Annotated in this window: 51 protein-coding genes and 1 tRNA gene (1 of these 52 running past the window's edge); 32 read left to right on the top strand and 20 right to left on the bottom strand. The window is 50.7% G+C overall.

From position 1 onward, the window contains the following. Positions 1-254: the end of an acetate--CoA ligase gene (gene acs / locus DXV75_RS16080; protein WP_115594448.1), read on the top strand. 1,693 nt of this gene lie to the left of the window's left edge; the window shows 254 of its 1,947 coding nt (coding positions 1,694-1,947); its start codon lies off the left edge, out of view; it ends in the stop codon at positions 252-254. A gap of 27 nt (positions 255-281) precedes the next feature. Beyond that, a complete protein-coding gene (locus DXV75_RS16075; RefSeq protein WP_115594447.1) occupies positions 282-935 on the top strand; it encodes a response regulator in 654 nt (217 codons plus the stop codon). Positions 936-994: 59 nt separating this feature from the next. On the opposite strand, the gene DXV75_RS16070 is transcribed toward DXV75_RS16075, so the two are convergent. From DXV75_RS16070 to rimK, 3 genes are read right to left on the bottom strand one after another with little or no spacing between them, the layout of a single operon-like run. Further along, positions 995-1,429, bottom strand: coding sequence for an ATP-dependent zinc protease family protein (locus DXV75_RS16070; RefSeq protein WP_115594446.1), 435 nt, complete (start codon positions 1,427-1,429; stop codon positions 995-997). Between the two features lie 20 nt (positions 1,430-1,449). Next, positions 1,450-2,484 (bottom strand): succinylglutamate desuccinylase/aspartoacylase family protein, encoded by a 1,035-nt coding sequence (locus DXV75_RS16065; RefSeq protein ID WP_245953264.1) that lies wholly within the window; start codon positions 2,482-2,484, stop codon positions 1,450-1,452. Continuing rightward, positions 2,485-3,390: a 30S ribosomal protein S6--L-glutamate ligase gene (gene rimK, locus DXV75_RS16060; RefSeq protein ID WP_115594445.1), complete on the bottom strand. Its 906-nt coding sequence runs from the start codon at positions 3,388-3,390 to the stop codon at positions 2,485-2,487. Between the two features lie 191 nt (positions 3,391-3,581). Here rimK and DXV75_RS16055 point away from each other — a divergent pair, with 191 nt between their 5' ends. Further along, positions 3,582-4,178: a mechanosensitive ion channel domain-containing protein gene (locus DXV75_RS16055; RefSeq protein WP_115594444.1), complete on the top strand. Its 597-nt coding sequence runs from the start codon at positions 3,582-3,584 to the stop codon at positions 4,176-4,178. Here DXV75_RS16055 and DXV75_RS16050 read toward each other — a convergent pair. Further along, positions 4,148-7,624, bottom strand: coding sequence for a PAS domain-containing hybrid sensor histidine kinase/response regulator (locus DXV75_RS16050; protein ID WP_115594443.1), 3,477 nt, complete (start codon positions 7,622-7,624; stop codon positions 4,148-4,150). The two genes, DXV75_RS16055 and DXV75_RS16050, sit on opposite strands and share 31 nt — an antisense overlap. A 268-nt stretch (positions 7,625-7,892) precedes the next feature. Between DXV75_RS16050 and DXV75_RS16045 the strand changes: the two genes are divergently transcribed. The 7 genes from DXV75_RS16045 to DXV75_RS16015 all read left to right on the top strand — a co-directional run bounded on the left by DXV75_RS16045 (position 7,893) and on the right by DXV75_RS16015 (position 14,347). Continuing rightward, positions 7,893-8,159 carry a DUF4212 domain-containing protein gene (locus DXV75_RS16045; protein WP_115594442.1) on the top strand — a complete coding sequence of 89 codons (267 nt, stop codon included), beginning with the start codon at positions 7,893-7,895 and terminating at the stop codon, positions 8,157-8,159. A gap of 5 nt (positions 8,160-8,164) precedes the next feature. Beyond that, complete coding sequence (locus DXV75_RS16040) at positions 8,165-9,871, top strand: sodium:solute symporter family protein (protein WP_115594441.1); 1,707 nt, start codon at positions 8,165-8,167, stop codon at positions 9,869-9,871. 68 nt (positions 9,872-9,939) lie between these two features. Next, positions 9,940-11,769: a DUF294 nucleotidyltransferase-like domain-containing protein gene (locus tag DXV75_RS16035; protein ID WP_115594440.1), complete on the top strand. Its 1,830-nt coding sequence runs from the start codon at positions 9,940-9,942 to the stop codon at positions 11,767-11,769. Next, complete coding sequence (locus DXV75_RS16030) at positions 11,769-12,488, top strand: 3'-5' exonuclease (RefSeq protein ID WP_245953263.1); 720 nt, start codon at positions 11,769-11,771, stop codon at positions 12,486-12,488. Before DXV75_RS16035 ends, DXV75_RS16030 begins: the two co-directional genes overlap by 1 nt. A 66-nt stretch (positions 12,489-12,554) precedes the next feature. Next, positions 12,555-12,641, top strand: a tRNA-Leu gene (locus DXV75_RS16025). 271 nt (positions 12,642-12,912) lie between these two features. After that, positions 12,913-13,653 carry a hypothetical protein gene (locus DXV75_RS16020; RefSeq protein WP_115594439.1) on the top strand — a complete coding sequence of 247 codons (741 nt, stop codon included), beginning with the start codon at positions 12,913-12,915 and terminating at the stop codon, positions 13,651-13,653. 61 nt (positions 13,654-13,714) lie between these two features. Beyond that, entirely contained in the window at positions 13,715-14,347 is a 633-nt protein-coding gene (locus tag DXV75_RS16015; RefSeq protein WP_115594438.1) for a LysE family translocator, read from the top strand. Between the two features lie 20 nt (positions 14,348-14,367). Here the strand turns inward: DXV75_RS16015 and DXV75_RS16010 are convergent, their stop codons facing one another. Then, the gene (locus DXV75_RS16010) at positions 14,368-15,135 is read right to left on the bottom strand and encodes a ParA family protein (protein ID WP_115594437.1); all 768 of its coding nucleotides are present in this window, start codon (positions 15,133-15,135) and stop codon (positions 14,368-14,370) included. Positions 15,136-15,385: 250 nt separating this feature from the next. Between DXV75_RS16010 and DXV75_RS16005 the strand changes: the two genes are divergently transcribed. Continuing rightward, on the top strand, positions 15,386-16,552 hold the full coding sequence (locus DXV75_RS16005) for a tetratricopeptide repeat protein (protein WP_115594436.1): 1,167 nt from the start codon (positions 15,386-15,388) through the stop codon (positions 16,550-16,552). A gap of 79 nt (positions 16,553-16,631) precedes the next feature. Here DXV75_RS16005 and DXV75_RS16000 read toward each other — a convergent pair whose 3' ends face one another. The 5 genes from DXV75_RS16000 to DXV75_RS15980 form a co-directional block, all read right to left on the bottom strand. Then, positions 16,632-17,471: an isopenicillin N synthase family dioxygenase gene (locus DXV75_RS16000; protein WP_115594435.1), complete on the bottom strand. Its 840-nt coding sequence runs from the start codon at positions 17,469-17,471 to the stop codon at positions 16,632-16,634. 118 nt (positions 17,472-17,589) lie between these two features. Then, positions 17,590-18,801: a NupC/NupG family nucleoside CNT transporter gene (locus tag DXV75_RS15995; protein WP_115594434.1), complete on the bottom strand. Its 1,212-nt coding sequence runs from the start codon at positions 18,799-18,801 to the stop codon at positions 17,590-17,592. Positions 18,802-18,814: 13 nt separating this feature from the next. Continuing rightward, positions 18,815-19,438 carry a uridine kinase gene (gene udk / locus DXV75_RS15990; protein ID WP_115594433.1) on the bottom strand — a complete coding sequence of 208 codons (624 nt, stop codon included), beginning with the start codon at positions 19,436-19,438 and terminating at the stop codon, positions 18,815-18,817. Between the two features lie 92 nt (positions 19,439-19,530). Next, the gene (locus DXV75_RS15985; protein WP_181898454.1) at positions 19,531-20,532 is read right to left on the bottom strand and encodes a hypothetical protein; all 1,002 of its coding nucleotides are present in this window, start codon (positions 20,530-20,532) and stop codon (positions 19,531-19,533) included. Next, positions 20,495-21,346: a PhnD/SsuA/transferrin family substrate-binding protein gene (locus DXV75_RS15980; protein WP_115594431.1), complete on the bottom strand. Its 852-nt coding sequence runs from the start codon at positions 21,344-21,346 to the stop codon at positions 20,495-20,497. The genes DXV75_RS15985 and DXV75_RS15980 overlap by 38 nt, the downstream gene beginning before the upstream one ends. A gap of 401 nt (positions 21,347-21,747) precedes the next feature. Between DXV75_RS15980 and DXV75_RS15975 the strand changes: the two genes are divergently transcribed. Further along, complete coding sequence (locus tag DXV75_RS15975) at positions 21,748-24,894, top strand: TonB-dependent receptor (RefSeq protein ID WP_245953262.1); 3,147 nt, start codon at positions 21,748-21,750, stop codon at positions 24,892-24,894. A 266-nt stretch (positions 24,895-25,160) separates the two neighbouring features. Beyond that, a complete protein-coding gene (locus DXV75_RS15965; protein ID WP_115594429.1) occupies positions 25,161-28,175 on the top strand; it encodes a TonB-dependent receptor in 3,015 nt (1,004 codons plus the stop codon). Positions 28,176-28,265: 90 nt separating this feature from the next. Here DXV75_RS15965 and argR read toward each other — a convergent pair whose 3' ends face one another. After that, positions 28,266-28,730 carry a transcriptional regulator ArgR gene (gene argR / locus DXV75_RS15960; protein ID WP_115594428.1) on the bottom strand — a complete coding sequence of 155 codons (465 nt, stop codon included), beginning with the start codon at positions 28,728-28,730 and terminating at the stop codon, positions 28,266-28,268. A 322-nt stretch (positions 28,731-29,052) separates the two neighbouring features. Here argR and mdh point away from each other — a divergent pair, with 322 nt between their 5' ends. Further along, a complete protein-coding gene (mdh, locus tag DXV75_RS15955) occupies positions 29,053-29,991 on the top strand; it encodes a malate dehydrogenase (RefSeq protein WP_115594427.1) in 939 nt (312 codons plus the stop codon). Between the two features lie 52 nt (positions 29,992-30,043). Continuing rightward, the gene (locus tag DXV75_RS15950) at positions 30,044-30,334 is read left to right on the top strand and encodes a hypothetical protein (protein WP_115594426.1); all 291 of its coding nucleotides are present in this window, start codon (positions 30,044-30,046) and stop codon (positions 30,332-30,334) included. Here the strand turns inward: DXV75_RS15950 and ppc are convergent. After that, positions 30,331-32,952 carry a phosphoenolpyruvate carboxylase gene (gene ppc / locus DXV75_RS15945; RefSeq protein ID WP_115594425.1) on the bottom strand — a complete coding sequence of 874 codons (2,622 nt, stop codon included), beginning with the start codon at positions 32,950-32,952 and terminating at the stop codon, positions 30,331-30,333. The genes DXV75_RS15950 and ppc overlap by 4 nt on opposite strands. 233 nt (positions 32,953-33,185) lie before the next feature. On the opposite strand from ppc, the gene bamJ reads away from it, so the two are divergent. The 13 genes from bamJ (at position 33,186) to DXV75_RS15880 (ending at position 45,226) form a co-directional block, all read left to right on the top strand. Then, on the top strand, positions 33,186-33,806 hold the full coding sequence (bamJ, locus tag DXV75_RS15940) for a BamJ family beta-barrel-assembly machinery protein (protein ID WP_115594424.1): 621 nt from the start codon (positions 33,186-33,188) through the stop codon (positions 33,804-33,806). 248 nt (positions 33,807-34,054) lie between these two features. Further along, on the top strand, positions 34,055-35,233 hold the full coding sequence (fabV, locus tag DXV75_RS15935) for an enoyl-ACP reductase FabV (RefSeq protein ID WP_115594423.1): 1,179 nt from the start codon (positions 34,055-34,057) through the stop codon (positions 35,231-35,233). Positions 35,234-35,681: 448 nt separating this feature from the next. Then, positions 35,682-37,022, top strand: a complete 1,341-nt coding sequence (locus tag DXV75_RS15930) for a Na(+)-translocating NADH-quinone reductase subunit A (RefSeq protein WP_115594422.1) — start codon at positions 35,682-35,684, stop codon at positions 37,020-37,022. A 3-nt stretch (positions 37,023-37,025) separates the two neighbouring features. Next, on the top strand, positions 37,026-38,228 hold the full coding sequence (locus DXV75_RS15925) for an NADH:ubiquinone reductase (Na(+)-transporting) subunit B (protein ID WP_115594421.1): 1,203 nt from the start codon (positions 37,026-37,028) through the stop codon (positions 38,226-38,228). Beyond that, positions 38,218-38,982 carry a Na(+)-translocating NADH-quinone reductase subunit C gene (locus DXV75_RS15920; protein ID WP_115594420.1) on the top strand — a complete coding sequence of 255 codons (765 nt, stop codon included), beginning with the start codon at positions 38,218-38,220 and terminating at the stop codon, positions 38,980-38,982. Before DXV75_RS15925 ends, DXV75_RS15920 begins: the two co-directional genes overlap by 11 nt. 12 nt (positions 38,983-38,994) lie before the next feature. Further along, positions 38,995-39,627, top strand: coding sequence for an NADH:ubiquinone reductase (Na(+)-transporting) subunit D (locus DXV75_RS15915; RefSeq protein WP_115594419.1), 633 nt, complete (start codon positions 38,995-38,997; stop codon positions 39,625-39,627). A 3-nt stretch (positions 39,628-39,630) separates the two neighbouring features. Continuing rightward, the gene (gene nqrE / locus DXV75_RS15910) at positions 39,631-40,239 is read left to right on the top strand and encodes an NADH:ubiquinone reductase (Na(+)-transporting) subunit E (RefSeq protein ID WP_115594418.1); all 609 of its coding nucleotides are present in this window, start codon (positions 39,631-39,633) and stop codon (positions 40,237-40,239) included. A gap of 23 nt (positions 40,240-40,262) precedes the next feature. Further along, positions 40,263-41,495: an NADH:ubiquinone reductase (Na(+)-transporting) subunit F gene (gene nqrF / locus DXV75_RS15905; RefSeq protein ID WP_115594417.1), complete on the top strand. Its 1,233-nt coding sequence runs from the start codon at positions 40,263-40,265 to the stop codon at positions 41,493-41,495. A gap of 70 nt (positions 41,496-41,565) precedes the next feature. Then, complete coding sequence (locus tag DXV75_RS15900) at positions 41,566-42,582, top strand: FAD:protein FMN transferase (protein WP_425451719.1); 1,017 nt, start codon at positions 41,566-41,568, stop codon at positions 42,580-42,582. A gap of 9 nt (positions 42,583-42,591) precedes the next feature. Beyond that, positions 42,592-42,825, top strand: a complete 234-nt coding sequence (gene nqrM, locus DXV75_RS15895; protein WP_115594416.1) for a (Na+)-NQR maturation NqrM — start codon at positions 42,592-42,594, stop codon at positions 42,823-42,825. Between the two features lie 138 nt (positions 42,826-42,963). Further along, complete coding sequence (dinB, locus tag DXV75_RS15890) at positions 42,964-44,058, top strand: DNA polymerase IV (protein WP_115594415.1); 1,095 nt, start codon at positions 42,964-42,966, stop codon at positions 44,056-44,058. A gap of 4 nt (positions 44,059-44,062) precedes the next feature. Next, positions 44,063-44,293: a DUF1653 domain-containing protein gene (locus DXV75_RS15885; RefSeq protein WP_115594414.1), complete on the top strand. Its 231-nt coding sequence runs from the start codon at positions 44,063-44,065 to the stop codon at positions 44,291-44,293. Positions 44,294-44,368: 75 nt separating this feature from the next. Then, on the top strand, positions 44,369-45,226 hold the full coding sequence (locus DXV75_RS15880) for an MBL fold metallo-hydrolase (RefSeq protein WP_425451718.1): 858 nt from the start codon (positions 44,369-44,371) through the stop codon (positions 45,224-45,226). A 42-nt stretch (positions 45,227-45,268) separates the two neighbouring features. Here DXV75_RS15880 and DXV75_RS15875 read toward each other — a convergent pair whose 3' ends face one another. The 5 genes from DXV75_RS15875 to DXV75_RS15855 form a co-directional block, all read right to left on the bottom strand. Next, entirely contained in the window at positions 45,269-46,930 is a 1,662-nt protein-coding gene (locus DXV75_RS15875; RefSeq protein WP_115594412.1) for an amidohydrolase, read from the bottom strand. Beyond that, positions 46,927-47,940, bottom strand: a complete 1,014-nt coding sequence (locus DXV75_RS15870) for a serine/threonine dehydratase (RefSeq protein ID WP_115594411.1) — start codon at positions 47,938-47,940, stop codon at positions 46,927-46,929. The genes DXV75_RS15875 and DXV75_RS15870 overlap by 4 nt, the downstream gene beginning before the upstream one ends. A 161-nt stretch (positions 47,941-48,101) precedes the next feature. After that, entirely contained in the window at positions 48,102-49,667 is a 1,566-nt protein-coding gene (locus tag DXV75_RS15865; RefSeq protein ID WP_115594410.1) for an arylsulfatase, read from the bottom strand. A gap of 97 nt (positions 49,668-49,764) precedes the next feature. Then, positions 49,765-50,739, bottom strand: a complete 975-nt coding sequence (locus tag DXV75_RS15860; protein WP_115594409.1) for an HAD family hydrolase — start codon at positions 50,737-50,739, stop codon at positions 49,765-49,767. 111 nt (positions 50,740-50,850) lie between these two features. After that, positions 50,851-53,058 (bottom strand): S9 family peptidase, encoded by a 2,208-nt coding sequence (locus DXV75_RS15855; protein WP_115594408.1) that lies wholly within the window; start codon positions 53,056-53,058, stop codon positions 50,851-50,853. 60 nt (positions 53,059-53,118) lie between these two features. Here DXV75_RS15855 and DXV75_RS15850 point away from each other — a divergent pair, with 60 nt between their 5' ends. The 3 genes from DXV75_RS15850 to DXV75_RS15840 all read left to right on the top strand — a co-directional run bounded on the left by DXV75_RS15850 (position 53,119) and on the right by DXV75_RS15840 (position 54,958). Further along, positions 53,119-53,748: an NAD(P)H-binding protein gene (locus tag DXV75_RS15850; protein ID WP_115594407.1), complete on the top strand. Its 630-nt coding sequence runs from the start codon at positions 53,119-53,121 to the stop codon at positions 53,746-53,748. A gap of 69 nt (positions 53,749-53,817) precedes the next feature. Then, positions 53,818-54,489, top strand: a complete 672-nt coding sequence (locus DXV75_RS15845) for a tRNA1(Val) (adenine(37)-N6)-methyltransferase (RefSeq protein ID WP_115594406.1) — start codon at positions 53,818-53,820, stop codon at positions 54,487-54,489. A 109-nt stretch (positions 54,490-54,598) separates the two neighbouring features. Beyond that, entirely contained in the window at positions 54,599-54,958 is a 360-nt protein-coding gene (locus DXV75_RS15840) for a hypothetical protein (protein WP_115594405.1), read from the top strand. A 72-nt stretch (positions 54,959-55,030) separates the two neighbouring features. On the opposite strand, the gene DXV75_RS15835 is transcribed toward DXV75_RS15840, so the two are convergent. From DXV75_RS15835 to DXV75_RS15820, 3 genes are all read right to left on the bottom strand, one after another. Further along, a complete protein-coding gene (locus DXV75_RS15835; RefSeq protein WP_115594404.1) occupies positions 55,031-55,435 on the bottom strand; it encodes an ExbD/TolR family protein in 405 nt (134 codons plus the stop codon). Positions 55,436-55,576: 141 nt separating this feature from the next. Continuing rightward, positions 55,577-56,059, bottom strand: a complete 483-nt coding sequence (locus DXV75_RS15830) for an LPD1 domain-containing protein (protein WP_181898453.1) — start codon at positions 56,057-56,059, stop codon at positions 55,577-55,579. 660 nt (positions 56,060-56,719) lie between these two features. Then, the gene (locus DXV75_RS15820; RefSeq protein WP_115594402.1) at positions 56,720-57,325 is read right to left on the bottom strand and encodes a hypothetical protein; all 606 of its coding nucleotides are present in this window, start codon (positions 57,323-57,325) and stop codon (positions 56,720-56,722) included. Between the two features lie 227 nt (positions 57,326-57,552). Here DXV75_RS15820 and DXV75_RS15815 point away from each other — a divergent pair. After that, positions 57,553-57,671: helix-turn-helix domain-containing protein (locus DXV75_RS15815; RefSeq protein WP_147291845.1), on the top strand; the 119-nt coding region annotated here is incomplete at its 3' end.

The following is a 57,671-nucleotide window of genomic DNA, read 5'->3' as shown; positions in this document are numbered from 1 at the left end:
CGAATGAAGGAGTGGTGGCGGACGACGCTTTGACGGCTGAACTCAAAAGCTGGGTAAGAAGTGAACTGAGCCCGATTGCAGCACCAGACAAAATCCAGTGGTCGAAGGGGCTACCCAAAACTCGATCCGGGAAAATTATGCGGCGTATACTGCGTAAAATCGCCGCAAACGAGCATGAGCAGCTAGGCGATACATCGACCCTGGCCGACCCTTCCGTTGTGGATGCCCTGATTGCGGAAAGGCTGAACAAATAGGCTGGGGCTCAATGAGCGGGAGGGAATATGGTAACGCTGCTGATTGCTGACGATCACCCCCTTTACCGGGACGCCCTGAAAGGGGCCCTGTCTCTGACTTTGCCGGAACTGGAGATTCGGGAAGCGGGGGACTTAACTTCCACTGTCGGCATTCTTGAGCAGGAAGATGTGGATCTGCTGTTACTGGATTTACACATGCCGGGCAGCCACGATTTGTTCGGCTTGCTGCACATTCGAAAATTGTTTCCCGAATTGCCGGTTGCGGTAGTTTCCGGAACCGAAGACCCGGTGATCATTTCCAAAATTGTCGGAGTTGGCGCGCTGGGGTTTATTCCCAAAACCGCCAGTTCCGGCGATATTGCCAGTGCTGTGCAGGCGATACTCGGAGGGGACATTTGGTTGCCTGCCTCGGTCAGTGAAAAACTGGAAGATGTGGACGAACAGTTCTCTGAGTTGGCTGACAAGGTTGCCAGCCTCACCCCATCCCAGTACAAGGTGCTGTGTTTTATGCGTGACGGTTTGTTGAATAAACAGATCGGTTACAATTTGGATATTGCTGAGGCAACGGTAAAAGCGCACGTTACCGCAATATTTAAAAAACTGGGTATCAATAACCGCACTCAGGCAGTTTTGATTGCCTCCCAACTTGAGCTGGAACCACCTTCCTCGGCCGGTCACTAATGTTGATGTCGTGCCTGCACGTTTCTTAGCCGGGCCCAACGGGCCCCAGAACGGTGGTATTAATCCTGTCCTGTAAGCAGAAAATCGTGTTCAGGGTCGACCAGAAAGCGGCCTGCCATGGCTTCTCTGCCCAGCAGCATCAGGTATGTCATTTCTGAGCGATCTGTCAGGGTCAGCTGGATCAGCCATTGCTCCCCGGCGATGACAATTGGAGTGTTGATCACATATCGGTGCTCTCGGGTAGCGGTAGAGCTTTTTATTCTTTTCTGACCTTGTACCTTGGCCTCGCGGCGTACAATTCTGTCGACATCGTGAATGTCCGGATGGATGTCAAAACTGACCCAAAGTTCGTCGTCTTTCTCGAACTCTTCCAAATTATCTACGTGCAATGAGGAGGTGGCAGCGCCGGTATCCACCCTAATGTTCAGGTTGGAAATGGCGAGTTCGGGTAGGTCACACAATTCAAGTGCGCCAACAATGCGTTTGTTTCCCATGGTGTATCTTGAGCCTCTAGCTATTCTTCTACCACTGTTTGTTCACCGAGCACCAGGTTGTCCTGCAACAATTCGACGTGTTCGGCAACGGTATCCGGTTGTTTGAAATAGGCAATATGGTAAATTGCTTCACCTTCCTGGGTGAGCGGAATATTCTGTTTGCCGATAACCACACCTTCAGCCGGGCTGACTATATTGGCCAGAAAGGTGCCAAAGGAATCGGTAATGGTTGCCAGTTTGTCGCCTTTACTGACATGGTCGCCGAGTTGGGCCAGGTGATTTACAAAACCACTTTCAGGGGCCCGTACCCAACCACTTTCACTGGCAATAAAGCGGGCAATATCATGCCCTTTACTGCGACTTTTGTTGAGCATGCCAAGGTGGCGCATGGTGTTCAGCACCCCACGTAAGCCTGCGCGGATGGAAAATTCGTCGTAGCGCAGGGCCTGCCCTGCTTCGTATAAAAGAACTTTCACTCCGACTTCACCCGCAGCCTGGCGCAGCGATCCGTCCCGAATATCGGCGTTCAGCAGCACGGGAATACCAAAGGCCTTGGCCATTTCCAGTACCTCAGGGTCAGAGAGATTGGCGCGCACCTGAGGAAGATTGCTGCGGTGAATTGCTCCGGTATGCAGGTCAATGCCGTAATTGCTTTTGCACACAATCTCTTTGAAAAACAGGTTGGCCAGCCGGCCAGCCAGCGAGCCTTTCTTACTGCCCGGAAAACTGCGGTTGAGATCCCGGCGGTCAGGTAAGTAACGTGACTGGCTAAGCACGCCGTAAACATTGACCATGGGCACCGCGATCAGGGTGCCACGTAACCGTGCAGTGCTTTTGGAGCGAATTAAACGGCCGACAATTTCAATGCCATTCAGTTCGTCCCCGTGGATGGCTGCACTGACAAACAGTACCGGCCCAGGTCGCTTCCCATGCTTAACGTACACCGGAATACTTGTATTGGTAGCGGTGTACAGTGGCGGCATGGGTAATTCGATTTTGAGTGTTTCACCCGGTTTTATGACATGGCCACCAATTTCAATGTCAGACTGCTTCAACTATCCCTTTCCTCGTGTTTGCGTTTTGTTGGGTTTGGCACTTTTCTCGATAAATTCGATGATCATGCCTGCCACGTCTTTGTGCGTTGCAGTTTCGATCCCTTCCAGCCCCGGCGATGAGTTTACTTCCATGACCACCGGGCCGTGATTGGAGCGCAAAATGTCTACCCCGCAGCAGTTTAACCCCATGGTTTTTGCAGCGTCTATTGCGGTCTTGCGTTCTGCCGGTGACAGCCGTACAAGGCTGGCGGAACCACCCCGGTGGAGATTGGAGCGAAACTCGCCGGGGGCAGCCTGGCGCTTCATGGCAGCAACCACTTTACCGCCTACCACCAGGCAGCGGATATCGGCACCGCCTGCTTCCTTGATGTATTCCTGTACCAGAATACTGGCATTCAGCCCCATAAAGGCCTCAATGATCGACTCGGCGGCTTTCTGGGTGTCAGCCAGCACCACACCAATGCCCTGGGTTCCTTCAAGCAGCTTGATCACCACCGGCGCTCCACCGACATTCTTGATCAAATCGTCGATTTTATCCGGGTGGTGGGCAAAGCCGGTGCGGGGCATACCAATGCCCTTGCGCGACAGTAATTGCAGAGAACGCAATTTGTCCCGTGAACGGCTGATGGCAACCGACTCATTTATGCTGTAGGTACCCATCATTTCAAACTGGCGCACCACCGCGGTGCCGTAAAAACTGACCGAAGCACCAATGCGCGGGATAATGGCGTCGTAGTAGGGCAGTTTCTTTCCTTTGTAGCGAACGGAAGGCCTGGCGCTGGTGATGTCCATGTAACAATGCATGGTGTCAATCACGTCAACCTGGTGATGACGCTTGATGCCGGCATCTACCAGTCGTTGTGTTGAGTAAAGGTTTGGATTGCGAGATAAAATGGCAATGCGCATAAGAAAAATGCTACCTGTCGTATAAAAGCTTATTGATGTGTGCAGCGGGAATTCAAAAAGTGACCGATTTTTAGTCACTCGGCGCTGCAAAAATGTTTAGCATTAACTATAGATGATATATTCCGGCGCGTCGCTAAAAGATTGTTATACAATGGGGAATTCGGTTATTCCCTAATCACAGGATGCTTTCGATGCTTGATATGGCACAAATTATAGACTGGATAGAGACTTACCAAAGCAATGTGATCTGGAGTGTTGTGGTGCTGTTGCTGTATACGGTAATGACCCGCTTTGCCCTGCCCAGGCTGGAAAAGAACATTGAGAGCAGCAAGCTCAAATCCTCCAGCACTATTAAGGGCCTGTTTGTTATCCGCGTGCTCAGCGCCACCATATCGCTTGCTTTACTGTTGTTGGTATGGGGGGTGGATTTTTCCGGCCTGTTGGTCATGTCCACGTCCATAGTGACACTTACCGGTGTGGCGCTGTTCGCCAACTGGTCATTGTTAAGTAACATTACCGCTTATTTTATCCTGCTCACGAATGTGGCTTATCGCCGGGGCAATTACATCCGTATCCTTGATGGCGATAATTACATGGAAGGGTACATTGCCGACATTAACCTGTTTTCTACCCGCCTGGTGACCCAGGAGCGGGAAACCGTGCTGTACCCCAACAACCTTATTCTCACCCGCCCGACCCTGATAAACCCTAAGGGGCATTGGCAGTCCATGGGTAAGGTAACCGTCACACCACCGGTTCAGGAAGAACTGCCGGCCAAAGAATCCTGACTGTGATCTTCCCGCACCTCAGCTTCCTTGATGTAGCGGGTCATACTTTGTAGCAGTGCGCGTAATTTGGCCGGTTTCAGCGGTTTGGTCAGGTAGTTGACTCCCTGTTCCCGGCACCGCATAACCAGTTCCTCTTCCTGGGTTGCGGTGATCAGTGCAGCGGGCAAAACTATGTTCAGATGGGTTCGTATGGCATCAATCAGTTCGAGCCCATTTTTGTCAAAGCCGAGTTGATAATCCATCAACAGAATTTGCGGTGATATGATGTCGGCCTGACGGATAGCATCGTTCCAGTTGTCTGCCAGCGACACTTTCACGCCCCACCTTTCCAGCAGGGTTCGCATGGCATCCAGATTCTCCTGCTGGTCGTCCACACACAACACCCGAAGGCCCTGAAAGGTGGTCGATGCAATCAACCCCTTGGGCAGAGCGGGCGCAGCAGGGGCGCATTTTGCAATGGTCAGGCTGAAGCTGCTGCCTTTGCCAGGGCATGAACGCACCTGAATGTGCCCCTGAAGTTGCTGGCTTAGTCTGCGAACTACGCCCAGCCCTAGCCCCATACCGTGTTCGTGGCTGTCGTTGGTGCGAAAGAAATCACTGAAAATAAGCCCCTGTTGTTGCTGTGAAATACCAATGCCAGTGTCATGAACTGAGATAACCAGGTTGTCTCCCAGGCACCGGGCTGTGAGTAACACTTTGCCCTTTTCGGTGTATTTAACCGCATTGGACAGAAGATTCTGCACAATTCGGTACAGAAATGTCGGGTCCGCCATTGCCCAGTGCGGTTGCAACCGGGTTTTAAGCTGCAAGCCTTTTTCGCTGGCACGCATGCGCATTTCGTCCACCAGTGGGGTTAGCAGCGCACGGACATCAACCGGCTCGAGCTTGGGTTTCAGGTCCCCCTGGTCTAAACGGGCGATGTCCAGCAAGGTGCCGATAAGGGCCTCACTGGAACTGACACTGTGATTCAGTTTGGTAATGATTTCCGACACTGAGTTGGGCAGAGAGGCTTCCTGCAAAGCTGTAACGTAAAGTTTGGCGGCATTCAGGGGTTGCAGAATGTCATGGCTGGCAAGCGCCAGAAAGCGGGTTTTACTGGCATTGGCGTCCTCAGCCGCCTTGCGGGCACGAATGAGTTCCTTTTCTGCCTCGTAACGGCGTTCGATCTCCATGCGCAGTTCGGCGTTAATGGAGTGAACCTCTTCGGTACGTTTCTGGATCCTGGCTTCGAGGTTAATGTTTGATTCTTCCAGCGCCTGCTGAATTTCAATATGGCCGGTTACGTCGTTAAAACTGGTAACGAATCCGCCGCCGGGGAGCGGGTTGCCCACCATTTCAATTACGGTGCCATCACTGCGCTGGCGGGTAAATCGGTGGGGGGTACCGGAGCGTAGGTGCTCAAGTCGCTTTTCAACCTGATCCTCCACATCGCCATGGCCAAATTCGCCCTGAGCCGCATTGTAGCGAATCAGTTTTTCGATGGGGGTGCCTACGGCCAGCAATTCATCCGGGTAGCGATACAGGTTCGCATAGCGCTTGTTCCAGGCAACCAGATTGAGGTGCTTGTCGATCACACTTATGCCCTGATCCATGTTTTCCAGCGACGTGAGCAACGCGGTCATGTTGAATTGCATGGCCTGGGTTGTGTCGTCGAAGAAATTAATTACTTCAGTGAAGTCGAGTTTCTTGCCATTCAGAATGCTGTCAATCAGCGCCTTGGCGCTGGAAGCACCGATAACTCCACCCAAAGCCCGCTCGCAGAATGCCATAAAGGCTTGATCGGGCATGTGGTTTCGGCTAACCCGACACTGGTTCCTGAGTTGGTATTCTTCAACCAGCTGTTCACATCGCCGGTCGCCCATAAAGGTCGACAGCAGGGTAATCAGATCTTCAACCGTAATGTCGGCGCTGGGCTCTTTGGGCAGGCCGTTACGTACATCGGTGGGCGCTACAAACGCCTCAGCCTGAATCTTGTCGATCAGGCGTGCCGGTGCGAACCAGGAAAACACCACGAAGGCCAGGCTGTTGACGCCCAGAGACAGCAATGCCCCCTGACTGATCATTTCGCTCTGCTGCATGATGGTAGCGCCTTCGTTCAGTACCGGTAGTACCAGCCACAATACCCAGGTTACCAGTCCGACCATCAATCCGGCATAAACACCGTGGGCATGAGCCCGCTTCCAGTAAACGCCACCCAACATGGCGGGAATAAGCTGAATTACCAGAGAAAAGGCAATCAGGCCAATGGAATGCAGCGAACGGCTGTTGGTCATTTGTTGGTGGTAGAAAAAGGCCAGCACCAGAATCAGGCCAATCACAATGCGGCGGATCAGGCGAATGCGTTTGGCATAGTCGCGGTGTTTGGGAGTCAGTTCCTTGACCGCGAACAGCCGCGGCAGGATCACGTCGTTCGTCAGCATGGTGCTGAGCGTCAGTGTCGCCACGATGATCATGGCCGTTGCGGCCGACATACCGCCAAACAGCACCATCATTTGCAGCAGCACTGAATCGGCGTGTATGGCCATCGAAAGCACGTAGGTATCTGGCTCAACACTGCTGCCCGCGAAAATAGCCTGGCCCGCGAGTGTAATAATTGGGATGGTGGCAGCCATGATGGCCAGATAGGCCGGAAACAGCCAGCGGGCGGTTTTGAGGTGCCCAAGGCTCAGGTTGTCGATGATTGCCACGTGAAACTGGCGTGGCAGGCACACCACCGCTGCCGCTGCCATTATGGTTTGGGCCACAAAGGTATAGGAGCCAAATTGTGCCAGTGCCTGTTCGCCTAAAAATGGTGAGAAGTCGAGAGGTTGCTGGCTGTTCTGCCATGCCCGGTAACCAACCCAGGCAACCAGAATCAGGGCCAGCAGTTTCACGCTGGATTCAAATGCAATCGCCAGCATCAGGCCCCTTCGGTACTCGGTAACATCGGTTTGCTTGGTACCAAAATAAATCGCGAAAAGGGCAATGAAAGTGGTTGCAATAAGCACAATGAAGTTGCTGTTAGGCTGCTGTGTTAACAGCTGAAACGTACTGCCTATTGCTTTGAGCTGCAGCGCAATATACGGAATGGTTGCCAGCAATGCTATTAGGGTAACCAGTAAAGCAACCGCCTGACGCTTGCCGTATCGTGAGGCGATGAAGTCGGCGACCGTGTTGATGTGCTGTTTTTTGCTGACCAGAATCAGCTTGTAAATAAACTTGTACCCCAGCAGATAAACCAGCATGGGGCCCAGCAGAATGGGGAGATAAATCCAGCTGTCGCGGGAGGCCTGGCCTACCGCACCAAAAAACGTCCAGGCGGTACAGTATATTCCGAGAGCGAGTGAATAAATTACCGGATGTGAGGTAAGCCAGCGTGCAGCAGTCGAATTCTTGTCGCCCCAGCTGGCAATGTAAAACAACGCCAGCAAGTACAGCAGTGCCAGTGTGGCCCAACCAAAAGCCATGCCATTCCTTAACATTAAATTCACAAGGGTGTGATTATTATACGCATCTTATTGTGAGCTCACCTACGACCATCGTCTCATTTCTCGAAAAGGTCAGCACGACTAGAGTATATCCAATGCTCCTGTTTATGGGGCTTTTTTCGGATCTTGTGCCAGCCGGGGTTTACTCATGGGCGTTGCCAGAGGCGTTGCTTCAGAGTGACCTTACACCGTGTTGGGAAAATGTAAAAAACGAAGCATCCGCTTAACCTGAAATGAGGATGGAAAAATGGCATTCAGAAGTGAAGAGGACAAAAAGGCGTACTGGAAGGAGAACCTCTCCCTCCTCGTCAAGCTGTTGATCATTTGGTTTGTTGTGTCGTTTGGCGCGGGCATTTTGTTTGCCGATGTGCTGAACAACATTCAGTTCTTTGGCTTCAAGCTTGGGTTCTGGTTTGCACAGCAGGGCGCAATTTATGTGTTCGTGGTGCTCATTTTTGTCTACATGGCGAGAATGAATGCACTGGACAAAAAATATGGCGTGGATGAGGAGTAATAAAAATGGATGTTCAACTGCTTACATTTATTATTATCGGCGCCTCGTTTGCGCTTTACATCGGCATAGCGATTTGGGCCCGAGCGGGCTCCACCAACGAGTTTTATGTGGCTGGTGGCGGCGTGCCGCCAGTGATGAACGGCATGGCTACGGCTGCAGACTGGATGTCTGCCGCGTCGTTTATTTCCATGGCCGGGCTGATCTCCTTCATGGGCTACGACGGAGCCGTTTACCTGATGGGCTGGACAGGGGGCTACGTTTTGCTGGCGTTGTGCCTGGCTCCGTACCTGCGTAAGTTTGGTAAGTTTACCGTGCCGGATTTCATCGGCGATCGCTACTACTCTCAAACCGCCCGTACAGTGGCAGTATTCTGTGCCATTTTTGTATGCTTCACCTACGTTGCCGGGCAAATGCGTGGTGTCGGGGTGGTGTTCAGCCGCTTTCTGGAAGTGGATATTGTCGCAGGGGTTATCATCGGTATGGCAATCGTGTTTTTTTACACCGTCCTCGGCGGTATGAAAGGCATCACATACACTCAGGTGGCCCAATACTGCGTACTGATTTTTGCCTATCTGGTTCCGGCTGTATTCATTTCCATTATGATCACCGGGCATTTTCTGCCGCAAACCGGGTTCGGTGCCACGCTGGCGGACGGGTCGGGCATGTATCTGCTGGAAAAACTGGATCAGTTGTCGTTGGAGCTGGGGTTTAACGAATACACATCCGGCACCAAGAGCACCATCGACGTCTTCTTTATCACCTTTGCGCTGATGGTGGGGACCGCTGGTTTGCCTCACGTTATCGTTCGCTTCTTCACGGTTCCGAAAGTTCGCGATGCTCGTAAAAGTGCCGGATGGGCACTGGTTTTCATCGCCATTCTTTACACTACTGCGCCTTCACTGGCTGCGTTTGCCCGCACCAACATGATAGGCACCATCAACGGGCCCGACATGACAGGAACCAGTTACGCAGAAGCCCCTGCCTGGATTAAGAACTGGGAGAAAACCGGCCTGATCACCTTTGAAGACAAGAATGGCGACGGCAAAATGTTCTACTCGGGTGATGATCGCAACGAGATGAAAGTTGACCGCGACATTATGGTGCTGGCCAACCCCGAGATAGCCAACCTGCCGGCCTGGGTTATTGCGCTGGTGGCTGCTGGTGGCGTTGCGGCAGCACTGTCAACGTCGGCAGGCCTGCTGCTGGTTATTTCCACTTCAGTGTCGCATGATTTGCTGAAGCGAAACTTTATGCCCAACATTACCGATAAGGCCGAACTGTTTTACGCCAGGCTGGCTGCAGCCATCGCTATCATCATCGCCGGATACTTCGGTATCAATCCGCCAGGGTTTGTGGCGCAGGTGGTGGCATTTGCGTTCGGGCTGGCGGCATCGAGCTTCTTCCCGGCTATCATCATGGGCATATTCAGCAAGCGCATGAATAATAAGGGAGCCATTGCGGGCATGATTTGCGGTATCGCGTTTACCGCGGCTTATATCATTTACTTTAAGTTTATTAATCCGGCGGCCAACATTCCCGACAACTGGTTGTTTGGTGTTTCCCCGGAAGGCATCGGTACCATGGGCATGATCGTGAATTTTGTGGTTGCCTACCTGGTGTTTAAGGCAACCGATGAGGCGCCGGAAGATATCCAGGAGCTGGTGGAAAGCATTCGCTATCCAAAAGGGTCAGGGGAAGCTTCGGCGCACTAATACTGCGTTGCCAGAAATGTAAGTGAAGGCTCACAAATAAGGTGGGCCTTTTTTAAGGAGTAAGCCGAATGGTGTTGCCTCAACAGACGGCAGATTTTCTGACATCGGCAGCGCCGTTTGATCAACTGGAAAACGACGCTCTGTTGGAAATCAGCCGTAAAGCCAACTTAATGTACCTCACCGGTGACAACCAGAAAGTGTTGCTTGAGCAGAATCATGGCCGCCTGTTCCTGATCCAGTCCGGGCAGTTTTCCGTCAGGGATGCAGAAGGGCCGGTTCGCCATCTCAGCGAAGGGGACTATTTTGGGCATGCGGGGCTGCTCGACAAGGTCAGTTACCCACTGGAACTAACGGTAGACAAACCCGGGCTGGTATACAGCTTTACTCCGCAGGCGTTCGAATTTGCCATGAGCCACCCGGGCATTGCCGATTTCTTCCATGCCATGCGCAGCGATGTACTGCAGAATCATGCGGTTGCAGAGTCACAGTCCATGTGGCTGTATAAAGGGCTGGGCGAGGTTCTTAAGGGCTCGCCCATCAGCATGGATGTTACTGAGAGCATTCAGAACGCCGCCATTGAAATGACCCGCAATAAGGTATCCTCGCTACTCATTACCGAGCAGGGCCGGTTGGCCGGTATTATTACTGACCGGGACCTTCGCAGCCGGGTAGTGGCAAAAGGGCTGGATATTCACCAAAGTGTGCAAACCATTATGACCGATAAACCGGCCATGGTGACCCAAAACCGCACTCTGTTCGACGCCATTTGCATAATGAACGAACATAACGTTCACCACCTGCCGGTAATAGACCGGCATACCCGCCAGCCAATTGGCATGCTGACCACATCCGATGTCGTGCGCCTTCAGAGAGGGAATGTGCTGTTTATTATCGGCGAACTGGCCAAAGCCGAAAACCTGTATTCGTTATCCAGGGTATCGTGGCAGTTGCCCCACTATTTTGCTTCCCATGCCAGGAGACCGGTGGATTTTGACATCGCCGGAAAGGTGCTGTCCCAGGCCACCGATATGATGACCCGAAAACTGATTAACTACTTTCAGCGGGAAAACGGCCCTGCGCCCATGCCATATAGCTGGATAGTGTATGGCTCCCAGGCGCGTGAGGATCAGACCATGGGGTCGGACCAGGATAATGGTTTGTTGTTGGCCCGAACGCCGACAAAAGGGGAAGGGGAGTATTTCCGGGCGATGTCGGAGTATGTTTGTGACGGCCTGGCGAAGTGCGGAATTAAGCTTTGCGACGGCAATATTATGGCGTCGAACCCGGAATTGCGGCTATCACTTGACCAGGCTGTTGAGCAAGCCCGGGCGTGGGTTCTCCAGCCTACACCCGAGGCGATAATGCATTTCAATATATTTCTGGATGCACGATGTGCCGCTGGGGATGGCGACCTGTTTCGTAAACTTCAGCAGGCTCGCGTACCTTTGCTCAAGCAAAGTCTGTTCTTGGCCGCCCTGTCCCGCCATGCCAATCAGGTTTCGGTGCCGCTCTCCATGTTTCAGAAATTCGTGTATGAGAAGCGCCAGGAAAAGGCGAACTGTATTGATTTGAAAGTCAGAGCGGTGGCTCTTATCAACAATCTTGTCAGGCTTTATGCCCTTGCAAGTGGCCTCACGGCTCCCGCTACCCTAGCGAGGCTGGCAAGCCTGCCGGCTGGCTCCGGGCTGGCGGTAAAGGATGCAGAGAATCTGCGGGACATTTGGCTGTTTCTGAATCGATTGCGCTGGCGTCATCAGCTGACAACCCAGTCAACAGACAACCTAGTTTCCGTAGACGAGCTTTCTTCCATTGAGAAGCATCAGCTTAAAGCGGCATTCAAGGCCATAGACCGGGCCCAGCAGGCTGCGGTCATGAAGTTTTCCGGTGGTATGGGCTAGTGCCTGGACGACTGTTCGACTGGTTTAGGCTAAAACACTGGTTCAGCTACAGAGCTACACTGCCGGATGCCTGGCAGCAACAAAGGCTCTTTGAAGCTCCGCTGTTGGCTATTGATTTGGAGCTGACTTCGCTTAACCCTGAGCAGTCAAAAATTACTTCGATTGGTTGGTTAGAAGGCCAAAATGGAAGTATAAACCTTGAATCGGCGTACTATCGCGTGGTGAGGGTAAAGGGCGATCTGCAGCAGAGCCCGGTTATCCACGGTTTAACGCCTGAGCACACAGAGCTTGGGGAGCATGTGCGGGATTCGCTAAATGCACTTAGCCAGTTTGCTCGCTCGCACATCTGGGTGTTTCACAATGCCAGCCTCGATGTTCGGGTGTTAAACCGGGCATTTGCTGCCAATAATCTGCAGGTTGAGCAGGTTGTTACGCTGGATACGTTGAAGTTGGCAATGTACCAGCTAAAAAAAACGCACGAACTTCTGCCTTCCAACAGCATGACACTCGCGAATTGTCGCCAGCGTATGGGGTTGCCAGCGGTTCCCGCTCACAATGCCCTCGACGATGCCATGGCAACGCTGCAGCTTTGGTTCGCACAGTTTCACCAGCTTGCAGGCCGAAACTCCATCACAATTGATGCTATTTTGCACACTCGGTGCATTAATGTCGTAAATTTAGGAAAAAAGTGCAAAAGGGGAATTGACAAAGTGTCGTAAGCCGCGTATCTTGCGCACCCACAACGCAGTGAGGCTCTCGCTTCCCAGAGGTCTTGCAGCATTGATGCCCAGGTGGTGAAATTGGTAGACACGCTAGCTTCAGGTGCTAGTGACCTCACGGTCGTGGCGGTTCAAGTCCGCCCCTGGGCACCATCCCTTTCTTAGATATTATCCCAATAAGTTTCGGCTCTACGCATAAGCGTGAGAATGCTATTTATCTGTTTTTTTGTATTAATTTCCAAACTTTAATGTGCATTTAGGAATCTCTTCTAGAGGATTTTTTTGTGTGCGTATTTTTTACATTTTGCGCAATGGTTATTTGAATTAATACTCCTGTCCTTTTGGGCATACCTTTCCGGCACGGTTAAAACTTCAAATGTGGCACTGTGGCTATATAGTAACCAGCCTGAAGTAGAGGTTCCTTATGCACATCAATACACATCTTTCCCGCCGTGATTACCTTAGAGCCTATCGGCAGATGGCGGTATTTTTTATGCAGCACCCGCTGCAAAGTGCGCTCCTGATTTTTCTGGGCTGCCTGGTTGATTCGGTGCCTTATGCATTGTTCCCTGTAAAGCTGGCGCTGTTGGCGTTACTCGTGAGTTTTACCGCCAGCCTGATAGCTACCCAGCACATAAACGGTTCCTGCAGAGAATTCTTACAGGAACTGAAATTACAGCAGAGAATTATCCTGCCTATGCTGATAGCGGTGGTATGCCTGAGTTGGCTGGGCTTTGTGGTGGCGGACGCGATCATGCTGGCCAGTCAAAACCCGGCGATAATTCAGCCCGGCGGGCTCAGAGTACCCCAAATGCCGGAAACGGTAGATGGCCTCACCCTGATTGCACTGTCTGTGCTTGCAACCGGGCTGGGAATTGCGCAAATCATGCCGCTGGTGCTGGCGCATTTCTGTCGGGGGCTGGGTTTATCAAAACATCAGGGCGAGCATATCTGGATGGCGCTGCTTACAAAAGCGGGTACGTTCCTGGCGTTTTTCCCCATTGGCCAGATTGCGGTAATCGGCCTGCTGCTGAACACAGATACCACCGTTCCACTGGTACTGCTGGCTTCGGCTTACAGTACGTTCATGTTGTTTATTGTATTTGGGATGAAGCCCAAGCCCCAGGTATCCCCGCAGTTGAATACCGTAGGTTCCGCAGCCTGATTTTGCCCTCTGTGTGATAAACTCGGCCAAAGATTAACTGCAGGTTTTTAGTGGGAACACCATGCTGCCATTGGATGTATTGCTGACATTCGCCAGCGCTGCGCTCATGCTCAGCCTGTCACCGGGCCCTTCGAACCTTTACATCATGGCGTGTACCATGGGTAATGGGGGCGGAGCGGGAGTGGCAGCGGCTTCCGGCATGGCGCTGGGCAGTCTGATTTACGTATTACTGAGTGCGGTCGGGCTGGCTGCGTTGATAGTCTATTCGCCCGCTTTGTTTTTGGCACTCAAGCTTCTTGGTGCCAGTTATCTGATCCTGCTTGGCGTGCGCACCCTGCTAACGGCACAACAGCCACAGTTGAAAGCAGTCGGGCACCTGCCGGCCAAAAAGGTACTGCGCCAAAGTGTGATAGTTGAGCTTACCAACCCGAAAACGGCATTATTCTTTTTGGCATTTCTGCCGCAGTTCAGTCAGCCGGAGCAGGGAGATGTGGCCTTTCAGCTGGTGCTGCTGGGAGTCATTTACAGTGTGATTGCGCTGGGCAGCGACCTGCTGGTGGTGAGTCTGTCACGCCAGCTTGGTGGTTGGCTTGTCCGTATGCCGAGACTGGCCGTTCTTCAGGAGCAACTGGCCGGAGTTATCCTGCTGTCGTTGGGAACCTGGATTTTGGCCGAATCCCTATTGCTGGCCTGATCGGGCCATCGTCTTTTGTTCTACCGGTTTTCGATTTCGTTCAGTAACGCAGCAAACTGTTGGCCCGCTTTGTGGTTCGGTGCATACAAAGGTACAGGTACCCGCTTTGAATGGGATTCCTTTATTTTTACCGTGCTGTTGATGCGGGTGTTCAGCACCGGCAACCCTTTCTCTTCCAGTTGCGCTACCAAGGCCGCAGGCAGTTTGGCCTGCGCATTGTACTGATTGATAATGACCCCGGCCAACGTCAGTTCCGGGTTATGATCCTGCTTTAACTCCGACACGTTTGCCAGTAACCGCTCAATCGCCTGAAGTGAAAAGTCATCACAGTCAAACGGCACCAAATACTCATCTGCGGCAATCAGCGCGGCCTTCGAATAGAAATTGAAGTTGGGAGGCGTATCGATATACACCCGGTCAAACACCCCATCCAGGTTACGCAGGGTTTCTTTGAGCTTGTACATCTTATAGCGGGACTCCAGCTCGTGCTCAATGTCGGTGAGTGTCGGGTGAGCGGGCAGCACAAACAGGTTGTCGATGGCGGTGGGGTGCACAAAAGCTTCCGGCGCCAGCGGCTTGGAAAACCAACCCACGATCTGCTTGAACATATCAGCTACCGTCAGCGACTCCTGCTCCAAATCAACGCCAATGTAATGGGTGGTATTGCCCTGGGCGTCGAGGTCAACAAGCAGGGTTTTGAGGCCCGAAAGCGCGCTCTGTGCAGCAAGGTTGGTACTGATGGTGGATTTGCCTACGCCGCCTTTCTGATTAAACACAACCCGTTTCATAGCGTTCCTTGTGTTGAGATGCAGCATGTTCTGGAGAGACCACTGAGTAGAACAAAATATCACCATGTTGCAGCGTTGAAGTAAAGGCCAAATTTTATTCGCCGGTCTGCTTTAACTGGTGGTAGCAGGCTATGCGATAGGGTTCACAGGATAAAAGGCCGATTAAACGGGTTAAAGGTTGTCGGGTAAAAGTAAATAAAATGTAAACAGAGCTATACTCAAGGAGAAGTGCCATAACGGAGAGTTGCGAATGGGATACCGAATTCTATTTGTTTGTTGCCTGCTTATAGGGTTACTGGGATGTTCCAAATCGACACCGGATATAAAAACAACCGAAATACCAACACTGAAAGACTCGTTGTTTCCGGACTACACCCTGTTTTCACTTGAGTCGGAACAGGAGATTTTTGGGCTTGAGGACAAGGCTCAAAACTTTGTCAGAGAGGCTGTATGGCCTTTTGCTAATGACGAATCGAGTATACGCGGGTTGTTGAGGCAGATTTTCGATCACTCGGAAATGGGGCTTCTGTATCGAAGTGAAGCCAATACCACTGCCAATGAAACTTTCCTTAACCAGTCGGCAAACTGCCTGTCGCTGTCTATCATGACTTACGCGATGGCGGAATCTGCAGGTTTTAAAGCGCAGTTTTATGAAGTGCAAATACCGGAATACTGGACTCGCAGAGAGGGTTACAGCCTGTTGAACGGTCATATTAATTTGCGCTTGCGATTGGCTGATGAAATCGGCACAACCCGGCTCTACGATGAGTTTGTGGATGTGGATTTTGACCCACAGGTGATACGCAATCATTTTCCCCGCATACCAATTTCCAAGAATTTGGTTGTGGCCATGTATTACACCAACAAGGGAGCAGATGCGCTGATCGCGAACAGCTACAGCCAGGCCTATGCATATTTTCGCCGTGCCGCTGTGATGGAGCCTGAATTTGCCAGTGTCTGGGTCAATCTGGGGGTGCTGTACCGAATCAAGGGCGATTTTGAAGCGTCTGAGGCCAGTTACCATCAGGCGCTTGCCATCAATGATGAAAACCTCACTGCCTGGGAAAACCTCGCCATTCTCTATCAGCATATGCAGCAGCCGGAACGTGCAGAAGAGATATTGGCCAGTGTTGAAAGGAAACGTCAGGACAACCCGTTTTACCACTTTATTTTGGGCGAACAGGCTTTCGATGAAGGGTTGTATGATGAGGCGCTGGCCCACTACAGAAAAGCCATGCGCATCGACAAAAACCGCCATGAAGTGCTGTTTGGAATGGGCAAGACCTTTTATGAGCTGGGTGATATCAGCAAAGCGAAGGACTATCTGGAAATGGCTGCACGTAAGGCCATTTCGGAGCAGGACGAACAGCGATACCTGAGTAAGCTGTCGGTTTTGCAGTCAAAGAATATGATGTAGCCCCAATGCAGCCATGTAATGCAGCCATGTATTGATTAGAGCTGGCTCGGCGATTTGGCCGGCCAGCCTGATTCCTAGCTTAGATTACGCCCAGTTCCCGCAGGCGTTCCTGCAGGTAAGACTCTGCTGTATGCCTTTCTGAAAGCACCACATCAGGCCTGGGGTGCAAAAACAGTGGCAGTGAAATGCGGGATTTGGTCATGTCGGCCCCTTCAGGGTTGATCACCCGGTGCGTCGTTGACGGGAAGTAATGCCCGGACGCTTCCTGCAGCATATCGCCGATGTTGACAATCAGGTTGCCAAAATCACAAGGTACATCCAGCCAACTGCCGTCTCGGGCCTTCACCTGCAGGCCGGGTTCATTGGCTGCCGGAAGGATAGTAAGCAGGTTAATGTCTTCATGAGCGGCAGCCCGAATAGCATTAGGCTCTTCCTCTCCGCTCAAAGGAGGATAATGCAACACCCGCAACAGAGTCTGTTCGCTGTCCTGTATCATGTTCGAAAGCGGTTGGCTGTAATGGGCACTGACCTCTTTGGGAGAATGCTTTTCTACCCAGCCCAGTAATTGTTCTGCGAGACTGTTGGCGGCCTGGTAATAGGCCATCAGTTGTGGGCGAAGGGCATCGGGGCATTGCCCCCAGGGGTAGAAGTGAAAATACTCTTTGATGTCTTTTTGTGTATAGCCCTTGGCAACTTCTGACACACTCTGGGGGAAAAAGCCGTCCTGCGTGCCTTTGTTGTATTCATACTGATGTTTTTCTTCACTGTCAAAGAAGGCTTGCCACGCCTCGTAGATGTCGTTAACCATCGACTGCTGAATGGGGTGATTTTTAAGAACGCCAAACCCGGTTTGGCGTAAAGATTCGACAAAAGCTTGTTCGGCATTATCTGCCTGGTAATCAACGGCTACTAATTGCATATTCATATCCTGACTTTGGGAGCAGGCTTCAGGGGCCTATGGTCTGCGACGGGCATAGCCGCGTCGCCATCGGACGGCTAATGTATATAAACCGGACCATTTAGTCTACTTTTGGTGGCTAGCCAAGAGTTAAATAGAAGCCTGCCAGCGCTGCACTCATTAAGTTGGACAAGGTGGCGGCAAATACCGCTTTCAGGCCCAGTTTGGCAATTTCGCTGCGTCGGTTTGGTGCCATGGCGCCTATGCCTCCCATCAGAATAGCAATGGAAGAGAAATTTGCGAATCCGCACAGCGCAAAGGTCACAATGGCCTGGGTGATGGGTGCCAGTTGCTCCTGATGCTCAATAAAATCGAGATAGGCGACAAATTCGTTTACGACAATTTTTTGCCCGATGAAACTTCCGGCTACCTGTGCATCCTGCCACGGAACGCCCAGAGTCCAGGCCAGGGGCTGTAACAGATAGCCCAGAATGCTCTGGAAGGTAAGCCCATCGTATCCGGCCAACCCGCCTGCCCAGCCAATCAGCCCATTGAGCATTGCAATCAGTGCCACAAAGGCCAGCAACATGGCCCCTACGTTCAGCGCAAGATGCAGTCCGGAAGCGGCACCACTGGCAGCGGCGTCAAATAAGTTGGTGTAGTTTTCGGTGGAGGTGTCGAGTTCTTTGAGCTCGTCTTTGGCATGTTCCGTTTCCGGCAACATGATCTTGGCCATCAGCAGTCCGCCGGGAGCCGCCATAAAGCTTGCTGCAAGCAGGTATTTGAGTTCCACCCCCATTCCTGCATAACCGGCCATAACGGAACCTGCAATGGAAGCCAGGCCTCCCACCATTACAGCAAACAATTCAGAGCTGGTCATTTGTGGGATAAACGGCCGAACAACCAGGGGGGCTTCGGTCTGACCTACGAAAATGTTGGCCGCCGCCGACATGGATTCCGGGCGGGATGTTCGCAGCGCCTTTTGTAAAAAGCCACCGATCAGGCGGATGATCCAGCTCATCACGCCAATGTGATAAAGCACGGCGATAAGTGACGAGAAGAAAATGATTACCGGCAGAACGTTGAAGGCAAAGATGAAGCCAAGAGATTTATTGCCCACAGGGCCAAACACAAAATTGATGCCTTGCTGGCTGTAATCAATAACGTTGGCTACGAAGGTGGTAAGTGTGAGCAGCAACTGAATGCCCGGCTCGAAATACAGGATGAAAGCGCCGATCAGTGCCTGAATGGCAAAGGCACCTCCGACAGTCCGCCAGCTGATGTCCTTTCGGGCCGATGACATCAGGTATGCGATGCCAAGCAGCAATACTATGCCCAGTAAACTTACCATAAACAATTCCCTATTATTGTAGTACTTGTTGAATGTGGGATTTAATCACATCCAGTGCGATTTGGTTTTCTCCACCCTGGGTTACCACCACGTCGGCCGTAAAACGGCTCGGCTCGATGTACTGGTGATACATGGGTTTTACGGTTGCCTCGTATTGCTCTGCAATGGATTCGAGTGTGCGGCCCCGCTCTTTCACGTCTCTTAGCATACGGCGCATAAGGCAAATATCCAGTGGCGTATCGATGAATATTTTCACATCGTACAGCGGCAGCAGTTCTGCCCTGGTCAGCAGCATGATGCCTTCGAGAATGATCACCGGTGCCGGATTCAGACGCTCGGTGTCAGGTAACCGCGTATGGGTGTTAAAGCAATAGTGAGGGTAATCTATGGGCTGGCCACTGCGTAAAGCCGACAGATGTGCTTTTAACAATTCGTGCTCAAAAGCGTCGGGGTGATCATAGTTATTCTTTTCACGCTCAGGCATGGATAAATGGTCCTGGGCGCGGTAGTAGTGATCTTCACGCAATACACGAACAGGTTTATGATATTCGCTGAACGCATTGATCAGATTCTCGGTGAACAGCGACTTGCCGGATCCTGAAGCTCCGGAAATAGCGATAATAAGAGGCGGTTGCATAACAGTTAAAGAGCTGACTTTTGTGTTGCAAAGATACGTGTTTGGGGCGGATGAATCAACGACAACGTGATTTGCAGGTGGCCGACAGTGGATTAATGGCCGAAAATCTCCACATCTTCCGGTTTCAGGCCATTCAAAGCGTAGGAATGCTGTTTCGAACGAGAGCCTTCACCTTGAGCCCGCGGGGGATAGTAGCGTTCTTTTTCGGCTGGGTGGCTGGCAAATACGTCATCCAGCACGCTGCGAATCTCACTCAGGGTTTTGTCTAGATTGGCGCTGAAGTCCGGGCGCTTGCGTTTGGTGTGCCCCAAATCAATCAGGCGTGCGAACACTTTATTGGCGTGAGCCAGCATCTCTGCCGGCACCTCCTGATGGTGGCTAAGTATGGCATCGGGTTTATTGATACAGTAATTCAGCAAACCTACGTAAAAGCAAAATGGCTTGTTCTGCAGGGTAATTTCTCGGCCATCGATACCATTGCCGAGCGTTTTTTCGTGCAGATTAATCACCAGGCGTGGTGTTATCGGTAAGCGGGTCTCGTTGGCCTTGGGGGCAGTTTGTTGCGTTTGGCGATACCACCCGGCAGCTAGCGGGGCAACAACAACCGCCATCAGCAATGCGAGTGGGGATAGATGCACGGCAGTCCAAACCGGCAGCAAGGCGTAATTGGCGCTGAGGCTCTGCCCACTGGCGTTAAACTCGCTGCTACTTTGGAGGCTGAAGGTCTGAGGTATCACATCGGCGTCTATAGCCTCGACATTTTCCAGTGCAGTCATCCTGATCGGGTAGAAGCGGGTTTCCAACTCGGTGTTCATGCGTTCCAGGTAGCGTTGAATAGACGCAGAATTCACTGGGGTATTGAGTGTTTGGTCGCCCACATCGAGAGTATGCAGGTCAAGGCTTACCCTTTTGTCGAGAAAATGGCTGGCCTCGTGCACAGACAACCAGTGCCCGCAAGCCTGGCCCAGGCTAACCGCGAACTGGCATGCGGCAAACAGTCCCAGGGTCCAGCCCAGGATAAAACGTACGTCGGTTTTAAGTGTGTGCAGGTAGCGGCTAATCATGACTACTGCATCCTGGCTGTAGCTCGACATGCTGATAGTAATTGCGAGGGTGGTGGTTGGAAATACTCTTAACTACCGATTGTGCAGCGCAGCGTAAGTCGGTATTGCGGGTATCCATTTTTAAATACCAGCGCATGCCACTGACGCTTTCGGCCAGTGTGGTGATGTAATTTGCTGACAACCGGGCTTCATCCCCCTTTCCCCAGTAAGAGGAAATAATGTCCACCTCTCCGGCCAGCAGAGCCCGGCGTAATTCCTGGTGTGAATTGTAATATTTAAGCGTGGTGTTCGATTCGTTCAGGCCAAGTGATTTGAGCACGGTTTTTGGCAGGATATGCCCGGAGCGACTGCTTGTGTAGTCCAGCAAACCAATACGTTTTCCCAGCAGGTACTCTTTGCTGAGAAGCGGTTTTTCCTTCATGGAAATAAAATACGCGCTGTAATCCGGGTAGGAGGCAATCACCTCGTATCCATAACTTTTATCTGCGGCAAATGCCGCCATGACGTTGCCTTTTACCAATGCAAAATCACTGATCCCATGATTTATATGGCGAAAGGTGTCGTAATCGTTATGGCCGACAAATACATTCACATCACCATATTGGCGCTGTACAACCGGGTCAGCACACAGGCGCTCCAGCGCCATTTCAGCGACGCTGCTCTCAGTAAGATACACATCAAATACATCTGCATTGGCAGAAAGTGGTTTCGGACAGGACAGAACTTTGTCTGTCATGGGGGGAATTTCAGTGAGCGGGACGTAAGTTTTGCCAAAGCCGATGCCGACAAACAATGCCATCAGTAAAACAACAATAAGCAACAAAGAAGGTTTTACACGGTGCATGCAGGACAACGTTTACGACATTATTTACTAAACTTGGTACGTTGATTTCAACAGCTACGCTTATTTAATGCAACAGATAAGTTTATTTATTGCTTTTAGTTCGCTGATTTTATTTGATTTTTGATAAGTAACTTTGAATGGCATTAAACACTGTTTATTTAAAGCGGCAACGGTAAGCATAGCGAGTGAGAGTTTGATGCAGCAAAATGTCGAGGCGAACTCAGTGGCCGGGCCTGGATTCCTGGCTGGAATAATTATAAAAAATTTATTGTTATCAGTGTGTTAGTAATTTTCTGGTAACCGTTTTGTCATGAGGCTGAAATAAAGCTGCTTAACAATAAAAGCGTTTATTCAGCACTGCTCAATCTCGTTTACAAGCATCTAATAATTAAGGGAAACACATGATAATTAGCAAATCCAATCTCAGTCGCGTGGCGATCGCTGTGGCGTTATCGGTCGGTATGGCCACGTCGTCGCTGGCAAATACCGGGCAGTCTTCTGCCATGCGTGGAGTGGTTGTTGGTCCGCAGGGTAATCCGGCCACAGGCAGTACAATTACGATTTTGCACCAGCCTTCCGGGACGGTTAAGGAAGTTACCGTTAACTCAGATGGTGCTTTTAGTGCTCGTGGTTTGCGGGTTGGTGGCCCCTACACCATTATTGTTGAGTCAGATACATTTCAAAGCCAGGTGATTGAAAATGTGTATCTTGACCTGAACGACACCTATGAGGTGGATGCCCAGCTCAAGTCAATCACTGATCTGGAGCGCATTACGGTTACAGGTTCCCGGGACTTCTTTGGTTCCAGTGGTTCAAGTTCGGTGTACGGTGAAGACGCGATCAGTAAAATGCCTACCTTCAACCGTGACCTGAAGGATATCGTACGAAACAACCCATTGGCAGTGGTGAGCCCCGATGGTTCTGAACTGAGCGTGGCCGGCTCAAATCCCAAGTACAACGCCCTGACCATCGACGGTGTCGGTATTAATGATACTTTTGGTCTGCAAAGCAATGGTTACCCTACCAGCCGCCCGCCAATTTCCCTTGATGCGGTTGGGCAAATCTCGATTGAATATTCACCGTTCAACGCCCGTGCAGGCAAGTTTGCCGGCGGGAATATCAATGTGGTTACCAAGTCCGGTACCAACGAATTCCATGGCACGGCATTTTTTGAGACCGTACCCTGGATGGATGATGCCAAAGATACAAGGCTGAACCCGGGTAACGAGATCCCTGTTGAGAACGAGGAAGAAAGTTACGGCTTTACCGTTGGCGGCCCACTCATCAAAGACACGCTGTTTTTCTTTGCGTCTTACGAGCACTGGGAAGAAGAAGTATCGTCCAATTACAATCTGGACGACCTTGCAGGTTCCGGCCACGACGTGACTAACGGTGAGGTGGAACGGGTACTGGGCCTGTTCCAGTCGGTATATGGCCTGAGCGATTCGATAGGTGGTGCGCCGGTTCCGGACGAGGACGAAAAACTGCTGATTAAACTGGACTGGAACATCAACAACGATCATCGCGCTGATTTTACCTACAGTGACCAGGACAACACCCAGCTAAACAGCTTTACCGATGATGACGAAACCGTAAATCTGCTTTCGAACAACTGGACCCGGTCACAAAAAAATACTTTCTATACCGCGCACCTTTATTCCGACTGGACGGCGGACTTCCAGACCGAAGTCAGTGTGTCTTACAAAGAATTTGAACAGGCTTCCCTGACCAATTCAAACTGGGGTGAAATCAACATCCAAACGGCGGATGGCAATATTGTTGCCGGGCAGGATGAAAACCGTCACGCCAACGTTCTGGCCAATGAGGTGTGGTCATTTGGTTTCCATGCCACTTATCTGGCGGGTGATGTAGAGTACAAGTTTGGTGCTGAAATTGAAGATACCTGGAACTTCAACCTCTATGGCCGGGACTCTGCCGGAACCTGGTACTTTGACAGCATCGACGATTTTGAAAACCGTATCATTTCTGAACTTGAATACGCCAATGCGTATACCAACAATGTTCAGGACATAGCGTACGACGTTAACAGTACCCAGTATGCCATTTACGGTGATGCAAATTTTGAGTTGTTCGACGGCTTCGTTGTTACTGCGGGGTTACGTTATGAGTATCTGAGTGTGGATGACAAGCCGCAGCTTAACAGCAACTTTCAGAACACCTACGGTTTTGCCAACACTGAAAACCTTGACGGATTTGATATTTTGTTGCCAAGAGTGGGTTTTGACTGGACAGTTACTGACGATTTGACCCTGCGTGGTGGGGTAGGTCGTTTTTCTGGTGGCATGCCACTGGTGTGGATTTCCAATGCTTATACCAATGACGGTGTGACTAAAGACAGCACTGAAATCAATGAACTCGACCCATCGCTGGTGGATTTTACCGGGGTTCCCCAAACGGTACAGGCTATGCTGGCACAAGGTGCAGGCAGCACCAATCAGATTGATCCGGGCTTCGACCTGCCATCCGACTGGCGTTATCAGATTGCTGCGGACTATCTGTTTGATGTACCTGGCCTGGGTGAAGACTTTGCGTGGACAACCGAGCTGACCTACGTTGACAAAGCGGACGCCGCTTACTGGATTGATCTTTCCCGGGTAGATAACGGCAACCGCACCGTGGACGGCGGCCGGATTATCTGGGACAACGTTTACGATGGTACCGATTTTGAAAACAACTATGATCTGCAGCTGACCAATTCGTCAGACGGTGGCCGCAACATCATTCTGTCCACGGCATTGAATAAGCGGTGGGACAACGGTTTCTCAGTGAATGCCTCCTATACCCATCAGGATATTACGGAAGCGAACCCAGGAACCAGTTCCACCGGTGAGTCAAACTATCAGTATGAAGTTACCGTAAACCGTAATCATCCTCAGGTTGGAACCGCGTACTACGAAACCGAACATCGTCTGGTGTTGAATTTGGGTTACGAAAAGGAATTTTTCAGTGGCTACGAAACCAGTTTCAATCTGTTCTTTGAACGCCGTTCCGGCCGTCCGTTCTCCTGGACACTGGATGCGTTCCGGGATGGCGATCTGGGCGATCAGCCGGAGTTTGATGATTCTGACATTTATCTGCCCTATATTCCGTTCGGTGCCGATGATCCGGCGGTGGCGTTCGGAGAGCCCGGTGCACGCCAGTTGAGTTACGAACAAATCATGGCGTTTGCCGAGGCCGCTGGAGTGGCGGGGGCTGCAGGCGGGTATGTCAGCAAATATTCGGCTACCCAGCCTTGGGTGACCACCATGGACCTGAGCATTACCCAGGAAGTTCCTGGGTTTGCAAAAGGGCACAATGGGGTGGTGTATTTTACCATCGACAATTTTGCCAACCTGCTTAATGACGACTGGGGTAAGGTTTATGACATGAACTTCCCGCAACAAAAACTGTTTGCTTACGATGTAAATGATCAGGGGCAGTATGTGTACGAAGAAACGTTTGGCGGTACGAGTACGAAAAACTACGACAACTTTGAAGCTGATGATTCCGTATGGCGCATTAAAGTGGGCGTGAGGTACGTGTTCTAACCAAACACCTGTTGGTGTAAAACATTTAAACCCGGTTGCCGCCCAGGCACCGGGTTTTTTCTGAGCTGAGGCTGAAATTGGCGTAAAGAACGGTCAGATGCCATAATTTTGCTCATAAAACACAGCCGATGCACGCCTTTTTGAGGAGTGACACTGGCGCCAAACTGCAGAGTGACAGCATTGGCTCTGTATACATTTCGCACAGAATAGTCGTGGATGTTATCGCCTTCTTGTGTAAAGCACACAACAATTTGGGGATACTTACCATGTCCAATCAACCTCGGTTTATTCGCCCGGGCCTTGCACTGGCTGTTACTTTAGGGCTCGCCACTTCCGCCGCCGCTCAGCAGACTTCTTCAAGCATACGGGGCTCCATTACCGGCCCTCAGGGCAATGCGGATACCACCTCCACCATAACCGTTATTCATGTACCCAGCGGAACGGTGCGCCAAACCAGTGTGGGCAGCAACGGCCAGTTCAGTGTTTCGGGCTTGCGGGTTGGCGGGCCTTATCGCATTGAAGTCGACTCCGACCAGTTTCAGGACACCTTTTTGGATGACGTTTACTTGAGCCTGGGTGAACCTTACAGCGCGAACCTTACCCTGAGTGCGCCCCAGGACATTGAAAATATAGTGGTGACGGCCTCACCCATCAGCTCAATTTCGCTGAATGAACGCGGCCCGTCAGCTAATTTCGGGCTTGAGCAGTTGCAGAGTGCGCCAGCCATCAACCGCAATATTTCTGATGTCGTCAGGCTGGATCCCCGCATTTATGTTGACGAGTCCAGGGGGGACCAGAACGGCATTCAGTGTGGCGGCAAAAATCCGCGCTTTAACAGCCTGACCCTGGATGGGGTGCGCATGAACGATTCCTTTGGCCTTAACGATAATGGCTATCCAACAGAAAGGATGCCGTTTTCCTACGACGCTATCGAGCAGGTCGCCGTCGAGTTGGCCCCCTTTGACGTTATTTATGGTGGCTTTACCGCCTGTAACATTAATGCGGTGACCAAGTCAGGGACCAATGAATTTCGCGGTTCTGCTTTTTACGATTACACCAGTGATTCGATGCGAGGAGACTCGCTGGAGGGCGATAAGATCGCTTTGGGAGATTACAGTGAAAAACGTTATGGATTCAGTATTGGTGGCCCGCTCATCAAAGACAAACTGTTTTTCTTTGCTGCCTATGAAAAGCTGGAAGGGGCAAACCTGTTCGAGCGGGGGCCAATCGGCTCCGGCGCTGTCAATATTGTTGATGTGAGTCAGCAGGAACTGGATGAAATTGTCAGTATCGCAAAGGACCTGTATTTGTACGATCCGGGTCCAATCCCTTCCAGTCTGGACAATGAAGACGAAAAACTGTTGGTAAAGCTGGACTGGAATATTAATGATCAACACCGCTTCTCCTTCACCTACAACTATAACGACGGGAATAATTTCACAGAGTCCGATGATGAAAATTACGAGTTTGAATTCGAAAACCACTTGTATGAACGTGGTGCCAAACTCAACTCTTATTCCGGTGCGTTGTATTCAGACTGGAGTGATAACTTCTCCACTGAGATTCGACTGGGATACCTTGATCTGGACAATCGTCAAATTCCGGTGGGCGGTACCGATTTTGGCGAAATTCGGGTTGAGACGCCTAACGTGGACGTTTATCTCGGTGCCGACGACAGCCGCCACGCCAATGACCTCAATTATGACATTCTGAATTTTTCGTTCCGGGGCCTCTATTACTTCGACAATGGCCACAACGTTACATTTGGCTTCGAAACTGAAACATTGGATGTGTTCAACATGTTTGTGCAGCATGCTGAAACTGAAATCCGGTTCCGCAGCATAGACGATTTCCGCGCTGGATTTCCGTCAGCCATTTATTACAACAATGCACCTTCCAATGTGCCACAGGATGCAGCTGCCGAATGGAGCTACACCCTCAACTCCCTGTATATGCAAGATGAATTTGATCTTCTGTACGGAGACCTGACAGTGGTCATGGGCATTCGGTTTGACTGGTATTCGTCCAGCGATAAGCCGATTGAAAACACCGCATTTACACAGGAATACGGATTTTCCAACACCAATACCCTTGATGGTGAAGGGCTGTTTCAGCCTCGTTTGGGGCTGACCTACCGGCTGTCCGACGACACCACACTGAGAGGTGGCCTGGGCTTATACACGGGGGGAAATCCGAATGTGTGGCTGTCTAACAATTTCTCGGCCAACAATGTGTTGCAGTTTGGTCAGCGAGGGCGCAATTTTGGCTATACCGACGGCTCCCGTTCGCTGTTTGATGGCGACATTATTTGGCAGGCAGTTGAGGAAGGGCGCCCGGCCGGGCCCGGATACGGTATCCCTTCTGAACTTTACGAGGCAGTAGCCGGTGGCAGCGGAGACAACTTCGAAATCAACTATCTGGATCCGGGATTTGATTTACCCTCCGAATGGAAATTGTCATTGGGTGTAAACCATACCTTCGATAACGATTACGTAGTGAGCGCAGATCTGCTGGTAACCCATGCCATGGATTCTGCCATTGTTCTGCATGGCGATTTGGAACGGGTAGGCACTACCGAAGATGGTTACCCTATTTATGACAGCGTTCGTGAGCCCAGTTTTGTGCTCACCAATTCAAAAGAAGACAGTACGTCCTATACCTTGTCGGCCTCAATGTACAAATCGTACGACTTTGGCCTGGATTACATCTTGGGTTATGCGTTTACCGAGTCGGAAGACGTGCAACCTATGACCAGCGCTGTAGCATTTTCCAATTACACTAACCGGGCCTTCTTTGACCCGCAGGAACAGGTGTCGTCCACCTCCAACTACAACATTCGTCACCGCTTCACGGCTATGCTGAACTACGAAATGTTTTTGTTTGGTGACTATAAAACCCAGTTGTCTGTGTACGGTTCTTTGAATGAAGGGCAGCCCTACAGTGTGACATACGATGGTACTGTCGACCCGTACGATTTTACGCCCTATCTGGACTTTTTGCCTATCGTGTTGCGTCCGGGTGAAGAACGAAACAGCAATGAGGGCCCATGGTGGGGCAAAGTTGACATCAAGCTGACCCAGGAGTTCCCAGGGCTGGCAGAAGGGCACAGGGCAAGCGCATTCTTGATAGTGGATAACTTCACCAACCTGCTTAACGATGATTGGGGTATTCTCGACGAAGTGGATTTCCCCAATACCGTTGAAGAAGGTTCAGAGCCTTTCTCACGGGTCGGGGATGCGTCTTTGTATGAAATTCGGATTGGGGTCAGGTATGAGTTTTAGAACTGGGCCACGCCGGTAACGTTCAGAGCCGCTCACCGGCGGTAACGGGAAAATGGGGCATCGCTTTTCGGGCGCTGCCCTTTTTATTTTTCAGACGTTCTCGAACAGGTCTTCGACCCGTTGGCGCAGGTTCTCAATTTGGTTTACGTCTGCCGGTGCAATAAAAATGGTGTCGTCACCGGCGATGGTGCCCAGTACCCCGTCTTTCTGGCTCAGTGAATCCAGCAGTCGCGCGATGAGTTGTGCGGCTCCCGGGCTGGTTCGTATGATCACCATGACATTGTTGTGTACAATGTCCAGCACCAGCTGTTTCAGGGGGCTTTTCGCTGTGGGCATGCCAAGCTCGGGCGGCAAGCAGTAGACCATGTCCCCCCTGGCATTGCGGGTGCGTACTGCACCGAACTTACTGAGCATGCGGGAAATCTTGGACTGACTGATGTTGTCAAAGCCCTGTGCTTTCAGAGCGTCCACAATTTCGCCCTGTGAGCCGTAGCTCTCGGCTTTGAGAATTTCCTTGAATGCTTTAATCAGTTGTTCTTGTTTTGCGTTGGCCATGGTCTTCCGCCAAAAAGTATTCGGGCTGCTTGTTAACCATGTATTGTGCCGTAGCGGTGGCATAAGCGCAATTTTGAATGCATAATTATGCACCCTATTGCATGTTCAAAGCGAGATTTGTGGTGAAAGCCCTAGATTAATCTCATCATGCAGGGCAATAGCCTAGCCCGAACGTTGCGATATTCGCCATATGAATAGATAAAATAACCAATATAAATCGTCATTGTTGGTGGTTAGCGCTATCAGACGATTGAGTTTTGCCTTACGTTGCTTTAGGGTGACGGTCCGTTTTTAAACGAGTGTATTCCATAGGAGAAATGGTATGAAAGTAGCCGTGTTAGGTGCTGCCGGTGGTATTGGTCAAGCGCTGTCACTGTTGTTGAAAACACAATTGCCAGCTGGCTCGGAACTGGCTCTGTATGACGTGGCACCTGTTGTACCCGGTGTGGCGGTGGATTTGAGCCACATCCCAACGGCTGTAAAAGTGACCGGCCACGGTAAGGATGAGCTGGATGTTGCCCTGAAAGGCTGCGACATTGTACTTATCCCTGCGGGTGTTCCTCGCAAGCCCGGTATGGACCGCTCTGATTTGTTCAACATCAATGCCGGTATCGTTAAGAGCCTGGTTGAAGGTGTTGCGGAAAATTGCCCTGAAGCGTGCCTGGGAATTATCACCAACCCGGTAAACACTACGGTTGCGATTGCTGCTGAAACGCTGAAGGCCAAGGGCGTTTACAACAAAAACAAACTGTTTGGTGTTACCACTCTGGACGTGATCCGTGCAGAAACCTTTGTTGCTGAACTGAAAGGGCTCAACCCTGCCAATGTGCACGTACCGGTAATTGGTGGGCACTCCGGTACTACCATTCTGCCGTTGCTGTCGCAGGTGGAAGGTGTTTCCTTCACTGACGAAGAAGTGGCAAACCTGACTACCCGTATTCAAAACGCGGGTACCGAAGTGGTTGAAGCCAAAGCGGGTGGCGGTTCTGCAACATTGTCTATGGGCCAGGCTGCAGCGCGTTTCTGTTTATCCCTGGTTGCAGCGATGCAGGGCGAGAACATTGTTGAGTACACTTACGTGCAAACTGACGACAGCGACGATGCTGCGTTCTTTGCTCACCCGGTTCGCCTGGGTGCCAACGGTGTGGAAGAGATTCTGCCTTACGGTGAACTGAGTGCATTCGAGCAATCTGCCAAAGACAGCATGCTGGAAGGTTTGCGTGGCGACATCAAAATTGGTGTTGAATTCGTAAACGCTTAATTTGAAGGCAATGTGCCGGGGCTGATGAAGCCTTTATGAAAAAGCCAGTCAGGTGAACAACCGGCTGGCTTTTTTCATTTTCAGAACAAATAAAAAACGCCAGCACTATGGCTGGCGTCAGAGTGTTGATAAAGCCCCGCTTTCACGCGAAACACTCTGCGGACTGGAGACAAACGTAGCGAGCGAAGAAAGTGCAAGGAAAAAGTCGCCGAAAAACCGCAGTTTACAAATGGTAAATGAGGATTTTGAGAAGACTTTTGACGCCGCAATTTCAAGCGCAGTAGTTTGTCATCAGGGTGACGCCAGCACTATGGCTGGCGTTCTGTATGGGGCAGTTGCTTAACCCGTGTTGCGCATACCAATCGCAATGCCGGCTATCGTTACCATCATGGCTCGTTCAAGCACGCTGTTTTGAGCGTCTTCACCGGCCTTACGGATCCGATCCAGCAATTCAATTTGCAGATAATGCAGTGGCTGGAGGTAAGCAGCCCGGATATTCATGGATTCTTTACCCTGAGGGTCTTTATCCATAATGCTTTCCTGACCGGTCAATGCCAGCAGGGACTCGATGCTTTCCTGCAACTCCTCACGCAATGCTTTTCCGAAGCGCTTGAGTTCCTGAGGTACCAGGCGGGCATCGTATTCCTCGCTAATACGTGGATCGGCTTTGTGGAACACCATGTCGAGCATGGACAGACGGGAGCGGTAGAACGGCCAGTCCTGGAACATCTCATTCACGATGGCTTCGTCTTCTTCCGATTTGACCTTGTCAATGGCGCGCATCACACCTAACCAGGAAGGCAGAACCAGACGGGTTTGGGCCCAGGCAAAAATCCATGGAATGGCCCGCAGGCTTTCGATACCGCCGGAAGGTTTACGTTTTGACGGGCGGCTGCCCAACGGCAATTTGCCCAGTTCCTGCTCGGGGGTGGCGACCCGGAAGTAAGGCACAAAGTTAGGGTCGTGACGCACGGTTGCACGGTAATTGTCACGCCCCAGCGCGGCCATTTTGGTGATCAAATCGCGCCATTCCTTTTTCGGCTCTGGCGGTGGGAACAACATGGCTTCGATGATGGCACTGGCGTAAATGCCCAGACTGCGTTTGGCCAGTGTCGGCATGCCAAACTTGTAGCGGATGGTTTCACCCTGCTCGGTAACCCGGAAGCCACCTTCCAGAGAGCCCGGAGGCTGGGAGTGAATGGCTGCGTGAGCCGGCAGGCCACCGCGGCCAATCGTGCCACCCCGGCCATGGAACAACGTCAGGGTAACGTCGAATTCTTCAGCCAGTTTTACCAGTGCTTCCTGAGACTCGTACTGTGCCCAGCCAGCTGCGATAGCGCCGGCATCTTTGGCAGAATCCGAATAGCCAATCATCACATACTGACGGCCCTTGATGTAGCCACGGTACCAGTCTACGGACAACAGCTTGCGCATAACATCCGGTGAATTGTTGAGGTCGTCCAGGGTTTCAAACAAAGGGGCGACCGGCATTGGCCAGTCAACACCACTTTCTTTCAGCAACAACTGCACCGCCATAACGTCGGATGCTTCACTGGCCATGGATATAATGTAAATTCCAAAACCGTGCTGGCTGTGTTCTGAAATGACCTTACAGGTGTTGAGTACTTCCTGTACTTCTTCAGAGGCATCCCAGTTCGCAGGGAATAGCGGGCGTTTGGAACCCAGCTCCCTGAGCAGGAATGCCTGCTTGTCGGCTTCGCTCCACTGGGCATAATCGCCCAGGCCCAGATAGCGGGTCAGTTCGCTGAACACGTCCGCGTGGCGCTGTGAGTCCTGGCGTATGTCAAGCCGCAGCAGGTGCACACCAAATGCCTGTACGCGGCGAATGGTATCCAGCAGCAAGCCATTCGCGGTAACTTCCATACCGCAGTCACACAGCGACTGGTAACACAGCATTAGTGGTTCGAGCAATTCATCGTTGTGGCTAATCCAGTTGCCTGAATCCACACTGTTGCCTGAGAGGTAATCGGCAATGCCGTCACGGGTTTGCGTGCAGCGGCGCAATAACGGGCGCAGAATGGCCCGATAGGGCTCGTTGGCATCGCCAACCGCATCGCGCAGCGCGGCATTGCAATCGAACATCGAAAGTTCAACCTGCAACTGCTCCAGGTCCAGCGCAAACAACTTGGCGGCCCTTTTTCTGGCCAGCAACAATACCTGCTCGGTTACTTTGTGGGTTACAAAAGGGTTTCCGTCACGGTCACCGCCCATCCAGGAGCTGAAATGAATGGGAGCTGCGTCCAGTGGCAGGCTTACCTTGTATTCCTGTTGCAAACGCAAATCGAGTTCGCGCAAAAACTCCGGTACCGCTTCCCACAGGGAATTCTCAATGACCGAAAAACCCCAGCGAGCTTCATCAACCGGAGTCGGGCGTACCGAGCGAATTTCTTCAGTGTGCCAGGCCTGACTGATTAAATCGGCAATGCGGGTTTCCAGTTTTGCCCGGTCTTCAGTCGATAAAGACTCCTGGTGGATGGCTTTCAGGCAGCGGGCCAGCTCTTTGTGCTTGTGAATGAGAGTACGACGGGTTACCTCTGTTGGGTGCGCCGTCAGAACCAGGTCTACATTCAGCTTGCTGACAGCCTCCTCAACAGAGGATGTGCTGAGCTGGGCTTTGTGCAGATGTTCAAAAAGGGCATCAATGGTCACATCGACGTCCATGGCACTGTTGTATTCCTGCTCGGCGATATTGCCCAGATTCAGGAACTGTGCAAAGGCACGCCCTACTACCAGCAAATCTTTGTCTGCCAGCGTTTTGAAAATTTCTTTCAGATTTTCACTGCTTTGAGCGTCGCCCTGATAGGACGCGCGCCCGTCCTTACGAATCTTCTCAATACGGTCCAGCCAGTCTTGGCCGAGTTCAGACTTAATCGTCTCGCCAAGGACTTTTCCGAGATATCGAACCGTATCTTTTAGTTCAGCGTCATAGTGTGATTGCATAGGCATCCTCCTGCTTGCGTGCGCAATACCTTACTGTTTTGGAAGAAAGTTGTCTAACCTCATTGAGTTATAAATTAAACCCGAAAGAAAGGTTCAAAACTGCCCAAACTTTCGTCCAAGCAAAGCCAGACGCGGTGTGATACACTTGCGCGCCAAGCATTTACAGCATCATACGCTTAAATTCGTTTGATTAATATTTGAACAAAAATTGTAATTTAATTTCAGGAGTGACTGTGACTGATAAATTTTCCACCGTTGAAACGCAAGCCAGCTACGGTATTGGCTATCAGATGGGCCAGCAGCTTCAATCGAATCCTTTCGAAGGCCTCACACTGGATGCCGTGGTAGAAGGGATCCGGGATGCTTTTAACGGTGAAGCCCAGCAAGTGGATAACGAGGCCTTGCGCGAAGCGTTTGGTCAGATCCATCAGCGCATGCAGGCAGCCAAGGCTGAAAAAGCCAAAGCGTTTATTGAAGAAGGGGCCAACTATCTGGCTGAGAACGCCAAGCGTGAAGAAGTAACCGTGACTGAGTCCGGGCTGCAATACGAAGTTTTAGCCCAGGGCGATGGTGAAAAACCAACCGCTGACAGCACCGTTCGCACCCATTACCACGGAACCCTGATCGACGGTAAGGTGTTTGATAGTTCTTACGACCGCGGTCAGCCGGCCGAGTTTCCGGTATCCGGCGTGATTAAAGGCTGGACCGAAGCACTGCAAATGATGCCTGTAGGCTCTAAATGGCGTCTTTATGTGCCCCATGATCTGGCTTACGGTGAGCAGGGCGCCGGTGCTGCAATTGCACCTTACAGCACACTGGTATTTGATGTTGAATTGCTCGACATTATTGGCTAGTCAGCCTTGTCCCTGTGTGGTCACCCTGGCCGGTGGCCACCTTTAGTCTGTGTAAACATTCCCTTTCCGGCTACTCCTTACCCCACAAGTTAAATAACTCCGGCTTTAATCTCTCTGTTTCTTTGTGGTAACCCTATGACTAATATAGTATTTTACGCTGGCTATTGAGTTTTGGCCAAGCTGCTCAGAGTTGTTATCCGGCTGCGCGCGTTTACAATACCAGCACACATGTTTAAGGACGTATGATTATGATTATCAAGCCTAAAGTTAGAGGCTTTATTTGTACCAATGCACACCCTGCAGGGTGTGCTGCTTCAGTTGCCGAGCAAATAGACTATGTCCGCCAGCAAGGGGATTTGGGGGAAGGCCCCAAAAACGTACTGGTAATCGGCTGCTCCACCGGTTACGGGTTGGCTTCCCGAATCACTTCAGCGTTTGGATACGGCGCCAAAACCCTGGGTGTCTGTTTTGAAAAAGAGCCCTCCGAGCGCAAAACCGCCACTGCAGGCTGGTACAATACAGCGGCATTTCATCAGCAGGCTGCCGAAGCAGGCCTGTATGCGGAAACCCTTAACGGTGACGCATTCTCAGACGAGATGAAGCAACAGGTAATCGAGAAGATTAAACAGGATTTGGGTACTGTAGATCTGGTTATCTACAGCCTGGCGTCTCCCCGGCGTACCGACCCCAAAACCGGAGTTACCTATAAATCGACCTTAAAACCCGTGGGTCAGTCTTACACCACCAAAACCTACGATACAGATAAGGATTTGGTGCACGATGTCACTCTGGAACCCGCCAATGACGATGAAATCCTGAATACCATCAAAGTCATGGGCGGTGAAGACTGGGAATTGTGGATGGATGCTCTGGTTGAAGCTGGTGTGGTGGCTGAGGGCTGTAAAACCACGGCTTATACCTATATCGGTAAGGCTCTGACCTGGCCGATTTATGGTCAGGCAACCATCGGTAAAGCGAAAGAAGACTTGGATCGTGCCGCAGCATCAATCAACGGCAAGTACAGCAGCTTGTTGGTGGATGCTCATGTTTCATCGCTGAAGGCTCTTGTAACTCAGGCCAGTTCTGCCATTCCGGTTATGCCTTTGTATATCTCGCTGATTTACAAGGTAATGAAGGAAGAAGGCACCCATGAAGGCTGTATTGAACAGATATTTGGTCTGTTTAACGGCTGCCTGTATGGTGATGCTCCGACTCTGGATGAAAAAAACCGTTACCGTATGGACGGTAAGGAAACCAACGACGCAACCCAGGCGAAAATTCAGGCTTTGTGGGATCAGGTTACTCAGGATACTTTCCATGAACTGAGCGATTACGCCGGTTACAACCACGAATTTTTGAAACTGTTTGGTTTCGACATTGATTCAGTAGATTACGAACAGGACGTTGACCCTCTGGTAGGGTGGTAAGGCCGTTTTGTAGAGCCGTCTGTACGACGGCTTTTTTGTGCTCGTGATTACCCGATTGTGCCTGTGACCTGAATAATATAACCAACAAAAAATGTGGTTAATCCATTATTTGCGTAGCGTAATTGAGGTGGATAATGCTAAAATCCCGAAATTAAGTAGCGGGTTGTTCGACTCTGCTTCTCAACGCCGGTACTTAAAAGCGCATCACAACGAGGCTGCTCAGTTTAGTCAATCGTTGGTCAAACAAAAAAATAAACACCAGTAAGCGACTTTCTGGCCGTGCCGATTCAGGCGGACCCAGTGGAACGGGAAGAAAACATCAGGGTGAGTGTTGTTTAGTTTCAATGGGGTGACTAGCACCCGTTGAAAGTGCGTTTTTGCATGCTGACAGGCAGCCATGCTGCGGTTATGCAAAAGGGTATTTCTATTAGAGTAGTGCGATAAACATATGATAAAAATCAAGAAAGGTCTCGACCTCCCTATTAAGGGAGCGCCGCAACAGCAGATCGCCGATGGGGCTGCTGTAACGCGCGTTGCCGTTCTGGGAGAAGAATATGTGGGTATGCGTCCTACCATGCACGTCCAGGTTGGCGACAAGGTGAAAAAAGGCCAGATTCTTTTTGAAGACAAAAAGAATTCCGGCGTTAAATTCACCGCACCAGCTGCAGGCGAAGTGGTAGAGGTAAACCGTGGTGCCAAACGTGTTCTTCAATCCGTTGTGATTAAAGTTGAAGGTAACGATAGTGTTGCTTTTGATACCATCCCTGCGGACCAGATCGCCAGCGCATCCAGAGAACAGCTTCAGAACGTTCTCGTTGAATCCGGCATGTGGACGGCGCTTCGAACCCGTCCTTACAGCAAAGCGCCTAAATTGGAATCTGTTCCGCACTCGATTTTTGTGACGGCAATGGATACCAACCCGCTCGCCGCCGATCCGGCAGTTATCATCGCCGAACGTGAGGCAGACTTCGTTAGCGGTCTGAAAGCGCTCAAGCAATTGAGTGGCGGTCAGGTGTTTGTCTGTAAAGCCAGCGGTGCAAATATCCCTACCGGTGACGCTGCAGTTGATATCGAAGAGTTTGGTGGCCCACACCCGGCAGGTCTGGCCGGCACACACATTCACTTCCTGGATCCGGTTGGTGGCAAGAAGATCGTCTGGCACATCAATTATCAGGATGTGATGGCGATAGGTTCATTGCTGACCACCGGGGAGTTGGACAATCGTCGTGTTATCGCGGTAGGTGGCCCGGCTGCCAAGAATCCTCGTTTGGTTACCACACTGATCGGTGCTGACCTGAACGAACTGGTTGCCGCTGAACAGGAAGGCGATGACGTGCGTGTGATTTCCGGTTCCGTGCTTAACGGCACCACCGCGCAAGGCGTACACGCTTACCTTGGGCGTTTCCATTTGCAGGTTTCGCTGCTTAAGGAAGGTCACGAGAAAAAACTGTTTGGCTGGTTAGCTCCAGGTTCAGACATGCATTCTGTTACGCGTGCCTATCTTGGGCACCTTACCGGCAGCAAGTTGTTCAGCATGACCACTTCCACCAATGGCTCTGAGCGTTCCATGGTTCCAATTGGTAACTATGAGCGTGTGATGCCTCTGGACATCATTCCCACCCTGTTGCTTCGCGATCTTATCTCTGGTGATACAGACAGCGCACAAGCATTGGGTTGCCTCGAGTTGGACGAAGAAGATTTGGCCCTGTGTACCTATGTATGCCCGGGTAAATACAACTACGGACCAATCTTACGCGGCTGTTTAACCACCATTGAGAAAGAGGGTTAAGTCATGGGTTTGAAAGCGTATTTGGAAAAAATCGAACCGAATTTCGAGCCGGGTGGTAAATACGAGAAGTGGTATGCGCTGTACGAAGCCGCTGCAACCATTTTCTATACCCCGGGTAAAGTTAACAAAGTCGGTACTCACGTGCGTGACAGCATCGACCTGAAACGCATCATGATCATGGTGTGGATGGCGACTTTTCCGGCCATGTTCTTTGGTATGTACAATATTGGTCTTCAGGCGCAGGACGCCATCGTTGCCGGAGCGGGCACTCTGCCTGACAGCTGGCAGGCTGGCTTGTTCACAGCCCTGGGCGGTGACCTGGCCAATGCTGGTGGCCTTGGGCTGTTTTTCTACGGCGCCTGTTTCTGGTTGCCCATTTATGCGGTTACGTTTGTGGTCGGTGGCTTCTGGGAAGTACTGTTTGCTTCTGTGCGTAAGCACGAAGTGAATGAAGGTTTCTTCGTAACGTCGGTACTGTTTGCCCTGACCTTGCCTGCCACCATCCCGTTGTGGCAAGTTGCACTGGGGATTACCTTTGGTGTGGTTATCGCCAAGGAAGTATTTGGCGGAACCGGGCGTAACTTCCTCAATCCGGCTCTGGCCGGGCGTGCGTTCCTGTATTTTGCTTATCCGGCACAGATTTCCGGTGATCAGGTATGGGTAGCCGCAGATGGTTATTCTGGTGCGACGTCTTTGAGCCAGGCTGCTACTGGTAGCTTTGACTACTCCAACACGGCTCAATGGTGGGATGCGTTCTATGGTTTCCTGCCAGGCTCAGCCGGCGAAGTATCCACACTTGCCATCATGATTGGTGGCCTGTTCATTATTTACATGCGCATTGCCAGCTGGCGTATTGTCGCCGGTGTTGCTTTGGGCGTGGCTATCTTTGCAACCTTGCTGAATTTGATTGGAAGCGACACTAACCCCATGTTTGCTATGCCTGCGCACTGGCACTTTGTTGTGGGTGGCCTGGCGTTTGCGATGTTCTTCATGGCAACTGACCCGGTTTCTGCCGCTTTTACAAACAAAGGTAAATGGGCGTTCGGTATCTTCATCGGATTTATGACAGTGTTGATTCGTGTCCTGAACCCTGCTTTCCCTGAAGGCGTAATGTTGGCGATTTTGTTTGCCAACCTGTGGGCACCACTGTTCGACTACTTTGTCGCTCAAAGCAATATTAAACGGAGGGTTGCCCGTGTCGGCTAAGAAAGAATCGTTTGGAAAAACCGTCGGCGTAGTCGTTGCCGTCTGTTTGGTCTGTTCTATCGTGGTTTCCAGTGCTGCGGTTGGTCTTCGCTCTCTGCAGCAGACCAACGCGGAATTGGATAAGAAAACCAACATTCTGACTGCGGCCGGCCTCTTCGAAGCTGGCATGAGCAACAGTCAGATTGAAGAAGCTTACGAAAACAATATCGCTCCGCGCTTTGTTAACCTGCAAAGCGGCGAGTTTGTTGACGCGCCTTCTAAAGACTACGACATGTACAAAGCGGCCAAGAATCCTGAAATGAGCACCAAGCTGGAAGGGAGCAATGTTGGCTTCCAGCGTGTGCCTGACGTAGCCAGCGTATACCTGGTGAGCGACAAGCAAGGTAACATCACCCGTCTGATTCTGCCGGTACACGGTAGCGGACTGTGGGATCTGATGTATGGCTTCCTGGCGCTGGATGCAGATGGCCAGACCGTTAAGGAACTGATCTATTACCAGCAGAAGGAAACTCCTGGGCTGGGCGGTGAAGTTCAGAACCCTGCCTGGCAGGAAAAGTGGGACGGCAAGAAACTTTACGAAAATGGTGAAGTGGCCATTCACGTTAAGAAAAACGCTGACCCAGCCAATCCGCACACTGTTGACGCCCTTTCCGGCGCTACGCTTACCAGTAATGGCGTAGAAAACACCATCCGTTTCTGGACCGGTGAACAGGGTTTCGGGCCTTTCCTGAAAAAACAAGCATGGCGTTCTTAAAGGGGTAATATCGTGGCAGATACCAAAGAAATGAAAAAGGTCCTCTTCGGACCGGTTCTTGATAACAACCCGATCGCCCTGCAAGTGTTGGGGATTTGTTCCGCACTGGCGATCACTACCAAGCTGGAAACCGCTCTGGTTATGGCCCTGGCTCTGACCAGCGTAACCGCGTTTTCCAACCTGTTTATATCCCTGATTCGGAATCAGATCCCATCCAGCGTGCGGATCATCATACAGATGACCATTATCGCTTCACTGGTAATTGTGGTGGATCAGATTCTGAAAGCTTATTCCTATGAGATTTCCAAGCAGCTCTCGGTGTTTGTTGGTCTTATCATCACCAACTGTATCGTGATGGGCCGCGCAGAAGCCTACGCAATGAAGTCTCCACCACTGATGAGCTTCCTGGACGGTATCGGTAACGGCCTTGGATATTCATTTATCCTGGTGTGTATCGGCACTATCAAGGAACTGTTCGGTTTCGGTACCATTTTGGGCTTCGAAATCCTGCCACTGGTACAAAATGGTGGCTGGTATCAGGGCAACGGCCTGTTGATCCTGCCGTTTAGCTCATTCTTCCTGATTGGTGGCATGGTGTGGTTGATCCGTACCTTCCGTCCGGAACAAGTTGAGCCTAAGGAGTAAGTGATGGAACATTATTTGTCATTATTTGTGCGCTCGATTTTTATCGAGAACATGGCACTGTCTTTGTTCCTGGGAATGTGTACGTTCCTGGCGGTATCAAAGAAAATCAAAACTGCTATGGGGCTGGGTGCTGCGGTTATCGTAGTACTTGGTATTTCCGTACCGGTTAACCAGGTAATCTACGTAAACATTCTGGCACCCGGGGCGCTGGCCTGGGCGGGTTTCCCGGATGCTGACCTGAGCTTCCTGAACTTCCTGACCTTCATTGGTGTTATTGCAGCGCTGGTGCAGATCCTGGAGATGAGCCTGGATAAATTCTTCCCGGCTTTGTACAACGCATTGGGGATCTTCCTCCCACTGATCACGGTAAACTGTGCCATCTTCGGTGGTGTGGCCTTTGCCGTGCAGCGTGAGTACAACTTTACAGAGAGCATCGTTTACGGTGTTGGCAGTGGCATGGGTTGGGCTTTGGCAATTGTATTGCTGGCCGCCGTGCGTGAGAAACTCAAGTATGCGGACATGCCGGACGGTATCCGTGGTCTGGGTTCGGTGTTTATGATCGCCGGCCTGATGGCATTGGGCTTCCAGTCATTCACTGGTATTCAACTGTAATCCAGCACGGGAGCATAATTTAAATGAGTCAGATAGAAATCTTTTTGGGCGTAGGCATGTTCATTGTGATCGTGTTGGCCCTGGTATTCATCATCATGTTCGCCAAGTCGAAGCTGGTGCCTTCTGGTGATGTACGAATTACAATCAACAACGACCCTGAAAAAGCCATTACCACCTCTCCTGGTGGCAAGTTGCTGGGTGCGTTGGCCGATGCGGGAATCTTTGTATCCTCTGCCTGTGGCGGTGGTGGTTCATGCGGCCAGTGCCGGGTGGACGTTAAGTCCGGTGGTGGCGAAATTCTGCCAACCGAACTTGACCACATAACCAAACGCGAAGCGCGTTCTGGCTGTCGTCTGTCCTGTCAGGTGGCCGTCAAGCAGGACATGGACATCGAATTGCCTGAGGAAGTATTCGGTATCAAGAAATGGGATTGTGAAGTTATCTCTAACGATAATAAAGCAACTTTCATTAAAGAACTGAAACTGAAAATTCCAAATGGCGAAAGCGTGCCTTTCCGTGCCGGTGGTTACATTCAGATTGAAGCTCCACCACATCACGTAAAATATAAGGATTTTGATATCCCGGCTGAATACCGTGGTGACTGGGAGCGCTTTGGCTTCTTCAACCTGGAGTCCAAGGTTGACGATGAAACCATACGTGCCTATTCCATGGCTAACTACCCGGAAGAAGAAGGCATTATTATGCTGAACGTGCGTATTGCTACGCCGCCGCCGAATAATCTGAGCCTGCCTTGCGGTAAGATGTCTTCGTACATCTGGAGCCTCAAAGAAGGTGATAAGGCAACCATTTCCGGTCCGTTTGGTGAATTCTTTGCCAAAGATACCGACGCTGAAATGGTGTTCATTGGTGGTGGTGCGGGTATGGCGCCAATGCGCTCGCACATCTTCGACCAACTGCGTCGAATCAAAACCGATCGTAAAATCTCGTTCTGGTACGGTGCCCGTTCACTGCGCGAAATGTTCTACGTAGAAGATTTCGATATGCTGGCTGAGGAAAACGAAAACTTCGAGTGGCACGTTGCCTTGTCGGATCCGCAACCGGAAGACAACTGGGAAGGATACACCGGGTTTATCCACAACGTATTGCTTGAGAACTATCTGAAGGACCACCCGGCTCCGGAAGACTGTGAATTCTACATGTGTGGACCACCGATGATGAACGCTGCCGTTATCAATATGCTCAAAGACTTGGGTGTAGAAGATGACAACATCCTGCTGGATGATTTTGGTGGCTAATTACTGAAGCTGTAGAAAAGGGGGGCGGAAGGCCCCCCTTTTGGTATTTGGTAAATAAGAGAAAGTATCAATGATGCACCAATTCAGAATGGCTTTTTTGTTCGCCATCGTGTTTGTGGCCGGGTGTGGTCAACCTGATACACCGGTCATCCACCTCAGCGGGCCAACCATGGGAACCACCTACAACATAAAGTACGTGGTGGAGCAGGGTCAACCGATTGCCGACCTTCAAAGCCAAGTTGACGCGCGACTGGTGGAAATTAATAAGCTGATGTCAACTTACGACACTACGTCAGAGTTGTCACGGTTCAATCAGTACCGTTATACCAACCCCTTTCCGGTTTCTGCACAAACCCGCGCCGTCGTGCAGGAAGCTCTGCGACTGGGGCAGCTCAGCCATCAGGTTCTCGATGTTACCGTCGGTCCGTTGGTTAATCTGTGGGGGTTTGGGCCTACCAAGCGCCCTGAAAAGATACCCACACAGGACCAGATTGAAGCAGTACGAGGTTACGTAGGGCTCGACAAGCTTGCCGTTGACGACAACGCACTGGTTAAGTCCCATCCGATGCTGTACGTGGATTTATCTACCATTGCAAAAGGTTACGGTGTTGATCAGGTTGCCGAAGTTCTGGAGGCCAATGGCCTGCATGACTATCTGGTAGAAATTGGCGGCGAGATGCGGGTTAAAGGTGTCAGGGGAGATGGCCAGGCCTGGCTGATAGCGATTGAAAAGCCGGTTTCTGACCAGCGCGCGGTGCAGAAGGTTGTGTCGATTGGCACTAATGCCATCGCCACTTCTGGTGATTACCGCAATTTTTACGAACAGGATGGCGTACGCTATTCTCACCTTATTGATCCTCGCACCGGCATGCCGATTCAGCATAATGTTGTGTCTGTGACCGTGGTGCATCCGTCTTCGATGACTGCTGATGGTCTGGCTACGGCATTCAATGTGATGGGATGGGAAGACGGCATTGCACTGGCTGAACAACAGGAACTTGCGGTATTCATGATCCGTAAGACGGGCGATGGATTTGAAGAATACGCTTCACCTGAATTTGAAGCGCAAGTAGAAGTACATAATTAAGAGGTCACTATGTCGACATTTCTTCTGGCATTTGGTTTTTTCCTGCTGATGGTGCTTGCCATGGCGGTAGGCTATCTGGTTCAGCGCAAATCCATTTCAGGCAGTTGTGGAGGCCTGGGGGCACTGGGCATCGAAAAAGCGTGTGATTGCCCTGAGCCCTGTGATCGTAAAAAGGCACGCATGGAGAGAGAAGCGGCGCGCCAGAAAAAGCTCGCTGAGTGGAAAGAAAACCAGATCCTCTGATACCTCATTGCCGCTCCTGCCAAGGTAGGGGCGGTTTTCCCGCGAATTATTCAGTTTAACCCGGCTGCACGCATTACCGAGTAGGCTTTTAGCCCGAATAATGTAAAATACTGGTTATGTGTACAGTTGTGCTAAGCCATGCGTAAAATCATTCATGTCGACATGGATTGCTTCTATGCTGCGGTGGAGATGCGAGATGACCCTGGTCTGACCCATCTGCCCATAGCCATAGGGGGCAGTTCCGAGCGTCGTGGAGTGATCTCCACCTGCAATTATCCAGCGCGAAAGTTCGGTGTGCGTTCCGCCATGGCGACCGCTTACGCAAAACGTCTATGCCCGGATTTGGTGTTGCTGAAAGGGCGTATGGATGTGTACGTGCAGGAATCCCGAAAAATTCGCTCTATTTTTGAGCGTTACACCTCTGTGATTGAGCCCCTGTCACTGGATGAAGCGTATCTGGATGTAACCCATTCCAACTGGTTTGGTGGCAGTGCAACGCTTATTGCAGAAGATATTCGACGCTGCATCAAAGAAGAACTGAATCTCACGGCATCGGCAGGTGTTGCGCCCTGTAAGTTTGTTGCCAAGGTGGCGAGTGATGAAAACAAACCCGATGGTTTGTGCGTGATAACGCCAGACAAACTGGATGGGTTTGTGCGTAAAATGCCACTGGAGAAAATTCCCGGTGTGGGGCAGGTCACCATACAAAAGCTGCATCGAATGGGCTTGCAGCGCTGCGAAGATGTGCGGGATTATCCTCTGGAGCGGCTGCAAAAAGCGTTCGGTAAATTCGGTGCAGTTTTATGGAACCGTGCTCACGGTATTGACGAACGACCGGTAAATACTCACCACGAGCGCAAGTCGATAGGGGTTGAACGCACGCTCAGTGAAGACATTCATTCGCTGGAGGAATGTGTGGCGATGGTAGCGGAGTTGCTGCCCAAGCTCAATGAACGTGCAGAGCGACATCTGCAGCGGCATGGAGACGGCAGGGAACTGCGAATTCGATCGCAGGGCGTGAAACTCAAGTTTCAGGATTTTCAGCTCACCACCGTGGAGCATCGTCAATCCAGTCTCATTGAAAGCTACTTCACTGAACTAATGCAGGAGGCTTTTGAACGCAGCAATGGCAGGGGCATTCGGTTAGTGGGTGTGCATATTGGTCTTGAAAACGAAGCTCAGGCTACCATGAACTCAGTGGTCCAGTTGAAGCTTCCCCTGGAGGAGAGTTAAGTAAATGAAATACGAGTTGAAAACAGGCTTTTATCGTCATTACAAAGGGAATTTTTACGAGGTTTTGGGGGTAGCTACCCATTCGGAGGATGAATCGAAGCTGGTGGTGTACCGGCCCTGTTACGGCGATCGGGCCCTGTGGGTGCGACCGTTGTCGATGTTCGGTGAATACGTTGAGGTGGAGGGGCAATCCGTTCCGCGTTTTGACTATACAGGCGATACAGAACCAAAATAACCCCATGGTAACGCTGATCTTTTTGCTTCTATGGTTCATAGTGTAAACCTGAATGTTTTAGAACGGGGAAACACAGTGCAAAAGTTTAAAGTGATCAGTGCGTTGGGCCTTGGCCTTTTGTTCGCATGCGCCACACAGGCACAAATGCAATTTGACGATGTTGATATAACCGATACACCCCTTAGGGGATCTGTGCACATGTTGCAGGGAATGGGGGGGAATATTGGCGTTTCAGCCGGCAAGGATGGCATTCTGATTATTGATGATCAGTTCGAACCCCTGGCGGAAAAAATCTCCGCCGCACTGGATGAACTGGGAAGTGGCGGCCCCAGATACATCATTAATACCCACTACCATGGCGATCATACCGGTGGGAATGCCCATTTTCACACTCACAAAGGCAGTACCATTTTCGCTCACGAAAATGTTCGCATCCGGCTGGCCAGTGACGACTCTGTTGATGAGGCTGCACTGCCGGTAGTGACCTATGAAGACGGCATTAAACTGCATTTCAACGGTGAAACCCTGCATGTTATGCACTTGCCTTCAGCTCACACCGACGGTGACAGCGTGGTGTGGTTTGAGCAATCCAACATTTTGCATACCGGTGATCTGCTGTTCAATGGATTGTTTCCGTTCATTGATTTGTCAGCCGGGGGAAGCGTTAGCGGTTACATTGAATCGGTGAAGAGCCTGCTTGAGAAGGTGGATGAAAACACCATGATCATTTCCGGTCACGGGCCTATCGCCAACAAAAAGCAGTATGAAAGCAATCTGGCCATGATCGAAGAAACCTATGCGTACGTTCAGGCGCAAAAAGCAGCCGGGAAATCTCTGGATGCGGTCATTCAGGAAGGGCTGGATGAAAAGTGGAAAGACTGGTCCTGGAGTTTTATTTCTGAAGAGAAGTGGATTTCGACTTTGTATCAGTAAAGTATAAGGCGAGGCGGTTTTGCCGCCTCGCGCTTGTTTTCTTTAAGGCTGTGCAGAGTATACCTGTTGTCCGGCCACCCAGGTTTGTAAAACCCGCGTTTTCCAGATGTCTTGTGCCTCAATGGCAAAGATATCCTGATCTAGCAGAATGAAATCTGCCCATTTGCCGGGCATCAGAGAACCCAGCGTATCCTCACTGTGGGCAGCATAAGCTGCATCCAGCGTGAACCCACGAAACGCCTGCTCCAGAGTCAAAGCCTCTTCTGGGTACCATCCTTTAACTGGCTGGTTGTTTCTGTCCTGGCGCGTTACCGCCGCATGCAAACCGTAAAACGGATTGGCCAGCTCAACCGGAAAGTCTGAACCCAGCGGAATGGCGATTCCGGACTGATGCAGTGTTTGCCAAGCATAGGCGCCTTTCATGCGTGCTTTGCCCAAGCGGGCTTCCGCCATATTTTTATCGCTGGTTGCGTGGGTAGGCTGCATGGAGGGCAGTATTTTGAGTTCGGCAAAACGCTCCAGGTCGTCCGGGGTGATCACCTGGGCATGTTCAATACGGTTACGCAACGCCTGGCCACCCAGTTTGGCGAAGGTTTGCGCAAACTGATCCAGTGCAAGATGGTTGGCTTTGTCACCAATGGCGTGGAAATTCAACTGGAAGCCAGAGCCAATGATGTGATTGAAAAGTGGCCCGAACTGGTCCGGCTGAGTGAGCATAAGGCCGTGCTGTTCCGGGGCATCGGAATAGGGTTCCAGCAGCGCAGCTCCGCGACTGCCCAAGGCCCCATCACCATAGGCCTTCACACTGCGAATATTGATAAAGTCGTCGAGGCTTCGGATCCGGCCCAAATTGAGCATTTTGTCCAGATCCGGGTCGGTGGCACTGATCATGGCATAAATGCGAATGGGGAGCTTCTTTTCTGCCGCCATTGCCAGATAGAAATCGTAGAGACTGCGCTCAACGCCTGCGTCGTGCATTGCGGTGATCCCTACTGAAAGCAGGTGCTGTCCAGCGGCTTCCAATTGCGCGGCGTACTGCTCTGTTGTGGTTGTTGGCAAATGCTGTTCAACCAACTCCATTGCGTTGTCAATCAGCACCCCTGTGGGATTGCCATCGCTATCGCGTAAAATTTGCCCACCCTGTGGGTCGGGAGTGTCTTTGGTTATCCCTGCAATTTTAAGGGCCCTGGTGTTGGCCCAGCCTGCATGACCGTCTACCCGGCGCAGCCATACCGGGCGGCTTGGTTCGGCTTCGTCTAACTGGCTTGCGTTGGGAAAGGCTTTGTCCGGCCATAATTCCTGATTCCAGCCCCGCCCGGTAACCCATTGTTGCTGGGAATTGGCAAAAACATAGTCAGCCACCATACGGGCGGCATCTCTGGCACTGGCACTTTCCCGTACGTCTACTTGCAGCAGATTCTTACCCAGACCCATCAGGTGGCCGTGGGCATCAATCAGCCCTGGCAACATGGTGCGCTGTTTGCCGTCAATTCGCACAAGGTTGGAATCCGGAAGTGATTTCGGGTCCAGAGCTGATACTTTTCCAGCCTCAACAAGCAGACTGCTGAAGCGAACCAAATCGCCGTCGGCGTTCAGAGTGTAACCGTTGACGTTTTCAACCAGCACAGCCTGGTCTGCCAGCGCCCTGAGGCTCCACAGGCTGCAAAACTGTGCGCAAAAACAAATAATTATGATGCGTCTCATTGTGAGTCCCTTTTACTGATAATGGGGGGGTGTAATAAGTAGTCGTGCTGCCATATTCGAGCCATGCTGGCCTGGCTGATGTTGCCTCCTGACAAGATCACCAGTGCGGTTTGCCCAGGGGGGGTATTCTGGGCCCAGGCTGCGACAGCTGCCATACTCATTGCTGAAGTGGGTTCCACGTGCAGTTTTAGCAGATGCTGCAACCATTGAGTCCAGTAGGCTATCTGAGCTTCTTCAACTTCATAGAAATCGTCCAGTTGCTGCAGCAGCGGAAAGGTGAAGTTACCCACGCTGGGCGTGGCGGCACCATCTGCCAGGGTGTCAGCCGGGCCGGGCAAACATTCAATCCTGCCTGACTGAAGTGAGCGAGCAGCGTCATTGGCATTCAGCGGCTCTGCGCCAATCACTTTGGCATTGGCCAAGGTAGCCCGGGTAGCCAGGAGCGCACCGGAAAGCAATCCGCCACCACCACAAGGCGCAAAGACCGCATCTACTTCACCGGCATCCTGAATGGCTTCGAGCGTGGCGGTGCCTTGGCCGGCAATGATGTCAGGATGGTTATAGGGGGGGATCCAAACCGTACCGGCCTCTTCTGCGGCGACTTTTACCGCATCGTCTGCTTCGGTGCGGGTGGGAAACAGCGACAATTCAGCACCATACATTTGGGTGGCGGCGGCTTTGACTACCGATATGGATTCCGTTGAATAAATAGTGGCAGGAATGTTGAACAGACTGGCAGCATACGCCACGGCCTGGGCGTGGTTACCGGAACTGTTGGCCACAATGCGTTGTGGCAGCTCGCCTTTGTCCTGCAAGTGGCAAAGAAAATTGGTTGCGCCCCTGAGTTTGAAAGCCCCGGTAGTTTGCAGGCATTCGGCCTTGAACAAAACACGTTGCCCCAGCCAGCGATTAAGCAATCCTGATTCCAGAATAGGTGTTCGCTGAACTTTGCCTATCAGGCGCAGCGAGGCAGCGTGGACGTCGTCGAAAGTTGCGGCGGAGCGAGTCACAGTACATCCTTCTGAATTGAATAAAGATTTTCGTACTGTACCATCGAATCGGGTTGGCAGCCTACCTCAATCGCGGGAATGAGGTAGGTGCTTCGGAAGTTAACTGGCTCCCCAAATGAGGTAAATTTTATCCTCCATGGAGAGTGTTGAACCCAATTGCTCTATGGCGTTCCGGCTGGCTTCTGAAGCATTTCCATTACCTGCTCGACTGAGAAGCTGGCTGCTTTCTGGCGTGGTGGGTATTCCTTGAAGCTTTCAAGAAAATTGCCTACGTAAGCCTGAGCGGGTACCAGCAAAAAGGCTCGGTCCAGCAGCCAGTCATAGTAGGTATTTGAAGTGAGTTCGGCTTTTTCGTAAGGGTCCCGGCGCAGATTGAATATTAGTGGCACACGAAGTGGAACGAAGGGCTCCATCCATACGCGGAAGGTGCCGGTTGCCTTTTGCTCCATGAATATCGCCTTCCAGTCGTTGTAGCGCAGGGCGGTAAGGTCGCCATCGTCAGAAAAATAAAAAATTTCGTGCCTGGGGCCCTCAGTGATTTGGCCAGTCAGGTATGGAAGAAAGTTGTACCCATCCAAATGTACTTTATATCGGCGGCTGATGGCTCGATGGCCGGAAAGCAATTTGTCTTTTACATCAGGTTCGCCTGCTGCGGCCAGAAAGGTGGGCAGCCAGTCCATGTGATGCATAATTTCATTGGAAACTGAGCCTGCGGCAATCTTGCCAGGCCAGCGCACCATCGCAGGTACCCGCCAGCCACCTTCCCAGTTGGTGTTTTTTTCGCCGCGAAATGGCGTGGAGGCGGCATCGGGCCAGGTGTTGTAGTGCGGGCCATTGTCGGTGGAATAAAAAACAATGGTATTTTCGGCAATGCCCAGTTCATCCAGTTTGTTAAGGAACTGCCCGATGTGGCCGTCGTGTTCTATCATTCCACAGGTATATTCGTCAGCGTGTGGGTACTGCGCCTTACACTGAGCCATTTTTTGCTCAGAGACATGGGTTCTGAAGTGCATTCGCGTGCCGCTCCACCACACAAAGAAGGGCTTGTCAGCTTCATGGGCCCGTTCAATGAAGTCGATAGCCCGGTTAGCGGTGTCGTCGTCAACCGTCTCCATACGTTTTTTGGTTAGCGGGCCGGTGTCTTCAATTTTGCCTTCTGCGGAAGCGTCAATCACTCCTCTTGGGCCAAATTTCTTAAGGAATTCCGGATTCTTGGGGTAGTCCTCATTTTCCGGTTCTTCCTCGGCGTTGAGGTGATAAAGATTTCCGTAAAACTCGTCAAAACCATGGTTAGTGGGAAGATGCTCGTCTTTGTCGCCCAAGTGGTTTTTACCGAACTGGCCGGTCATGTAGCCGTGATTCTTCAACAGGCCGGCAATGGTCGGGTCTTCTTCCTGCATCCCCAGTTCGGCACCGGGTAAGCCCACTTTGGACAGGCCAGTACGAAAAACTGACTGCCCCATGATAAAGGAGGCTCGCCCGGCAGTGCAGCTTTGCTCTCCGTAGTAGTCGGTAAAAATCATGCCTTCCCGGGCGATTCGGTCAATATTGGGGGTTTTGTAGCCCATCATCCCCATGGTGTAGGCACTGATGTTGGATTGTCCGACATCGTCACCCCAGATAACCAGAATATTGGGTTTGTCTGCGGCCAGAGATGAGCCACACATCATCGCACTCATCAGTAATATACCTCTTACCCACAAGCGGGCGAGTTTGGATTTCAACATGAATGGATTCCTTGGATTAGAATGCCCCGTAATATGTGGGGCTATTGATGAAACAGAACGATTATCCTCAGCCCTCCTGTGGGATGCGGCTGAACTGTCACGGACGTTCCGGGTATACGGTTTTCCAGTCCTTTTTCATATCAACGACCAGCCAGCCATTGGCATGAGCATCCTGCAGCCCTTGCTTGAGCTCCCCGATATGACTGGGGGAGTCGTAGGCAAATTCACGCTCCTCATCGGTGTGATGGATAAGCAGGCCAAAGGACGGAGAATCAGAAGTTGTCCATTGCAACATTTGGTAGTCACCGTCGGAATTGCCGGCTGCAAAGATGGGTTTTTTACCGATGTGCGTGTCTATGCCAATGGGTTTGCCCGGCCCGTCATCCACAAACAGCACATTTTCGGTTTTAACAATGATTGGGGTCCCGTCCATCACTTCATAGGTTACATTGCCCCGGCTGCCAACAACCTGTTGAGGGGGAAGCCCGTAGCGCTGCTCAGCAAAGGCGCGCAAAAAATGCAGGCCGCCGCCAGACACGATGTACACAGTGAAATCATTGCTTTCGAGGTAGTCCACCAATTCCTGCATAGGCTGATAAACCATGTCATAGAAGCGCAAACCAGTAGTGGGGTGGATTGCCGAGTTCAGCCACTGACGCACTTCACGCTGGAATTCGGAAACGCTCAGATTGGCGTGGGACTGATTGATGATTTCCTGCAGTGCGGGTACGCCGCCTGCAAGAGCGGTTTTCAGATCGCCTTCAATGGCCGCCTTTAATACCGGCGAGCTTAGTAGTGAAGGGTCGTCCTTTGCACGCTCCTTGAGTTTGTCCAGCGCATACTGCAGTTGAAAGTACATAGGCTGCTCGCTCCATAAGGTACCGTCGTTGTCAAAAACGGCAATACGATCCTCTGGGGGCACAAAGTCGGGCTTGCTGCTGTCTGTTACGGAGGCTACAAAACTCACGATGGCCTGGCGGCTTTCGCCATCCTGCCAGGATGGCAATGGGGCGCTATAGCAGGAGAAAACGCCAGACATCAGGAGTAAAAAGATTGTGTACTTGCGAAGCATAACCGTATCCCTTTAAACAGGCATTAGCAAGCGTAGCGCAAATTGACGGGATTGCAGTGACAATAAACAACGGGTTTGAGCATTGTGCCCAAACTCGTTGTTTAATTGAGATTATTTCTCCGGATGCAGATTGCGATCGAAGAAATTGGTAATGGTATGGTACAGGTGAATACCGGTTTGTTTACCGCGGATACTGTGCTTTTTACCTGGATAATCCATGGTTTCAAAAGGAATGGCCAGATCTTGCAGGTGCTTGTACAGCATGGTGCTGTGGGTAAACAACACGTTGTCGTCGGCCATTCCGTGGTAAATCAGCAGCGGGCCTTTCAAGTCTTTGGCATACGGGAATACTGATGAAGCCGTGTAGGCGGCATCGTCAGTTTTTGGGTTACCCATGTAGCGCTCGGTGTAATGGGTGTCGTACAGTCGCCAGTCGGTTACCGGGGCACCGGAAACGCCTGCTTTGAAATAATCTCCGGCTTTGAACATGGTCATCAGCGTCATGTAACCGCCGTAACTGTGGCCGTGTACGCCCACGCGCTCAGCGTCAACGTACGGCAGGGTGCGCAGGAATTTAACTCCTTCCACCTGGTCGTCCACCTCAACCGTCCCCATTTGTTTATAAATTGGGTCTTCAAAACCTTTGCCCCGGTAGTTGGAGCCGCGATTGTCGAGGCTGAAGACGACGTAGCCTTTCTTAACCCAGTACTGCATAAGTAAACCGCGGTTTCCGTACCAGCTGTTGGTGACAACCTGGGCGTGAGGGCCACCGTAAAGGAACACAATCGCCGGGTGTTTCCTGGTCAGGTTTTCAGGCTTGTACAGACGGTATTTCAGGTCTACACCGTCTTTTGTTGTAATGGTACCAAACTCGGGTTTGGTCCAGTCGGCAAGATAGGGCGTGAGTGGATGTGAGCCATCCAGTCTGTTTTCTTCCAGCCATGTGATTTGTTTGCCGTCTGCCTGATGAAGGCTGACCTGAGTCGGGGTGTTGATGGTTGAGAAGCTGTCGACATAAATTGAGGCATCTGCGCTGAAGGTGACTCTGTGGTAACCGTCACGCTGTGAAATTCGCTGAATTTTTCCACCTTGCAGTGCAACCTGGTATAGATGGCTTTCAAGTGGAGTATCTTTACGACCTGAGAAATAGACAACGCCACGGGCTTTGTCCACCGCTTTGATACTGTCGACTACCCAATCTCCCGACGTTAACTGGCGCTCCAGTGTGCCATCGTTGTTATAGAGATAAAGGTGTTTAAACCCACTGCGTTCTGACGCCCAGATAAACTGGTTGCTGTCAGCCAGGAAAGTCAGGTCGTTGTGCAGGTTAACCCAGGTGTTACTGGATTCATTCAGCAGCAGGGTCTGTTCTGCATTGGCCACGTTAAAGGCTCTGAGTTCCAGGGTCTGCTGGTCACGGGTTTGCCATTGATAGGTAAAGGTTTCGCTGTCTGGCATCCAGTTTCCGCGGGCAAAATAGATGTCCTGGTTAGCACCCATGTCCACCCAGGTATTTTTCCCTGATTCAATGTTGTGAATGGCCAGTTCAACCTTGACGTTTGGCGTACCGGCTTTGGGGTATTTTTGCTCGATCAGTTTGATCTCATCGGCGTAAATTTCCGAGCGGGTAATCACTTCTACTGGTGTTTCATCAATTTTGGTAAACGCAATCTGCGCTTCATCGGGTGACCACCAGTACCCGGTCATGCGGCCCATTTCTTCCTGGGCAACAAATTCGGCCATTCCGTATTTTATATTGCCGCCGCCATCGCTCGTGATGGCCTGCTCTTTACCGCTGGCAATATGTTTAATGTAAAGGTTTTGGTCTCGAATAAACGAGATATAATTACCCTTGGGAGAAAGTTTGATGTCGGTTTCAAACGCCTCGGTGTTCAGCAATTGCTGTGCTCCTGGCGTACCCAGCCTGTGGTAGTAAACGTCGCCGCCAAGTGGAAACAGCAGTGCCTGACCATCGTTGGACCACAGATAGCTGACGATTCCGGTGCCGGAAAGTCTCATGCGCTCGCGACGCGCTTTTTCTTCGTCCGACAATTGCTCGTCACCACTTTGTAGATCATTGGAATCAAACAATAACCGGGTTTCACCGGATGGGATGTGATACTCCCAAAGATCCAGACGTTCATAGTCGGTCTGCTTGCCTTTTAGAAAGGTAACTCGCTTTCCATCTGGCGATACCTTTAGGCTTCTTGGGGCATTGCCGTCAAGTGATGGAGAGGCAAATATGCGTTCTATGGTCAGGTCCTGAGCCTGAATTACGGTACTGAGCATTAGGGCTCCGAATAGAATGACTTTTTTCATTTTTATCTGTATTTCTGTCTGTGGAAAGCCGATTGTAGTGATTACAGAGGATGACGCAAGGTGACAAGCAATAAAACTGCACTAGTTTTGGGCGCAACCGGGCTGGTTGGGCGGGCACTCGTTCGTTGTCTGCTGCTTGACCCAAGGTATGTGCAGATTACCTGCCTGGTGCGCAGGCCAATTCCTTTTGCTTTTTTCAGTGACCCTTTGAAAAAGCTCACTCCGGTGGTTATTGATTTCGAAAATTTGCAGGACTATCAGGGGTATTTCAACGTTGACCATGTTTATTGCTGCCTTGGTACTACGTTGAAAAAGGCAGGAAACAAAGAGGCATTCCGTAAAGTCGATTTTGAATACGTACACGTTTGTGCCCAATTGGCGCGAGCTCAACGGTGCCAGGGGTTTGTTTGGATATCGTCGGTTGGTGCGGATGCCAACAGCAATAATTTCTATCTGCGGGTAAAGGGGCAGCTTGAAAATGCCATAATGTCCATGCCACAACTTCAGCATGCGGCCGCGGTTCGGCCTTCATTATTACTAGGTAAGCGAGAGGAAAAACGGCCTTTGGAGCAATTCGGGCAGTATGTTGCTCCTGTGGTTGGCATGTTTATGCCTGGCCCGCTGGCAAAATTCAAACCGGTCAGTGCGGTTGAAGTGGCTAACCAGATGGTACGTTTGCAGCATTTTTAATTCAGGAGTAAATCGGTGTCTGCGGGGTTTCGTTGCAAGCAGTTTTATGTCGCGCACGACAGGTGTGCGATGAAGGTGAATACCGACAGCTTGATTTTGGGCAGCTGGGTAGAGCCAATGCTGGCTGCGAGAGCGCTGGACATAGGTACCGGAAGCGGATTGCTGGCGCTGATGCTGGCTCAGAAGCTGGATCACGATTGTGAGATTGACGGTATTGAAATTGATCCGCAGGCAGCGGGCCAGGCGAAGGAAAATATGCAGGCCTCTCCGTGGGGCAGACGTCTTAGGGTGATCTCTGGCGCAGTGCAAGAGTATCACCCAAGCGTACCTTACAACCTGATCATCTCAAATCCACCCTATTTTGCGATGCCAAACGGTTCCACACAGGCATATCAGCAACAGACCATAGAGCGGAAAACCGCACGGCAGGCGACGGGGTTATCCGCTATTGAGTTGTTCTCGTGGGTAAGTAATCACTTATCTCAAGATGGCTTTTTTTATTGTCTCTACCCGTATGGGCGTGTGGAGGAGGTTGTTCAGGTTGCACAGTCAAACGGGTTGAATGTAAAGCGAGTATTACACATTCACAGTCAGCCAGAAAAGGAGCCCCATGTCAGCGCTCTGCAGTTTGGCTTTGGCAATTATCAGGTGGCAATGGAAAACTTGTTTATTCACTCGCAATCAACAACTTACAGCGAAAATTTTCGGCGTTTGTGTGCAAGCTATTATTTGAACTTTTAAGCGTTCCTCTAAGCCCTGGTAGGAAGTTCAGGTGGTAGGGCTTGTTTTTGAGCATTGACTCAGCAATAGTGGGTATGAGGGCACTGTTTCCAGCGGAGGAAAACGCACTATGCAAATATCCAACATACCGCAAAGCATTCAGCCTTATGTACACAATCGCATCTTGCAGCCTTTTGTGTGGCAGGATATTGAGTGGCGGGTACCTTATTACCAAGTTTATGCCAAATTGGAGAATCCGGTGTCAGACCGGGTTATCTACTATAAGCAGCAAAAAATTGCCGTGCTCGAGCTGGGGCGTTATGAAGTGCCGTTGTTCGATCCTTGCCATGGGGGCATTGTTGAAATGCCTGCTCATGCCGTTGTGTTGAGTATCTGTAAGGGAAATCGGTTCGGTTTGTTTGCTTATCCGGCCCAGGCTCTGTTGCCACTGGTCTTTGAGCCGTGGGGCGAATCGGAGAAAATCAGGTAGTCATTTTTTCTTTTACCTGCTGATGTAAAAAAACCGCCAGAAAGGCGGTTTTTTCAATATTGGTGTAACAGACTAGCTTTTCACCAGTACCGACACTTTTTCAATGCCGGCAATTTTCACCTGGTTCATTACTTCCACCACGATACCGTGTTCGGTATCTTCATCTGCCTGAATAGCCGCAGAGTCGGTGTTGTTTTCAGCCAGGAAGGTCTGCGCGTTCGCAACAACCCGGCGAATATCAACTTCACGGCCACCCATGGTGATAACACCTTGGGCGTCAATCCTGATAGACAGGGATTTTGACGGCTGATTGGTCTGTGGGTTGTTGTTATCCGGACGGTTTACATCCAGACCTTTTTCTTTCACAAAAGAAGTGGTAACAATGAAGAAGATCAACATGATGAACACAATGTCCAACATGGGCGTCATGTCAATTTGAGCCTCGTCATCGGCCGATGTATGTTTTTTTCTTTTCATCTCGTATTCTTTCTTCTCTTAAATTCGAGCTCACCAGTATACCTTCTGTCACAAAAATGGACAGCATTTTGTACAAACTGGCACTATTTGTAACACTTGTTGGTGGCTAATTGACCAAACGTCAATGCGATGGTTCGCCGCTCAGCGCTTTTTCTTTTCTAATGCACTACCCAGCTGATAAAAATACAACATTAACGCCTGGTTAAGTTGTTTACGCAAATTACCATGAGGATAAATGCCAAGTCTAGCCTCTGTCGACATTTTAGTTCCCTGAACCAAAAACGCGTTCTTAAGAGCGTTATCCTGAATGCAGGCTTCGAATGCCCGGGCGGCCATTTCCTGAGGCATGGCATAATAATACATTTTCAACGCCCGATCAGCTTCGATTGAGCGCTTGAGATAAGCGCTGGGTGTATTTTCCTGGTTGAGGAACATCATTCTGAAGCATTCGCACAGCTGTTGGTTCAACGGGTGTTCGTCTGCAGGGATGTCGTCCAGCCAGGCCTGTGATGCAAAGCTGCCCGCAGCGGCCGTGGGAAATACTTTGGCTGCAATATAATGGTCAAAACTGTGGCATATATATACACCACTTTTTTGTATCTTCTGAGTGTATAATTGATACATGACCAGTCAATAAGGATGTTGTGCTTATTACTTCTGAGTTGCTTAGATACAAAAAAATGGAATACAAAAATTTACAGATATCGTTAGTTACAGAGAAATAGCAAAAACTGTAGAGAATACAAAAAACACTATTTTATTAAGGCTTTTTATGGGGTAAGGATGTAAGCATGTATTGAACGCTTAAGTTATCACCACCCGTAATATTTAATGGGATTGACAATAGCCCTACACTTTTCAATCAAGTCCGTCTGTAACATGTCGTGAATCGCGTGTAAGAGCCAGAAAGATGAGTTTCTAATTTGGAAGAGCGTGAGAAAAAACATGCTGAAATAGTCAATCCCTGTTTTTGCGACTAAATCTTCAGAAAGGATGTTATACGCATTTGTGAGATTCTTAGCAGTATGTAATAGGAACAAAGAAGATTTCAGATTCTGAAAAATTGAATTATTCACATTCGGCCTTTGTAAATATGAGCTTTTATTTACAGAAGAGTAGATTGACAGAACATATAACGCTTTTGTATCCGTGGTCCCAGGCGCAGTATTAGAGAACGAACGGACCGTTAAATCCAAGGTTCTTTCGTCAACACTGAATTTTGATTTTGCGCCGTTGTAAAAGTTTTTTGTTCCATTAACTTCGTATCTAGTTTAAAAGAAAAGACTATCTATGTGCCTTTACACTCTCTTCTAGCAGCGTTTTAGCGGCGCGGCTGATATTGAAATGGGAGTCACATATAAAAGCTCGATACTTCAAGTCTATCTGCTTTGGTTTGAGATAGGATTTTAGCTTCTGACTAAACCCCATCTGGTTAACGTACTGGCTTCTGATAGTGTTCCTAAGATTACGCTTCGCTTGGGTAATTCCTTTTATAGGGTTAATGCTGACAAATTTGTTATTGAGAACTTGATCTTCGTACTTATCATCGAGAAATGAGGTCGACACGTCTTCGCTTTTAGCAAACGTGTGCCAAATATTTCTACTTTTGTGAACAACATAATCTTGTCGTTCTTTTGCATACTTAAAAGATGGAGCAATGCCCTTAGAACCAGCTAAATCCATTAATACTTTGTATATAGTAGGCCCATAGCCTTGTTTGGCTGTGACATTTTCAACGTGCCATGCCCTAGCCATTGTTACTTTAATAGCGGCGATCACTTGCCCATTTAACACAAAGGCAATTACTGGAAACTCGGGCTTATTTAATGCCAAGGAAGGTTGCTTAAAGTAAGTGAACAAAGAAATGTTATCAATATCCTTTAACGCCAACGGTGTGCTCCTTTGTCAGTTTATAAAGGTGGTGAAACGTATTGTATTTGTAAATTAAATATCGCTTAAAGATGTGTCCATTTTTACTGGATCAGATCAATAATTTCAGATTCTGAAAAATGCCCCGAATTCAGATAATAAGTGCACCACTCATGGTTAAACGGTGAGGAGAGATCAACTGCCTGTTGGTGGTACTCTGTAATCGCCAAAAAACAAGATTAGCTACCATGAGTTACAAGCAGTTGATCGAGGGACAACGATACCAGATAGAGGCCTACTTACGCGAGGGTTTCAGTTATCGGGAAATAGGAAAGCGACTGGGGAAAAGTCATAGCACTATCAGTCG

This window comes from Alteromonas aestuariivivens (assembly GCF_003367475.1).
Classification (GTDB): domain Bacteria; phylum Pseudomonadota; class Gammaproteobacteria; order Enterobacterales; family Alteromonadaceae; genus Alteromonas; species Alteromonas aestuariivivens.
Note: the sequence above shows the minus strand (reverse complement) of the source record. Positions and strands in the feature narration are given on the sequence as shown.

What these genes read in the sequence shown, in the direction of transcription:
- DXV75_RS16070 (WP_115594446.1), bottom strand. Translation starts at nt 1,429, where the DNA reads ATGGGAAACAAACGCATTGTTGGCGCACTTGAATTGTGTGACCTACCC.
- udk (WP_115594433.1), bottom strand. Translation starts at nt 19,438, where the DNA reads ATGCAACCGCCTCTTATTATCGCTATTTCCGGAGCTTCAGGATCCGGC.
- nqrE (WP_115594418.1), top strand. Translation starts at nt 39,631, where the DNA reads ATGGAACATTATTTGTCATTATTTGTGCGCTCGATTTTTATCGAGAAC.
- DXV75_RS15840 (WP_115594405.1), top strand. Translation starts at nt 54,599, where the DNA reads ATGCAAATATCCAACATACCGCAAAGCATTCAGCCTTATGTACACAAT.
- fabV (WP_115594423.1), top strand. Translation starts at nt 34,055, where the DNA reads ATGATTATCAAGCCTAAAGTTAGAGGCTTTATTTGTACCAATGCACAC.
- rimK (WP_115594445.1), bottom strand. Translation starts at nt 3,390, where the DNA reads ATGCGCATTGCCATTTTATCTCGCAATCCAAACCTTTACTCAACACAA.
- DXV75_RS15855 (WP_115594408.1), bottom strand. Translation starts at nt 53,058, where the DNA reads ATGAAAAAAGTCATTCTATTCGGAGCCCTAATGCTCAGTACCGTAATT.
- DXV75_RS15830 (WP_181898453.1), bottom strand. Translation starts at nt 56,059, where the DNA reads ATGTATCAATTATACACTCAGAAGATACAAAAAAGTGGTGTATATATA.
- DXV75_RS15930 (WP_115594422.1), top strand. Translation starts at nt 35,682, where the DNA reads ATGATAAAAATCAAGAAAGGTCTCGACCTCCCTATTAAGGGAGCGCCG.
- dinB (WP_115594415.1), top strand. Translation starts at nt 42,964, where the DNA reads ATGCGTAAAATCATTCATGTCGACATGGATTGCTTCTATGCTGCGGTG.
- DXV75_RS16075 (WP_115594447.1), top strand. Translation starts at nt 282, where the DNA reads ATGGTAACGCTGCTGATTGCTGACGATCACCCCCTTTACCGGGACGCC.
- nqrF (WP_115594417.1), top strand. Translation starts at nt 40,263, where the DNA reads ATGAGTCAGATAGAAATCTTTTTGGGCGTAGGCATGTTCATTGTGATC.
- mdh (WP_115594427.1), top strand. Translation starts at nt 29,053, where the DNA reads ATGAAAGTAGCCGTGTTAGGTGCTGCCGGTGGTATTGGTCAAGCGCTG.
- DXV75_RS15835 (WP_115594404.1), bottom strand. Translation starts at nt 55,435, where the DNA reads ATGAAAAGAAAAAAACATACATCGGCCGATGACGAGGCTCAAATTGAC.
- DXV75_RS16000 (WP_115594435.1), bottom strand. Translation starts at nt 17,471, where the DNA reads ATGCAATTAGTAGCCGTTGATTACCAGGCAGATAATGCCGAACAAGCT.
- DXV75_RS16005 (WP_115594436.1), top strand. Translation starts at nt 15,386, where the DNA reads ATGGGATACCGAATTCTATTTGTTTGTTGCCTGCTTATAGGGTTACTG.
- nqrM (WP_115594416.1), top strand. Translation starts at nt 42,592, where the DNA reads ATGTCGACATTTCTTCTGGCATTTGGTTTTTTCCTGCTGATGGTGCTT.
- ppc (WP_115594425.1), bottom strand. Translation starts at nt 32,952, where the DNA reads ATGCAATCACACTATGACGCTGAACTAAAAGATACGGTTCGATATCTC.
- DXV75_RS16035 (WP_115594440.1), top strand. Translation starts at nt 9,940, where the DNA reads ATGGTGTTGCCTCAACAGACGGCAGATTTTCTGACATCGGCAGCGCCG.
- DXV75_RS16040 (WP_115594441.1), top strand. Translation starts at nt 8,165, where the DNA reads ATGGATGTTCAACTGCTTACATTTATTATTATCGGCGCCTCGTTTGCG.
- DXV75_RS15980 (WP_115594431.1), bottom strand. Translation starts at nt 21,346, where the DNA reads ATGCACCGTGTAAAACCTTCTTTGTTGCTTATTGTTGTTTTACTGATG.
- DXV75_RS15845 (WP_115594406.1), top strand. Translation starts at nt 53,818, where the DNA reads ATGAAGGTGAATACCGACAGCTTGATTTTGGGCAGCTGGGTAGAGCCA.
- DXV75_RS15875 (WP_115594412.1), bottom strand. Translation starts at nt 46,930, where the DNA reads ATGAGACGCATCATAATTATTTGTTTTTGCGCACAGTTTTGCAGCCTG.
- DXV75_RS16015 (WP_115594438.1), top strand. Translation starts at nt 13,715, where the DNA reads ATGCTGCCATTGGATGTATTGCTGACATTCGCCAGCGCTGCGCTCATG.
- DXV75_RS15925 (WP_115594421.1), top strand. Translation starts at nt 37,026, where the DNA reads ATGGGTTTGAAAGCGTATTTGGAAAAAATCGAACCGAATTTCGAGCCG.
- DXV75_RS16050 (WP_115594443.1), bottom strand. Translation starts at nt 7,624, where the DNA reads ATGGCTTTTGGTTGGGCCACACTGGCACTGCTGTACTTGCTGGCGTTG.
- DXV75_RS15900 (WP_425451719.1), top strand. Translation starts at nt 41,566, where the DNA reads ATGATGCACCAATTCAGAATGGCTTTTTTGTTCGCCATCGTGTTTGTG.
- DXV75_RS15885 (WP_115594414.1), top strand. Translation starts at nt 44,063, where the DNA reads ATGAAATACGAGTTGAAAACAGGCTTTTATCGTCATTACAAAGGGAAT.
- DXV75_RS15965 (WP_115594429.1), top strand. Translation starts at nt 25,161, where the DNA reads ATGTCCAATCAACCTCGGTTTATTCGCCCGGGCCTTGCACTGGCTGTT.
- DXV75_RS15975 (WP_245953262.1), top strand. Translation starts at nt 21,748, where the DNA reads ATGATAATTAGCAAATCCAATCTCAGTCGCGTGGCGATCGCTGTGGCG.
- DXV75_RS16055 (WP_115594444.1), top strand. Translation starts at nt 3,582, where the DNA reads ATGCTTGATATGGCACAAATTATAGACTGGATAGAGACTTACCAAAGC.
- DXV75_RS15860 (WP_115594409.1), bottom strand. Translation starts at nt 50,739, where the DNA reads ATGCTTCGCAAGTACACAATCTTTTTACTCCTGATGTCTGGCGTTTTC.
- DXV75_RS15985 (WP_181898454.1), bottom strand. Translation starts at nt 20,532, where the DNA reads ATGTCGAGCTACAGCCAGGATGCAGTAGTCATGATTAGCCGCTACCTG.
- DXV75_RS15865 (WP_115594410.1), bottom strand. Translation starts at nt 49,667, where the DNA reads ATGTTGAAATCCAAACTCGCCCGCTTGTGGGTAAGAGGTATATTACTG.
- DXV75_RS16045 (WP_115594442.1), top strand. Translation starts at nt 7,893, where the DNA reads ATGGCATTCAGAAGTGAAGAGGACAAAAAGGCGTACTGGAAGGAGAAC.
- DXV75_RS16020 (WP_115594439.1), top strand. Translation starts at nt 12,913, where the DNA reads ATGCACATCAATACACATCTTTCCCGCCGTGATTACCTTAGAGCCTAT.
- DXV75_RS15995 (WP_115594434.1), bottom strand. Translation starts at nt 18,801, where the DNA reads ATGGTAAGTTTACTGGGCATAGTATTGCTGCTTGGCATCGCATACCTG.
- argR (WP_115594428.1), bottom strand. Translation starts at nt 28,730, where the DNA reads ATGGCCAACGCAAAACAAGAACAACTGATTAAAGCATTCAAGGAAATT.
- DXV75_RS16010 (WP_115594437.1), bottom strand. Translation starts at nt 15,135, where the DNA reads ATGAAACGGGTTGTGTTTAATCAGAAAGGCGGCGTAGGCAAATCCACC.